The following is a 57,671-nucleotide window of genomic DNA, read 5'->3' on the forward strand; positions in this document are numbered from 1 at the left end:
CTCCACTATCGGTGAGTATCGGGCCGGTCCAGCCCATAAATTTGTGAAGCCCCCCTGCGGCCTCCAGCACCTGCAGACCGGGGCGAAGGTACAAATGATAGGTATTGCCCAGGATGATCTGCGCCTTAATATCATAAGTCAATTCCCGTTGATGAACGGCTTTTACTGATCCTGCTGTACCTACCGGCATGAATATGGGGGTTTGTATTTCCCCATGGTCTGTCAGTATCCTCCCGGCCCTGGCCTTTGAGGCCTGATCTTTATGCTGAAGATTAAATTTCATTCCTGCCTTTCATTGAAAAATCCACCAATTACTCCTTATATTTGGGCACAAAAATAGGTGCATTTCTACAAAAGAAACGAAATTTTTGATTTAATCTTAAGCAAGCGACTCAACAGGTAAGCATGGAAAATATATTATGGAGCTTGTTTTTTTTGGCTTCGGGCATACAGTTTACTTATTTGTTGCTTGTTTTTGGCAGATTTGCATTTTTCTACAAAAACCAGCCTGAAGAAAATCTAATTCCGAACCCGCCCGGGGTTACCATTGTCATTGCGGCAAAAAATGAGGCCTCCCACCTCAAGGACCTTATCCCCTTGTTAATGCAACAACAGTACCCCAAATTTGAAGTGGTAGTCGTCAATGACTGCTCCTGGGATGATTCAGAAGTCTTACTGCGTGAGTTTTCCGAACAATATCCCAATTTCAGGGCGGTGAATATCCGGTACACCCCTTCTCATGTAACTTCAAAAAAATACGCCCTTACCCTTGGAATCAAGGTCTCCCAATATGGTATTGTATTGTTGACAGATGCAGATTGCAGACCGGTATCATTACATTGGATTAAAAGGATGTCCGCTCCCATCCGCCTTGAAAATAAGGTTTTTGCCCTGGGCCATGGATCCTACATGGCCCTGCCGGGCTTATTGAATCGAATCATACAATTCGAAACCCTGCTTACCGCCATTTATTATTTCTCTTTTGGGTATTGGAAATCTCCCTTTATGGGGGTAGGTAGAAACCTGTGTTACAGGAAGGATTTTTTTATGGAGAAAAAAGCCTTTAAATCCCTTTGGCACATTGAAGGCGGGGATGATGACCTCTTTGTCAATCGGTATGCCATGTCTTCAAATACCGCCATTGTGGCCCATCCTGAAAGCATTACCGTTTCCGAGCCAAAAACCAACTTCAAAGACTACTTTACGCAAAAAAAGCGTCATTTTCATGCCGGTAAATATTACCGCGGCAAAGATAAACTAAAATTAGGGTTGTATTCGTTGAGTCATTTGATATTCTGGCTTTCTGCTGCCCTGATTGTCATTCTCGCCAGGTCCTGGGAACCAATTGCCGTGGTATTGGGGTTAGTTTTGTTCAGGGCCACAATTCAGTATTTCATCATCCATGAAGCCAGAAAAAAACTGGAAGGCAAAGGAAAAGTGATTTGGACCATGTTTTTCGATTTGATGTATATGGTCTATTTTTGGGTTCTGGGTACACTAGGTTACCTGTCAAAAACGGTTAAATGGAAATAAACGAAAGAGGTTTTTCAGATAAGGCATTGGAAGATTTCGAATTGATCGACAAGGCGGTCAAGGAGAAAGACCAGCAGGCTTATGCTTCGCTGATGAAACGCTACAAGAAAGCCGTGTATTTTATGATACTGAAAATGATCAGGGATGCGGATGATGCCGAAGACCTGACCATGGAGGCCTTTGCCAAGGCCTTCAGGAACCTTCACAAATTTAAAAAAGACTACACTTTCTCCACCTGGCTTTTCCGCATTGCCACCAATAATACCATCGACTTCATCCGGAAAAAGAAACTCAAAACCATGAGCCTCAACAATACCATGACAGATGATGGAGGCAACACAGTCAATATAGACATTGAAGATGATGACAACAATCCTCAGGATGAATTCATCAAGACCCAAAGAAAGGAGATGGTCCGCATTTTTGTCGCAAAACTTCCGGCCAAGTACCGCAAATTGGTCAAATTAAGGTATTTTGACGAGTTGTCTTATGATGAAATTGCCGAGGAATTGGGAAAACCTTTGGGCACCGTCAAAGCGCAACTTCACAGGTCCAGGGAATTGCTTTTCGAAATCGCCCAGGGTAAAAACAAACATATTTGATTCATGGAGCCGGACCATTCGCTCATCCTGAAATATTTTCCCGAGTTGACGGAAAAGCAGATGCATCAATTCGCGCTCATGGGAGCAATTTACCAGGATTGGAACAGCAAAATCAATGTAATCAGCAGAAAAGACATGGATAGTTTTTACATACACCATGTATTGCATTCTCTCGGTATTGCAAGGGTAATCCAGTTTTCTCCGGGTACAAAAATATTGGATATTGGCACAGGAGGTGGGTTTCCGGGCATTCCCCTGGCCATACTATTCCCTGAAGTCCATTTTCACCTGGTAGACTCCATAGGCAAAAAGATCACCGTGGTAAAGGATGTGGTCCGGCAGCTCGGTTTGCAAAATGTAGAAGCCCAACAGGCCAGGGCAGAAAGCCTGAACCGAAGCTATCACTTTGTGATCAGCAGGGCGGTAACCCAAATGGAGAAATTCCTTCCCTGGGTAAAAGGTAAATTCAGAAAAGAAAATCTGCATCAGGATTTCCAAAATGGCATCTTCTACCTGAAAGGCGGCGAGGTGGATGAGGAACTGGAGGCCTTAAACCTGTCCTATGTACCTTATTTTCTGGATGATTATTTTTCAGAAGAATTCTTTGAAACCAAAAAAGTAATCTACATCCCTTATGAAGGAAAAAGGTAAATTCATTTTCCATACAGGGAATATCCCAATCTCAAAAATTTCTTCAACCCATACCCCATCAAGCCTGGTTTCTATAAAATGATGTTTTGTCACAGCTAAGCCTTCACTATTGGCCAGCTCCAACGAAACGGGTTATATTATTGCCTGACCAGAACAAATTCTGCTGTTGCTTCCCCAGGGGTCACGCCTGACATATCAAATTCGCTAAAATCCATGACATTCGGCATGCCAGAAACCCTGAGCCGGTTTTCCGTGAATTCTAAAATTTCCATCTCAAAGACATCATTATCAGTGTCCACCATCACCAGTTGATCGTTGTCGATTTCCCAGGTGCCTGCAAAAGTTTCAGCACCCTGAACAGGAAACCGCTGGTCTGAAAAAGGAATGCCTGCCACACTCACTTCGACAAAAAAAACGAATTCACCTTCCGCCATCACCGTGTTGGGATCTTCACCAAAGACCACGGTCATGTTGTAGTCTTCCCCGTTACCGGTAATGGAAACAGGGACGGAATTCTGGGTACCTGGAATTACTGCGGTACCCGAGGCCTGTACACTGGCGGATTCCAGACTCCACACTCCTCCCGCCAACTGCGGCTCCGCAGGTTCATCTTCAACTGCACAGCCTGTAGATAAAGTCAATGCAAGAAGGGCAACATGCCATAAATTTTTCATATTCGATTATTTTTTCTTGTAAGTAATCTTTACCGGTACTCCTTCAAAATCAAAATTCTCTCGCAGCCTGTTTTCCAAAAACCGGGTGTATGGAGATTTAATGTATTGTGGCAAGTTACAAAAAAACGCAAAAACCGGGTTTTTTGTTGGCAACTGGGTAATGTATTTTATTTTGATGTATTTGCCTTTGTTTGCCGGTGGGGGATATTTTTCTATTTCCGGAAGAATTAATTCGTTTAATTTGGAGGTAGGCACTTTCCTGTGTTTGTTGTCGTACACTTTCATGGCCAGTTCCATGGCCTGAAAAATCCGCTGCTTGGTGAGGGCAGAAATAAAAATAATCGGAATCCACTTATTTTCACCTAACTTTTGGCTCATATCCTCTTTGAAGGTGAGCATGGTCTTGTGATCCTTTTCGATCAAATCCCATTTATTCACCATGATCATGATCCCTTTGTTGTTTTTGATCGCCAGTGAAATCAGGTTTACATCCTGGGATTCCAGCCCACGGGTAGCATCCACCATGACGATCACCACATCCGAATCCTCCAGGGTACGCAGGGAACGCATGACCGCATAAAACTCAATGTCCTCCTTTACCTTGGCCTTTTTGCGGATACCTGCTGTATCTGTTAGGATATAGTCTTTGCCATACAATTGGTATCGGGTATGAATGGCATCGCGGGTAGTACCGGCTTCATCGGTAACGATAGATCGTTCTTTACCTATCAAGGCATTGAGGAAGGAGGATTTCCCCACATTGGGACGACCCAGAATGGCAATTTTTGGCACCCCCTCATCCGGGTCTTCCTCTCCTTCATCCGGAAATTTTTTGATCACTTCATCCAGCAAATCACCTATGCCGCTTCCACTGGAGGAAGAAATCGGGAAGATGGTCTCCTCACCCAAGCCAAGGGCATAAAACTCATTGGCCATCAGCATTTTGTCCAGGTTATCCGCTTTATTAGCCACCATAAATACCGGTTTGTCCGTACTTCTGAGTTCCCTGGCAAATTCGGTATCCAAATCAGTTAGTCCATCGATGCAATCCACCACAAAAAGAATGACGGATGCCTCTTCTATGGCCAGTTTGACTTGTTTCCGGATTTCCTTTTCGAACACATCATCAGACCCTGTCACGTAACCTCCGGTATCGATCACCGAAAAAAACTTGCCTCCCCACTGGGCATGCCCGTAATGGCGGTCCCGGGTCACGCCACTGAGGTTGTCCTCAATGGCTTTCCTTTCCTCTATCAACCGGTTAAAAAAAGTGGATTTACCCACGTTAGGTCTCCCTACAATTGCTACTATATTAGCCATAATGCGCTATTTTATTGGTCGTAACCAAATTTTTTCAACTTGTTTTTATTTTTTCTCCAGTTTTCTTCCACCTTGACAAAGGTTTCCAAAAACACCTTCTTTCCGAAAAAGGTCTCCATTTCAATCCGGGCTTCGGTACCCACCTTCTTTAAGGCATTGCCTTTGTCTCCAATGATGATCCCTTTCTGACTCTGCCTTTCCACAAAAATCAAAGCCCGCATGCGAATCAGTTTATCCGTTTCCTCAAAATCTTCAATTCTCACCTCCGTACTGTAGGGGATTTCCTTTTTGTACCGTGTAAATATCTTTTCCCGAATGATCTCAGAGGCAAAGAAACGTTCCGGGCGGTCGCTCAGTTCTTCCTTATCATAAAACGGTGGATGAACCGGCAGCCTGTCCAGGATTTCCTGCATGATTTTTTGCAAATTAAACTGCTCCAGGGCTGATATGGGTATGACCACCGCTGCCTTGATCCTTTGGGTCCAGTAATCGGTGACTTCCTGTAGTTTCTCTTCTTTGTTCAGGTCAATTTTATTGATCACCAGCAAAACAGGTACTTCAGAAGCATTGACTTTCTGAAGTATTTCCTGGATATCCTCATCAGTTTCAAACAAATCTGTCACAAAAACGATTACATCTGCATCCTCCAGAGAAAGATTGACAAAGCCCATCATGCTTTTGTGCAGTTCATACTTGGGTTTCAGCATACCGGGGGTATCCGAGAAAACAATCTGGTAATCCTCTTCATTCATAATGCCAAGGATACGATGTCGGGTAGTCTGTGCTTTGGAGGAAATGATAGACAATTTTTCTCCGAGCAGGGCATTCATCAGGGTGGACTTCCCTACATTGGGTTTACCTATGATATTAACAAAGCCTGCCTTGTGTGTACTTTCGGACATGGTTTCAGATTTTTTTACAAAGGTACTTGATTTTTGAGAATATGTCCTTACCTTTGTACCACAATAAAGGAAAGGGCAACAAAAAACGTTTGCTGCCGTATAAAATACCGAAAAGCGGTGATTTATTTGACAAGCTATATTGTGTAGGATTTTTTTCTCGCTGCGCTTGACAATGAGTTACAAAATTTGAAATAATTAATAAAAATATATCGCGGGATGGAGCAGTTGGTAGCTCGTTGGGCTCATAACCCAAAGGTCACAGGTTCGAGTCCTGTTCCCGCTACACTAGAAGGCACTGGAAACGGTGCCTTTTTTTATTTATAACCGAATTTATTCCGGGCTCATATCCGCCGCGGCGGACACAGGTTCGAGTCCTGTTCCCGCTACACTAGAAGGCACGGGAATCGGTGCCTTTTTTTATTTATAACCGAATTTATTCCGGGCTCATATCCGCCGCGGCGGACACAGGTTCGAGTCCTGTTCCCGCTACATGCGAGGGCACTGGAAACAGTGCCCTTTTTTTGTTATTTTTAATCCCATGTTTACTGTTTATGCACTTTACAGTGAAAAATTCGATAAAATCTATATCGGATTTACTTCTAATCTTCAAAAACGCCTAATCTCACATAACGAGCTGGGTACAAAGGGATGGACGATTGCTTTTCGACCATGGAAGCTTATCCATACTGAAACATTTAAATCCAAAAAAGAGGCCATGAATAGAGAAAAACACCTCAAAACAGGAGTGGGTAGAGAATTTATCCGGAATCTTATTCCCAAAATTTAATCCCATGGGCTCATATCCGCAGCGGCGGACAAAGAGCTTGCCCCGAGAATCGGGATTCGATCCCAGTTATCGCGACACAAAACCCCTATACTGCACACAATTGTTTTTTTTCGGAGCTATTTAGAGGGCCTTTTTGCGGCAAACTGCCGGACTTTTAACTTGTTTACCGACTCCAAACAGTCATTATACGCTTTGCGGGCACCATTCGCTTATTCCTTCGCCTTCTTATTGCCTTGGCAAAAGAATTGCAAATCAATTTTACGGAAATAATATTGCCTCCGGATTAGGTGGCTGCGACCCCCATAGGGTATTGCATCCCAGAGGACACCATTTATTCTTCTTTCTGTCAGTAGAGGACTGATCTGGAGAGGACTGATTTTGGTTGGGTAAATGGTTTTTGCTTGGCTGGAAGGATATTAAATCTGCTTCAAGGTCGTTAATTGTAATTGTTTTATTAAAACCTAAAAGCAAAAGGTGAGCATTCCGCTCAAGCTAAAGGTACTATTGGAATTTTTGAAAAAATCTCTAAAAAACATTATCAGAGTATTATAAATTAATTTTCATGTATTAATTTGGAGATTTTCCATTTAAATAGCTATAATATTATATGAGATCATACTTTAACAAAATAGTTTTTTTTCTTTTTTTTAAATTTTTTTTAACTAATATTGCCAACATTAAAATAGGACGATGATATTTTTCCTGCTTGTATTTTCTATGTTTCCGTCCTGTTGATTTTCTTAAGAAATGGATTAGCACATATCCAGTTTCCATCCGGATGGAGCTTGTGTGTTATCTAGGTAGTTTTAGTATTTTTAATTAAAAAAGAAATGTTTGATTATGGTTAAAAAAAAAGCATAAAGCACAATACCGGCACTTTTAACAAATTTAAAAGTTTTTCAAATGCTCAAAAATAGGGGCATCATTTCATTATTTGATTAACAACAACCCAATATTTATGAAAAAAAGAATCCCAATCCTCTCAGCGAGGATAGGGAAAGCCTCATTTGGCATGGCAATGGTCTTGCTTTTTGCGACCAATGCTAGCGCCCAGGAAATGGCTTTCGCTACACCTCCCATTCCTAAAAATGCTTCCGTTTTTGGAATGGATTTTACAACAAATAATCCTGGATTATCACCAACAACTATGTCAATTACCAGGTCAAATAAGGTGGCAGATGTGGTAATCAAGGGAAGGGTCGTGGACAAAGATGGTTTGTCTCTTCCAGGAGTGACGGTGACCGTTCCAGGCACCACCTATGGAACTGTTACCGACCTTGATGGTAATTATTCCATTACTGTTCCGGAAGGTTCTACGCTTGTTTTCTCTTTTATAGGTTTTGAGAGTCAAACGGTGGTAGTGGGTAATAAAAGCACCATTGATATAACCTTGGATGAAGAAGTGTCTGCCTTAGATGAAGTAGTGGTCATTGGCTATGGTACACAGGAAAGAAGGGATATTTCCACGGCCATTTCATCGGTTTCTTCAGAAGATCTCAAAGACAGGCCAAACTCAAACTTTGCCCAATCCATTCAGGGCAGGATGGCCGGTGTTAGGGTTTCAAACAACAATACCGCACCTGGTGGTGGTTCAAATATCGTGATCAGGGGTGTAAGCTCCATCAATGCCAGTAATAGTCCATTGATCGTTATTGACGGATTCCCCATAAAAGAGGGCTATAATAAAACAGAAAACCCATTAAACTCCATTAACCCTTCAGATATTGAATCCATTGAGGTATTGAAAGATGCTTCTTCCAGTGCCATTTATGGTACACAGGCTGCAAATGGAGTGATTTTGGTAACTACAAAAAAGGGAAAATCCGGAAAACCCACCATTTCGGTGAATGCCAGTTCAGGAATCCAATCGATGCTTAACAAGGTGGATGTGTTGAACAGGGATCAATTTTTGCAAATGATGGATGAATCCAGAGCGGCGGCCTACATCATCGAGGATCCCAATTTTGGCACTAATAATCCTGAGGCCCCTTTATGGCAATGGACGGATTCCGACGAAACCAGGATTTCCAATTGGAGAAACTTTTCCAGAAACAAAGAAGGTATGCAGGATCCCTACGAAATGTTCTATAGATGGATCACCGTTACCGATACCACCAAAAACAGCCCTCATGATACCGACTGGCAGGATGTGATCAGTCGAATGGGACGGGTGGATGATATCCAACTTTCTGCGGCAGGCGGTACTGACAATGTAAACTATAGGATATCCGGTGGCTATTTCGGCCAGGAAGGGATCATCAAGGCGTCAGGGTATGAACGTTTCTCCATGAGAGCCAATATAGACATGAAGGTAAACGAATGGTTAAAGTTAGGCCTTATGCTAGCTCCGTCCATTGAAACGACTGATGTTTTGTCCAATACGGAAGGTGGTGCCAGCAACAATCCTTTTTACAATGCCCTGGCTTTACCTCCCATTTGGGCGCCTACGGATGAAAACGGTGTCCCACATTATTATGGTACTGAATCGACGTACGAAAACCCTTGGTTTTGGAATTTGGATTTTGCAGTTAACCCCTTGTCCACCTTCAAGATTAAGGATACACGAAAAACCATCAAAAACCTGGCAACGCTATATGGCGAATTCAGGCTTTTAGAAGACCTGACATTCCGGTCAGAGTTCCATACGCAGATCAGGTTCTGGGAAAGGGATTATTTTCTACCCAACTCAATGCCCACTACCCAACAACCTTTCTCGAGATCAAGGGGTATTCATCAAATGAACAATCACTTCATGTGGAATTCCCAAAACTTTCTGACTTATGCGAAGAAGTTCAGCAGCCATTCTCTCAACGCCATGGTGGGTTACTCTGTAGATGAAGCAATTTATAGGAGTTCCTACATGAACAAATATGATTATCCCACAGATTTAGTCCCTACCCTTAATCAGGGCGTTACCGTCGTAGACGGACAAAATGATGCAAGGACAAATCAGTCCCGTGAAACAATGATTGGTAGTTTTGCCCGGGTAATGTATAATTATGACAGCAAATACTATTTTACAGGCAGTATCCGTCGTGATGGCTCTTCCAAGTTTGGTGAAGATAATAAGTGGGGAGTATTCCCTTCCTTTTCCGTCGCCTGGCGTGCTTCAGATGAAGGTTTCTTTGATCCCTTGAGAAGATATATCAGCGATCTGAAAATCCGTGGTGGCTGGGGTGTGATTGGTAATGCCGGAATCAGCAATTACCTTGCGCTAAGTACTTTGAATTCCGGTGCTTATGTATTGGGTTCCGGTTCTACTATTTCCCCTTCTTATGTAGATGGTAAGGTAGCCAACCCCTCTCTGGGATGGGAAGAAACTACTGACTATGGCGTGGGAACCGACCTGGAAATATTAGACAGCAGGGTGATGTTCAGTGTGGATTACTTCTACCGGCAGACCGACAACATGTTGTTTAACATGCCGTTGCCGATCGTTACCGGTTTTGGTTCTTACATGGCCAATGTGGGCTCTATGCGAAACAGGGGATTTGAATATTCCATTACCACCCGAAATGTTACCGGGGTGTTTAACTGGAGGACCAGTGCCAATTTATCCTATTACCGCAACAGGGTCTTGGATCTTGGAAAAGACAAACGTCCCATAATCACCAACAATGGCTATACAAGCGAAGGCAGACCGTTGGCCGGTATCTGGGGCTATTACAATCTCGGCGCATTCGATGATTGGGAAGATGTAAAAACTTCGCCTATTTTCAATCCTCAGCAGTCTATATGGGCCAACAGGTCCAATCCGGGAACACCGAAGGCGGCAGATGTAAATGGAGACGGTATCCTGTCTGCGGCTGATCAGACAGTTATCGGCCAGAATAATCCCGATTTTGTATGGGGTATGACCAATGATTTCGGTTATAAAAATTTCGATCTTTCGGTTCAGATAAATGGAGTCCAGGGAGGTGACCTGTCTATGGTGGAATTTGAAAGCATGCTGGGAAGAGGGGGAGGAAGAAGAAGTATGACCGTTGAATATTTTGAAAATTACTGGAGGCCTACCCAAACTGACGCGATATATGCTACTCCGATCAGAAAAAGTTCCGATGGGGCCAGCGCTTCCGGAAGTTTGGTTTTCAAAGGTACTTACGTAAACATTCAGAACGTGATTTTGGGTTATACTTTGCCCAATAAAATTGCCAGCAGAGCCAAGATCGCCAATCTACGTATGTACCTGAGCGTACAAAATGCGTTTTTCTTTACTCAATATCCAGGCTATAACCCAGAGGTAAACTTTCAGGGGAATTCTGCACTTTCTCAGGGAATCGACCGTGGTGCCTATCCCCTGGCAAGGACTATTTCTTTTGGAATCAATTTATCTTTATAAAAATACTATCTTATGAAGAAATTATTTTCACTGCTCATATTAGCTGCCACTCTGATTTCCTGTTCGGAGGACTTCTTGAACACGCAGCCGGAAGATACCCTGTCGACGGGGGCTTTTTTCAACAATCCGAGTGAGATCAAGGCAGGTTTAATTGCTTGTTATGAACCCTTGCAGTCCATTTATTCCCGGAACGAACTTCCCCAATACGTTGAAATCATTGCAGATGACGGAAGAGTTGTCAATTCCCAAAGCAACGATTACCTGTTCAAGAAAAACAGTGGTAACTCCAGGTTTAGCTTGTGGCGGGATCATTACAAGATAATCGTCAATGCCAATAACATCATTGATATTATCAACAATTATGTACCCGCCAGCACCGCAGAAACTGCATTGCTAAATGCGTACCGCGGTGAGGCCAGTTTCCTTCGCGGACTTGCCTATTTTAACCTGGTAAGGCTTTATGGAGATGTGCCGAAAGTGGTGGAAAGGCTGAATGATCCTTCATCTGCTATTGGCATAGGACGTACATCTGTAAGTGAAATATACAATACAGTTATCATTCCTGATTTCGAAACGGCCGTAGCCAATTGTTTTTCGAAGGGCGATGCAGATCTTCAAGGCGAGGAGGCAAGGGCCTCTAAAGGAGCAGCTCTGACCATGCTGGGAAAGGCACATTTGTTTCAGGGAAATCACTCAGAAGCAGCGGAAGCCCTAAAACGGTTAATTGTTGATAAGGAGGCAGGTAATTATACCCTATTATCTGATTTTTCCCAGATTCACACTTTTGAGAATAAATTCAATGACGAATCTATTTTCGAAGTAAATTATAATGCTACTGCCGGCCAACCGAATTTCCTTTTCAAATGGATGACAAACGAGAACGGATATCGATACGGTATTGCATCAGGTGGGGGTCCGATAATCATGTTCAATTTTCTTCAGGAATTTGTAGCAGACGACGATTGGATCAGTGATCCGGATTGGAGCCGTTACACCACTACATTGGATTCAGGAATTTTGCTGGGGGGAAGCCCGGAACTACAACCATGGCCTAAAAAATTTGTTCCTGAGAAAACCACCTTGTCTCAGTACGATATCACCGGCACCGACAATAATTACATGATCACCCGGTATGCTGATGCCCTGTTAATGTATGCTGAAGCCCTGCATGGAATGAACCAACCGAATGAGGCGATTACCTATATCAATATGGTGCGAGAAAGAGCGGGCCTTAATGGCATCACTGCCGACCAGTTGGATCTGGAGCGAATCCTTCATGAACGAAGATTGGAATTGGCATTTGAAGGCCACCGGTTTTTCGATTTGGTCAGAACAGGTAAGGCTATTGAAAAGATTTCTTACGCTTTAATGACTCCAATTGTCTACGATACCCAGATTTATACGACGGAGCCGATTGAAGAATACCAACTACTCCTGCCTATTCCTGTAAATGAGATAGAAAAAGATGCTTCTCTGGTCCAAAACCCTGGATATTAACCTGATACGGGAAAGAAAATCAAAAATCAGCGGGCAGGCCTTGATGGATCTGCCCTTAGAAAACAAAAAATATGAAAAAAATAAAATATTCTGTACTTATAGGTTTGGTTACTCCCTTTATCTTCCTTTCCTGTCTGGAGGAGGATATTGTTCCTTATCCTCAAGTAAACGATGTGAAGATGTACATGACGGATATAGACGGTAATGATTCCCTTATTACCCAACCAACAGTCAACATGCCCATGAAGTTTGTTGTGGATACGGAGGCCGATATTGCTTCGGTATGGCCAGGAGGGGAAAGAAGAATTATGAAAATGAAAAATTCTGAAACGGATTCCATTGACATGTTTGGAAACCCCGTGTTGATTGTAAGTGACCGCTATCAGGATTATGGTTTGGTTAAAGCCCGTGGTCTTACTACTGCCCTTGGTGAAACAGGATGGTATGCGGCCTACACGTATAAAACGGCTGGAGAATTTGATGTCACCGTGTTAGCTACCAATCACGGTTATCAAGGGTTTGATTATAAGCAAATCGTTCATGATGTAGGTAAGGTTACCGTTGTAGCCCCATAAGTATATCATCAAACTAAAATAAGCATCTAACTCCTCAATTAAAAAATGGGGTTAGGTGCTTATTACTTTAAAAGAAAACGTATATTTTGGCGTTATATCCAGCCTGAAAGTGGATAACCTGAATTTCAAATGACGGGGTTAAATAACCATAGCCCCCCAATCTAGAAATGTTTACCAAGCGTGCCTCCTATCCCGATTGCAGGGGACTTCAATGAACCTGAGTCTTAATAGCAGCCTGGCGCTATTGTTTACCGGGATTGTCGGATGGATACGCAGTCTTGCATTAGTTTTTTTATTTTCCTATATAATTAGGTAGGGCCATTTCAGTAGTCACATCCTTTAGAAATTCACCCCGAAATAGAGATTGGGTTCAAAAAGGAAGTAGTTTTTCCATTTATTATCCAAGGCCTTAAATTCATCCGGCGTATTGGTATCAAAAACCCAAAATTGAGAATGTACCTGTGGCTCGATAAATAATCGCTTCTTCTTGCCAAATGTGAAATGATAACCCAGATGGAGAGAATTGTATAGTTTAAAACCATTTCTTAATTTGTTGTTATCCTCATCCAAATAGGTTTTGTACTGTGGTAAAACTTCAACGGTGGCAAACAGGCCCTTCCACAACATGCGTTGATAGCTTATTCCAATCCCGGTTTTCCGAATGTGTCCCGGATAGAACTCATATCCGGAATCTACTTTGTCCAGAAGTCCGTCCCACCAAAGAATCCCCATAGGCTGGAATAAGCGCCAGGTAGCCAACTTTAATCCAACGATATTCTTGTTATCGAGATTACACTTAACATGGATTTCGATATGCTGCGTATTCGTCCGGTCATCCCAGGATTTGGTAAAAAACTGGAGAACGGTGATCCCGGGCGATCGAATTGACGAACGGGGAGGGCTTGGTCAAGCTGGGCCTGATGACCGTAAAAGTGCTCAGAGGCGAGACCGAGGGGGTACTCGAGGTACTGAAAAACAGTCACTACATTGATCCATGTGACCCGGCAGCCTTGTACAGCCTGATGAATCGACCCGATGAAGCCATTCATTTCCTTCAAAAAGGCCTGGAGGAAAAATCAAGTATGATGGTCAGCTTGAAATATTGGTGGGTTTGGGACAATATCAGAGAAGATAAACGCTTTCAGGAGATCTACTTTCAGATGAATTTCCAGGATCACAAAGCTCATCGACAGTGATAGTGTTTTTTGTAAACTCCCAGGTTGACGCCAATCCTCATTCGGAATCGAATTGATCAGGGAAATATTTGTGCCAAAACGTTCCGCATCTGACAGGCGACCAAATTTCACAAATAAAACCATAGGGGCTAAACTCGTTTATGGTTTCCTCAAAGGTATTCGTCATTTAGGAATTCAATAGGTTTATGTAGAAATATAGGTAGTTTTGCAGGAAATACGAGGATAAATTTGCAACCAACCAATTATCATTGAATCTTACCACTATGAGTTTTAAAAGAAAAAACAAAAGATGAATTTCAAAAACGGTATAATATTGAGGTTGGCAGTAATACTCATTTTTGCAGGATTGATTAGCTGCAATGAGCCGAAAACAAAGTCCGCTAATCCCAGGGTATTGATCAGCTCGGACATAGGTGGCACAGATCCTGACGATTTTCAATCGATGATACACTTGTTGATGTATGCGGATCAATTTCAGATAGAGGGCTTGGTATCGTCGCCCTACGGAGAAGGTAACGTTCAGGATTTTCAGGATATGATTGACCTTTATGAAAAGGATTACAGCCAACTCCTCGATGCCGCTGAATTTCCGACTCCAGAGTCCCTGAGAGAGATTACCAGGCAAGGAGGAAAAGATGCCGCACCTTTTAAAGGACACACATCCTCTACTGAAGGCTCAGAATGGATAATTACATGTGCAAAAAAAGAAAGTGACCAGCCGCTTTGGGTGCTGGTGTGGGGAGGAATAGAGGATCTGGCCCAAGCCCTACATGACGCTCCAGAAATCAAAGAAAACATAAGAGTGTACTGGATCGGAGGTCCGAACAAGAAATGGAGTATCAATGCCTATTCCTATATAGCAGAACATCATCCGGACCTTTGGATGATTGAGGCAAATGCAACTTACAGAGGCTGGTTTATGGACCAGGATTCCCCGGAAGAACTCAAAGGAGATGCTTTCTATGATAATTACATTCAAGGTCGTGGCGCTTTAGGTAAGGAGTTTATAAAGTATTATGAAGGCAATATTAAAATGGGCGATACTCCGTCACTTGTTTACCTAATGAACGGCAATCCCGATGATCCAACTGGAGAAAGCTGGGGAGGAAGTTTTGAAAAGGTGGGCTATAGTCCCAAAAAGGTATTTTACGCTGGTAGTAGTATAACAGATACGGTAGCCGCTTATGCTACCATTGAGTGGAGGTTTGAAGGACCAGAAATAGATGTTCCGGAAGATTCTGTTGTATTCGAAATAGAAATTCAAAATCAAACCTGGCCAGGGTATTATCTGGGTAAGGGAATTTTTGGAGTAAAATATGCGTCCAAAAAACCAGAAAAAGGATATTATAGAACCAAGAGCACTATTCCCGAAATAGATGGTTTAGAAGGTGCGTATATCAGCACAACTCCCTGGCCCGGGAAGGCTTCCCCGGATGATTTCAAGCTTGGATCCAATTGGTATAGCGATAGGGTTAATGCGGAACTTTTTATCAAAGATCAGCAGGGAGCCAAAACGATCTCAAAATATCGAAAGGAGTTTTTGACTGATTGGGCTGAAAGATGGAAATGGTTGGAAAAGTAATTATCACTAACTCAAACTCAAAGAATTAATAAAGCTCCCATAAGTATGAATTAGGATCATGTTTCTTCCAGTCGGAGCTTGGACGGAACAATTTCAATTAATCATTGCGTTAGCATCAGTGTACAATGGCGTATTATATCAGAGAGCATACATCAATTAAATCGTGTTAAAGGAGCTCTTGGTTTTGGATGTTTTGGGGGATCAAACTAAGGTAGCTATCCCCATAGTCTTCTGGCCCGTCATGGGAGCTTAAACCCAAGAATGGCTTCAGGGGAACAGGTGCCTTCTGCAGATTACCGCTGTCCATCCACCTACCACTTGTCCAGCTATCGCTACCGTTTCGAAGGGGCTGTCATCGAAAAGCCAGACCTCATTTTTATCTAAAACCCTTAATTCTCGACCAAATTGAAAAAGACGTATTTCTCCCTACTCCTATTGAGTACCCTATGGCAGCTGCCAGGCATCCATTCAGCCTCGCTTGCGCAATCGCAGGAGATTGAATTTGCATTTCTTTCCGACATCCATTTACAGGATGTCTATGCCAATTTGCATTCAATGGATTTCAAGGGGGCGTTCAATCCCAAAACGGGCAAATATGCCACCATTCGCAGCATGAAAAGCCAATTGAATTCCACGCGGCTCTTCAATGAAAACTATTTTGCCTTTATCCAGGCCCTGGAGGATCTGAAGGACAAAGGCATACGACTGGTGGTTCTACCCGGTGACTTTACCGATGACGGACAGCCAATGAATGTACTGGCTTTACAAGGGATTTTGGATCGATATGCGGAAGAATGCGGGATGCGATTTTTCTTGACTACGGGAAACCACGATCCTGTGAAACCTTTCGGGGGAATCGGGGGGAAGGAAGATTTTCTGGCGCCGGATGGCTCCGAACAGGCCGTCGCAGGAGTTGCTGATTTTTTCCCATCCGAAGAAGTGGCCGTTTCAACTCAGATCAATTATTGGGGATACGAAGAGATCACCCATGCCCTTGCTGATTTTGGCTTTTTCCCCGCTGCCCAAGATCTATTTTGGGCGCATCCCTTTCAGGAATTGAATGTGGACAGTTACGACTTTCACCGGGCAGTAGAGAATTCACGCCTGGATCAGCGGCTGTACAAGACCCCAAATTCCGAAAGGTTATTGCCGGACGCCAGCTATGTGGTCGAACCTGTGGCCGGTATTTGGCTTTTGGCACTGGATGGCAATGTGTATGCACCTTCAGGAAAGGATTGGAGCGGCTCTTCTGTGGGTTTTAATCAGGCGGTAACAGCTAAACGTCACCAATTAGATTGGATCAGGAAAGTAGCCATGGAAGCCGAAAAAAGGGGGAAAACCCTGATCTCCTTTAGCCATTATCCCTTGGTGGATTTCCACGATACCGCCTCGGATGCGATGAAATCACTATTTGGCGAACAAAAATTCCAGTTGGCACGAGTGCCATCCCGGGAGACCAGCAGGGAATATGCCAATGCGGGCATTCGCATTCATTTTGCCGGACACATGCACATCAACGATACGGGAGTTTTTACCGATGCCGCTAACGGAAAAACACTCGTCAATGTACAGGTTCCTTCTCTGGCCGCTTTTCCCCCGGCGTATAAAACACTGACGTTTCCAGAACCCAATATCGCTGAAATTGCTACCATTCCCCTTGTTGCTGTGGATCGCATGGATGAGTTTTTTGACCTGTATCGCAGGGAGCAACGATGGCTACTACAGACCGATGATCCCAAACGCTGGGATCCGGGTATTTTGAATGCCAAAGATTACCTGGATTATACCCATAACCACCTGTTACAACTGACCAAATCCCGATTTATCCCCTCGGATTGGCCTGAAAATCTTGCGGTACTGTTGCGAGGCCTCAGTCTTGAGGAATTGGATCGCTGGGCCGGTATGTATCCTGAAGCTGGAGAGGGATTGTTGAGGGAAAAACTAGAGAAACTTAGCGATCCAAAGCGAGGGGATCCTTTCACTCCCGAGCTTATTGATGATTTTTACCTGGTAAAGAACGGAGATGAACTCGGAAAAAACCTGATTCCATCGGTAAGGCTGCGTTTGTATGAAGGTATTTTTTCACAATTGGCGGAAAGACCGCTATCGGAAGAGCAGGCGTTGGATATGCAGTTGGTCCGGTTTTTTCATGTTTTTGAGAGGCTTTTTCACAGCTTGCCCTCTGACCACTTTTTCATCGATCTTCAGAAGGGGGAGGTCAAGCGGGGCGGTACGGTAGAAAAACACTAGGGAATACAGGTGAATATCGGGCAACGAGCGCAGGTGCAGGCAGGAGTCCGTTTTCCGAGGGCAAAAGGAGAGCAGATCAGAATCAGCGAAGCGGTGAAAGGCAATTTAAATTCCGAGCGCAGTATAGTAAAACAGCAATTGCATGAATAAACTAAAAGGACCGGTCCGGGAAGGGAGGTGTCGGAATCTTCTATGAACAACTATAGGTTTGCATTACCTGATGCTAGATGCAGCCGGGATGAAAACTGGTATTTTGTCAGTGTTTTTTTTAACGGTTTTTGCTCTGTTTCCTTATTAATAGTCTCGTTTACGGTTATTTATGAGATAGAAGCAAGCCCAAAACATGGTTAATAATGGGCTTTCATTTGGTTTTTTGTCGTTGCATTTATAAAGGCCACTCGTCATTCAGTTGCCTGGTAAGGGAGAAGTGTTGTGCCTCATGGTCCTGGATCAGACATGCATTTAGTTCTTTGGTGATGATTTCTTTATCCATATCCTGACCGATGATTACTAGTTCATTCATTCTGTCACCATAGGTTGGATTCCACTTTTCCATGATAAGGGCTTTATTTTCTACGAAGCTTGGGTTTCGCTGGCGCTCCTTCTCTGAATACGCCGCCCACCAAGTGCCAAAAGCCTCAGCTTTAAGTGATCCTCCGGCCTGACTCCAGAGCAAGGCTTGATGGGGACGGGAAGCCAGCCAAAACAAACCTTTACTTCGAACCACATTCCCGGGCCAGGAATTGCTGATATAATTCCAGAATCTTCCCGGATGAAAAGGACGTCGATTTCTGAATACAAAGCTACTGATCCCGTATTCCTCTGTTTCGGGTACATGTTCTTTGTTCAGTTCCTTGAGCCATCCTGCGGATTGCTCAGCTTTGTCGTAGTCAAACAGCCCGGTGTTCATGATTTCGGCTATCGGAACTTGTCCATAGGAAGTCTTGATGATTTTTGCCTCCGGGTTCAGTTTGATGAGAAGCCCTTCCAATAGTTTTATTCTTTCCTCCGAAACCTGATCCGTCTTATTGAGCACAATGACGTTGGCAAACTCAACCTGATCGGTGAGCAGGTTGACAATGGATCGGGCATCGGCAGGATCATCCGTCATGTCCCTTTCCAAAATGGTGTCTGCTGAACCAAAATCTTTAAAGAAATTATAAGCGTCTACGACTGTCACCATGGTATCCAGCCTGCTGATATGGCAGAGATCAAGGAGACTGTCACCTGTTTCAAAGGAGAAGGTTTGCGCCACAGGTATGGGTTCGGAGATTCCCGTGCTTTCGATCAGGAGGTAGTCAAATTTCCGTTGTTTTGCCAGTTTTTGTACTTCCTGAATCAAATCCTCCCGCAAGGTGCAGCAAATGCAGCCATTGGACATTTCGATGAGCTTTTCTTCGGTGCGGGAAAGTTTGATTTCATTCTGCACCAATTTGGAGTCCACATTGAGCTCGCTCATGTCATTGACGATGACGGCAACTTTATAGCCGGCTCTATTTTGTAAAATATTGTTCAACAAGGTAGTTTTGCCGGCTCCTAGAAAGCCGCTCAAAACAGTGACCGGGATTTTATCTTTCATTTTAATTGCTTTTGAAATCAGGCATCATGCAGCCTGATTTTGTCTTTTTTATGTATAGCCAGTTGGTATAGTGTCCAAGTGATACAATCATAGCACCAATAGGTGTGACTAGATGCTCGATTGAGCTGTGTTCATTTTTTATCTCCTTTAGTGCGATCGGACCAGCGGTTTCTATGAATTCCCAAGCATGCCCATGCCCAAAGATCAATCCGATTGCAATAATGATGAATCCAAGGGTAATCACGATTATGGGCAATAGTTTTTGGTGATGATTTTTGAACCCATGGATCATGGCCAAAACAGCCAACAAAAAACTCAGAATAATAATCAGGTATTCTATCCTGGGATTGGCCAAAAATCCCAACCCAAGAAAAGGCAGGATACTGATTAAAAAAGGCAAAGCCAGGCAATGTACAGCACAAAGCAGAGAGGCCGAAAATCCTACGAAGTCGAGTCGGGAGTCAATAAAAAAGGATTTCATTGTCGAAAATATTATGCAATTATGTTGCAAATATACATTATGGTTTTTATTTTGCAACTTTATTGCATTTAAAAAATAACCTCCATACGTTGTCCCTTAATTGATAGCATTATGCTTACTACCCAATCAGTTGCTTTTGAATACAATCAGGCAAATCACTTTGCCTTTCCCGATATCAGGTTATCAGCAGGATCCGACTTGCTTATTCTTGGAGAGTCAGGAGTGGGGAAAACCACCCTCTTACATCTAATTGCAGTTTATAAAATCGATATTTCAAAGAGTCTTTCCAATGCTTAGAATTAGCTTCTTTTCGCTATTACTCCTACTTTCCTTACCGTCTTTTTCTCAAACCAGAATCACCTGGGACAGGCTCTCAGATGTCACATTTACCGACAGGTACAGTAAGGAGTTAGATGCCTATTACTATTTTCCAAACTTCGGTCCGTCCGTTTTGGCCTTAAATAACAAAGAAGTGATAATCAAGGGATATTTGTTGGAAATAGATGCTGGCAACGACATTTATGTGCTCTCGGCCAATCCATTTGCGGCTTGTTTTTTCTGTGGAGGCGCAGGGCCTGAGTCTATAATCGAACTGAAAGTGTCTAAAGACCACTCTCGTTTTAAGATGGATGAAGTACTTACTTTCAGGGGCAAACTCAAACTCAATGCCGTGGATTTGTATCAGTGTAATTATATTCTGGAAAATGCCAGGGTGTATCAGTAAGGTTTGATATCATTGGTTGAAGAAGATACCCGAAAGCATCCTTATCCAATAGTTTTTGACTTGGGGGCAGCATTTCTTAAAATCTGAATTGGATGTAGAAAACCACCTGTATTAGCTGAAACCCCAAAGAAATAAAAAAGCCGGACTGAAATTCAACAGTTCGGCTTTTCGCATTGCTTCGATAGAATTTAAATTGATTTAGTAGCCGGGATTTTGTACCAGGAAACCTTCTTCGTTGGAGGCTCCGTCGATGGCTCGTTGCGGGATGGGAAACAGTCGTTTGTTTGGGTCGCTATCGGTTTTTCCCGTCCAGCTGTCTTCGTATTTTCCGTACCTGATCTGATACACCCTCCGAAGACCTTCCCAATAGAGTTCGAAACCGGTCTCCCTGAAAAGAATATCCAAATCAATGCCATTCAGCGGGGCAGGTGTCTGGGCAGGGCGTGCATTTCTGGAAGTTCTAAGGGTGTTCACATCAGCTAGTGCGGCGGTATTGTCCCCCTTACGAAATTGGGCCTCGGCACGCATCAGGTAGATTTCTCCCAATCGGATCAACACAATGTCCACGCTACTGTTGCTGCAGCAGTTGGGTGCTGTTCGGCTGAATTGGTATTTGGAGAAGCGGTGACCGGTATTGTGAAGGCTGCCTTCGTTGGTGAAATCCACCTGGAAGGTATGGTCCACATAGCGAATGTCAGCACCACTACTCCTTCGGTTGATCACCGGATATATTCTGACCTTTCCATCTTCGCAGGTGAGAATATTGCCGCTATCATCTTTTCTGGGACCCCAAATGATCCCCCTGAGCAGGCCACGGTCCATTTCAAATTCTTCTGCCTCCACACAATAGTAATGGTCAGCGTCATTGTTTGGATTTACACCGGTCAGATCCCTGAGATTTTCTGGTATGATGGTATTTTCCTGAAAAAAACGAGCGTCTGCCTCAGCAGGGTCCACATTTCCATAAGCATTGTACCAGCTCATAATGAAATCCGGGGTTGCGGCCACGGCATCCGTTCCCCGCGTGTTGGGGAATTCGGGTCTGGGTATCTGATCACCTGAAATCGACCAATATTGCCATCGGCTATGTTCTGTTTGCAGTACACCCCGTTGATCGAGTGAAAAAATGATCTCTGGATTGGTATTATTATCGTCATTGAACAAGTCAAAGTATTCCGGCGAAAGGGAGTAAGGGCCATTGATAATATTGGTAGTATATTGAATTACCTTGTCCATGTCTTCCGATCTGAAATCCGGGGTTCCGTAAGGATCTCTATACACCGCCGCATTCAAATACAAGCGTGCCAATAAGGCTTCTACAGCAAATTTGTTCATTCGCCCGGGACCGCTGTTGCTACTGATCACATCGACCACGGATAGAAGTTCTGTTTCCAGGTAGTCCAGGGCCTCCTGTGTTCTGAGTATTTCTGATTGCTGGTCAGTGGCGTCTTTTTTGAACACAAGTCCCCAATTATCCAGAGCCAGCATGTTCAAATAAGCTTTCATGGCGATCATTTCGTACAGTGGATTTTGGGCGTTGCTATTGCCGTTTTCCACTTCCAAACGCAATTGCTCTTCTGCAGTCACAGCCCTGGACAAGGTCAGGGTAATAAAGGTCCAGGCGTCACCCACCAAACTGTTTCCCGGAGTCATCAGGTGCTGATGGACGGCGATAAATTTTCCGCCATCAAACCAGTCTGTTCCACCGCGATAGGGAAGAATTCCCTCGTCAGAGGCGACTTCCTGAAGTCCAAAATTAACGGTATGCAGCCATACCTGACGCAGCATTCCGTACACAGGGGCAATAGACCCGCTGACAATTTCCGCCTGCCCGGTTCCAGTCAATGATTCATCCAGGACTTGTTCCTCCAGATTCGTGCAACTTAGAAATGCCAGGAAGAAAGCAGCAGTTGGAATAAATTTTCTTAAACGTATCGTCTTCATCTGATTCGTGTTTTTTGAGATTTTTATACCTTGCTTCAAGGTTTATTAAAAGGTTACATTAAAGTTGACCATAAAAGTCCTTGCCCGAGGGTAGGTAAATCGGTCAATTCCAAAGGTTTGAATACCGGCAGTAGTTGACCCTGTATTGACCTCTGGGTCAAATCCGGTGTAATCCGTGAGGACAAAAAGGTTTTGGCCGGTTAGGGATACACGGATCGCCTGGAATGCATTGCCTGCTCCAATCCGAGTAGGATCCAAATTGTATCCCAAAGTCGCATTGTTGAGCCTGAAGAATGCCCCGTTTTCCAGGAACCGGGTTGACACGGTATTGGAGTTGTTGAATGACTCCTCTGGAAACTGAATCGCAAAATCAGTAGTATTATTGGATCTGGAAAGTTGGGCCTTGGTGAAGAGCGACATGTTGGTGTGGTTGTAGATCTTATTTCCAGCTGCTCCGTTGAAGTTCAAACCCAGGTCAAAATTTCTATATCGGAAATTGGTATTGATTCCATAGATAACCTTAGGTATGGCACTTCCTACTACCGCCCGGTCGTTGTCGAGGATTTCTCCATCACCATTGGTATCCACAAATCGGTTTAGCCCATCTTCACCAATCCCGTCAAACTGCAGCATGTAAAATGCCCCAATCGGTTGATTGTTGATATAGCCATTGATGGTAGCACCTGTCTGTCCGGCACCCTGAGCAGCACCTGTGGTCAATACCGAGTAAGGAGAGTCCCGTACTTCATTCTGGATAAAGGTGATATTGCCTCCAATGTCATACGAAAAGCCCTGTCCTGACATACTGCTGTAATTCAAAGCCAATTCGACGCCACTGTTAACTATTTTCATGTCGTCAATATTGTCCCAAAACGTAGAGGTAGGCTGTACCGGGTCGGCAGGAACTACCTCCAGCAAAATATTGGAGGACACCTTGTTGAAATAATCCACCGTACCGCTCAGGCGATTGTCGAGAAAAGCAAAGTCAAGGCCCAGATCAAACTGGGTGGATACTTCCCACTGCAGATTTGGATTGGCTAACCGGGTAAAAACAATCCCATAAGGATAGCTGTCCAGGGTATTGCCATCGGTATCAATCGGATAGGTGTTGAGACTACCCGCTCCTGTAGCCAATCGGTCCTCGGAGAAACTTGCTTTGGTGATTTTTGAAGGAATCTCCTGGTTTCCTGTTTGGCCCCAGCTTGTTCGGAGTTTCAGGTTGTCGAAAACCGAATTGGCCATGAAATCTTCCTTATTCAGGTTCCAACCCAGCGCAAGTGAGGGGAAGTAACCGTATTTATTGTTTGCACCGAATTTGGAAGAACCATCAGCACGGAAGGTTGCCGTAAACAGGTACTTTTCGGCAAAGGTATAATTTACCCGGCCAAAGAAGGATTGCAACTTATTTCGGGTAGCGGAGGAGTTGACAGTAGTCGGAAACTCGCTGGTGCTGTTGTGGTCCTGGTACCGTGGGTCAATGTTGTTTGCAGCAAAGCCTCGGGAGGAAGTCCTTCGAAACTCATCCAAAAAGGTCTGGTAGGAATGTCCTGCCAGGACCGTGAAATTGTGCTGGTAATTGTTCCAATTATAAGTTAGTGTATTCTCGACAAGCCTGTTCGTATTGGCAGTAATCAGCTCATCCAAAGTACCATCTGAGACATTGGATTCGTTCACCACTTCTGTATAAGGCCTGTATTGAATATAGCGGGAGGTATTGGAATAATCCACACCAATATTCATCTTATAGGTTAGTCCCTCGAAGATTTCGAAAGAGGGAGAAATGGTAGCCAATATCCGGTTGTTTGCCGCATCATCACTGTAGAGCTCATTTCGCTTCAGCGGGTTGAGGGCATTGGTATTAAGCAGTGTGGGCTCACCATTGGTGAATGCAGGAATGGTCGGATTCAAATACAGCATATCGCTTGAGATGGAGCCGATTGCCGGTCGTAAATTTTCTGTAAACGAGGCGGTCATATTGTAGTCCACGATCAACCTTCCCTCGAAGGCCTTCTGGTTCATATTCAGCTTTCCCGAATACCGCGTAAGTTCACTGTTTTTTAAAATACCCTCCTGATTCTGATAGCTTAGCGAGGCGAAATAGGAGAATTTGCCCGTATTTGCTCCACTCATGGAAAGGTTGTAATCCTGAGAGCGCCCCACCTGCGTCAGTTCATCCTGCCAATTGGTATTACCTCCGAAATCTTCCAATGCCCCGCCCACGGCCTGCACCTGCCGGCGAAATTCATCGGCATCGAAGACGTCAATCTGGTTGCTCATTGAAGACCAGGCAGTGGAGGCAGAAAGATTTATCTGGGATGTTCCTGACTTTCCCTTTTTGGTGGTAATTACCACCACACCATTTGAAGCGCGGGATCCATACAGGGCTGTGGCACTTGCATCCTTCAATACATCGATGCTGGCAATGTCATTTGGATTTAAAAAATTAAGCGGGTTGGAAGCAATACCGGTATCGGAATTGTCAAGAAGAAATCCATCCAAAACGTAAAGGGGTTGCGTTCCCGAGCGCAAACTACCAATCCCGCGGATAATTACGTTTTGGTTGGCACCAGGTTCGCCACTGGTCGAAGTGATGTTTACCCCTGCAATTTTTCCTTGTAACAAATCCACCGGATTAGTGATTACACCCCGGTTAAAGTTTTCGCTTTTAACGGAGCCAATGGCACCAGTCACGTCAGATCGCTTTTGTGTACCGTAGCCTACCACGACCAATTCTTCCAACTGAGCAGCATCAGGCTCCAATTGAATTTCCAGGATAGATTGCCCGTTGACGGCCACTTCCTTACGCATATAGCCCACATAGGAAACCTGTAGAATGGCATCCTCTGGTACATCCAGGGAAAATTGCCCATCCAGATCTGTAACCGTGCCTGTTGTGGAGCCCTTTACCAGTATGGTAGCCCCGGGTAATGGCATGCCGGCTTCGTCGGTAACTGATCCCCGGATGGACTCTCGCAGGACTTCCTGATCGACCCTGGGCTTTATTGTTTCGATTTCGGAACCCAAAGCCGCTGCATCGAGCGGTAAAGGGTTTGCAGCTAAACCCGCCCAGAGGAAAGAACATGCGGCGGCATAGCGGATTTTTGATACGTGTAATCGTAGATCCATAAAATGTTGGTATTGGTTGAGTAATTGGTTGTTAACTAGCTGAATTAAAACACATTGGACAAAAGTACTTTTGTGACCCAGCGGCAAAAGTAGGCGAAAAAATGTTGTGCTTTGGCATGCATTAGCTAACAGGGAAAGGATTTAAAAATAAATTAATATTCGGCTGAAAAGCATAATCTAAAGGTAAAAAATCGATCAATTTAGCTTTATACTAAGATAGTATTTGAGGTATGGGACTTTGCTTCTGGTAGAAGAAATAGATAGGAATCGGGTGGCCTACCTAACCCCAACAATCCAAGGCCTGATGAAAAGCGAGGGGACGGGTGCTCAGGCCCTATACCGCCCGCAGGATGAAGGATCCGTCGATCTCGCTTTGTATGGTTTCAGTATCAGGGAAATTACATCCGTCGCCGGAAGAAAGTGTCGGTGCCCTCTTTTTCCAGACTGAGGCGTTTTGTTGACCATTTTGAAAAAGTGGAATGAACCACTATGGAAAAAAGCAGCGGATCGATTCCGCCCGTTAGTTTTTCTTCCGGACTTCAAAAATATCAATCAATTTTCCATCTCCTGTATATACCCGAAGTTCGAGTCTGCCTAGGGTAATGGAGATCGTACCATAATGAAACCCACGGAAAGTTTTGGCGGAAAACGGGACCCGGTTAGGTGCAAAATCTTCCAGATTGCCCCCCATTCCTCCTACCTGCACATAGGTGATCCCTCTGTCAAAATCGATTTGATCTTGGTTCAATGGAAAGCTCCGCATGTATGTGTGCAAATGCCCAAAAAACATCATGTCTACATCAAAATCTTCCAACAACCTCAATAGCGGCTGAAACCGCCTGTCTCCATAGCTTCCTTTTCCTTGCCAGGTATCGCCATAGTCATCCTCATCCATGGAGTAGGGAGCATGGTGCATCATCACAAATTTCCAGGGGCTTTTTGATTGAGAAAGTTCATTTTTGAGCCATTCGTATTGGGCACCTCCTTTTTGAAGTTCACCGGGTTGATTGGAGTTGAGCACAAAAAATGTCGCAGGTCCATAATCGGTGCTGTTGCAGCCCAATGCATTGGTTTGCGGATGATAGGCTTTATACCAGAAAAGGTCACCTTCTCCATTTCCTGCTACCGGTATATTCGGTATCCTTGAATAGAGCGCTGAAGAGCCTGGAAAAAATTCCTGTGTCCATTGCCATTTTTCGGCTTCTTTTCCTCCATCAGTAATGTCTCCAAGGTGCAATACCAGATCTACCCGTTCATCCCAAAGCTGCATTCCGATCTGCTCATTGATTTGGGGGCGGGATTCGGTATCGGACACCAGACCGACCAGAATCGGGGAATTCTTCTCCGGAGCCGTACGAAACGTTAATGGGCCGCTTTTTAGGATGTTTCCCTTTTCATCGGTTGCCTCAATCTCGTAAAAATACGGACTATTGGATTTCAGATCGTTCAATCGCACGTGGTAGCGATTCTCATGTTGAGGCGATAGCTCTAAGGCCTCAAATGAACGGATATCTTCACCAAAGAGCAATTTTACCTCAGCTTTACGATCCAATTCAAAAGTGATTTGCATCTGATTGGGACCCGGGGCGTAGAGATAGGGTTCTGCCAGGAAATGAAATTTGCCGGGAATTCGAATTCCTTCTTTTTTCCAGAGCTGGTGCTGTCGAAATCGCTCTTTTACCCAATTTTCAGCCATCGCTCCTGAAAAAAATGACAGGTGTTTCACCCAGTGATCTAACTTCATAAAAGGCTCTTCCTGAAGGTAGGAACGCAGGAGTAAGACATGACCCCTGGCTTTTTCCCCCTGGAAAAGTAAATCGCCATTTTCGTAGATCCTCAGACCATTTTCTCCATTGGAAAGAACGAGGTGGGTAAAATACTTGCCCCAAAACCCTTGCGGCTCCTCGCGTCCGGGCAAAAGCCATTTTTTGTTCCAATTGGAAAGGACTGGTCGCTGCTCAAGAAATACTTCGAAGCCTATGGGCTGATTGACATGATTTATCAACCAAAACTCAATAATCCAAGGCTCCTCCGTATCCAGCATATCGTCTAAATCAATTTTATATATGGCACTTGCCGGCTGGTTCACTATCGGAAAAATCTCCGGTTCCTGAAACAGCCGAAAAGGCCGTAAACTTAGCGAGTCTTGAAATAAGGGGCTATTGGCATTTCGAGGCAGCCCTTTGTTTGGCCAAAACCAGCTTTCCCATTTGCTTTCCTGAGCAGTAGCATTCGGACAAATGAGCAAAACGAGCACTAAATAAAAAAGATTTTTCATCGGCTTAATTTCTTTTACAAGCTACGCCTTTTCGGGTTTCCTGAAGGTAAAGAAAAAATGAATGAATTGTGACATCTTACAAGATACTTAGGTCAGGTAATGTTATTGTGACTCGGGTTTTGTCCTTTTGTAATTGAGGCATTTCAAAGGGCGCGCAAAGCCTGGGCAGGGTGGTCAAGCCCAGGGAATTTAAATTCTCTAAGCAGGGGGCGTTTCCAATTCGGAGGAGCAGGCAGAAAAAAACAACAGGGTACAAGCCCAAGATTCATTTTTGACTGCGTATCGACGACAATTCCCGAAAAACACCTATCGAAACCACATAGCGTATAGGATGAGATTGGCCTTCCGTCTATTCCTAAAAAACATCAAAAGTTGTATATTGGTGAACAGTCACCATTAATCTAAAATTTCATTATCCATACCATGTCCTCGTTCCGAAGCATTGCCTATATCGTCTTTTTCCTTTTTTGCCACCAACTGATGGCACAAACCAACTGGCAAAACCCCATCCAAAAGCAGGGGCGGCTGGGCTCCCCAATGGTGGAAACCTCCCCTTTCGTGTTTAAGGACAAGTTGTACCTGCTGGAAAACAACCAACGTTTTTGGGACATCCCCGGGGCCAAACCCGGAGACCATTTCCAGGAAGACGAAGTGCGCATCCGGGACCTTGCCACCAACCAAATCGTTTCCGTGCCGCTGAAAAACCATGCCTTCGGAACCGTCCTGACCTGGAAAGACCGGGTGTATGTGTTTGCCGGCTACTACGGAGAGAACAAGCCCTGGCGCAAGATCACGGAAATCGTTGTCACCAGTTCGGCCGACCTGAAAGCATGGACCAAACCTGAAACCATACTGCAGGCCAATCCGGACGAACATTTTTTCAACACGGCCGTCTGCCGTGGTAAGGACGACTTCATTCTCCTCTACGAAACCAGCGATCCCCAATGGACTCCCTTTACATTTCGCTATGTCAGGTCCACAGACCTGAAAAACTGGCAGGAAATCCCGGAAGCCATTTATGGCACAGATAAGTATGTTGGTGGGCCTGCCCTGTATTACGAAAACGGATGGTACTATACCCTGTACCTCAAATCCCTTAACCCCGGATATGAAACGCACATTACCAGGTCCCGGGACCTGATCGACTGGGAAGATGCACCCGATGACAGACCGTTTGTCACCTTTGACCCAAACCATAAAAACATCCCCTTAATTGATCCACTTATATCCGAAAGCAATGCTTCCGATGTGGAGCTTTGCTATTTTCAGGGCAAAACAATTATCTATTTCACCGGAAGCGATCAAACTACAGGCGGAGACCTGCAACGGGCGACTTTTGATGGAAGGCCTGAGGAGTTGTTCGCTCACTTCTTTGCAGACAACATCGAGCAATCAACCGTTGCCCCCGCACATCAGGGAGATTGGTTGCCTGTGCTTGAGGCAGCCGATAGCAATCAGGAAATCTACAACAATCCTTCAAAGCCATTTCGAACCAGGCCCACAGAAGCTCAGTTGGCCTATCAGGAGCGGCAACTGGGGGCATTTATTCACTTTGGCCCCGCCACTTTTGTTGATTCAGACATGATGAGCGTACCTGCGGCGGAACTTTTTAACCCCAAAAGACTCGATGCCGAGCAATGGGCAAAAACAGCGAAATCCTTTGGTGCCAAACACATCGTACTTACAGCCAAACATCACAATGGCTTCTGTCTCTGGCCAACGGAAACCACGGATTATTCGGTAAAAAACGCTTCCTGGAAAAAGGGGAAAGGGGATATCGTCCGGGAGTTTGTGGATGCCTGCAGAAAATACGACCTGGAAATTGGTCTTTACCTATCCGGTGGAGACAAGCATTTTGGTTGTACCAGCACGCCTGACCCGCAAGGGAAGCGTAAAATTGTGGGTGACATCCACAAGTACTTCCCTGTTTTTCTGGAACAGCTTCGAGAATTGCTGACAAACTATGGAGCAATCTCCTATCTCTGGTTTGACGGTGCCTATGATCCTTTTGGATGGGATGTGATGGACCCTAAAACCAGGCAACCACTGGGAACGGCTTATGGCGATGCCATAGCGAACATGGTACGGCTGTTACAACCCCGGGCCATCATTATGGGAGGCACCAAGCCGGATGTACGGTGGTCGGGCAGTGAACAGGGCTGGGCAGAATACCCGCTGGAAAACGTCGTAAAACCAGGAGAAGGACTTGCCAAATGGGTTGGCCCTCAAAATGCAGGCTGGATACCGGCCGAGGCCAACCTGCACACCCGCTCAACCTGGTTTTGGAAACCGGATTCGGAAAAAACCCTAAAAGATGTATCGTATTTAAAACAAGCTTACCTGGAAACGATAGGCAGGGGTGCGAATCTGTTGGTAAACATGACGCCGGATACAAGTGGCCTTATCCCGACGGAAGAAGTTACTTTACTGGACAACTTTGGTAAATCGATAGAAAAAACCTTTACTAATCCAGTAGGAATCACCTCTTCTAAAAACCACCCTTCCTCAGAAATAACACTAACTCTCCCCCAAAGCCAGCTGGTGAATCTGATGCTCCTGGAAGAAGTATTGGGTAAAGGGCAACATATCCGGCAGTACATCCTGGAAGCCTGGCAGGATGGCCAATGGCAGCCTGTAGCAACCGGTGAGACGATAGGAAGAAAACGCATCCAATACTTTGATCCTATCGAAACGAAACACCTTCGGCTGCGCCTGTCCGGGTCGGGACCCCGTTTTGAACTTGATAATTTTGCCGTGTTCCGGTCTGAATTTTGAGTAAAGTCAGAACGGAGGGTATTGGAAACTAGTCCCAAGAAAATAGGGGCAAAACCGATCTTGGATCTACAAAATAAGAGAATGAGAATTGAGTCAACACCGAAATAAATTATCGATAGAACCCAATAATAACAGTGTTAAGCGTGAACATCTTCGAAGCCGTTCCCACGCATGCTACACCTGGAATTTCTTATCCAAATCTTGCCTCCCAATAATCTACATTTTCTCCACCCTATCTTTTTCAAATCGGAAATACATGGTACCAGATCCGCAAACGCCACGGCTAAGACCCTTTTCTGATAAAATCCTTGCGTGGAATCAGGTAGGCTTGATCAGCAATTCAATCAAAAAACATATTGCACTCCCCCTGTGAACCCGGCATGCAGGGCAAATAAGCCCCTGCTGTTGCGCTTTTCGGCGATTACCCATCCACCAACAGGCCAGGCCCATGACTGGTCCAACACACTGAAGGCCATGGTAGGCCCGCCAAAATATTTGATGCGGCCACTTTGAAAGCCATGCAGCATTCTAAAGACATTGGAATGATTTGAAATCCCGGCAAAATCGCCAGACAACCGGTTGACCAGCTCAATATCCATAAAATAAGACTTTTTGCGGATGGAATGCCAGCCAAAGCCCAGATCCAGGCCGAAAAGGGTAATGGGATGCAGCCTCAGCCCTGTCCCCAGCAAGCCATAAAGTTTTCTCCCTCCACTTCTCAGGCTGAGCTGGGCAAAGGAAGATTCATCCAGGCCAACAGCAATACTTTTTTCCCCATCCCCAACGATATTGACCAAACCCAGCGTGTAATCACTGGAGGCTGCCACATTCACCAAACTCAATTGCAGGCCTCCAACGCTATCTGCCTTATTGAACAAGCCACTAACCTGGTAATCCACATTAGCCCCGGATTGATTAAGTATTCCTGCAATCTGAATTTTGCCTGCACCTGCTTTTGTTCGGTTATACAGGCCCGCCACCTGGAACCCATCGGTACTGTAGGAGCGATTAGCCAAACCGGCAATCTGAATCCTGGCTTTACCAGCTACCTGGTTGACCAATCCTGCCACCTGTGCTCCATTCAGATCATTTCCCACCTTATTAAGTATTCCAGCCACCTGAAATCCAGACAGGCTATCATATACATTATTAAAGATCCCTGCAGCCTGAAAACCGGAAACTCCCCCGCCAACCAGGTTAAAGAGCCCTGCTGTCTGCATGCCAGTCACCATCCTTTGATTCATATTAAAAAGACCAGCCACCTCCATGCCTTCCACCCCCGCCGTATAGCCCCCCAATAAATTAAGGGAAAAATTATTGATCATCTGGCTGCTAAATACTCCCTGGGTACTCAAGCCCGGAGTCAATGACATTTGAACGGGACTTTCTGCAAAAAAACCGGCCAGGTTTAGCCTTTGCATCCTTTGCCTGAACCCAATAAACATCCCTCCCCAAAAACTTTCTTCTAAATTGTCTGAGGATCCATTTCCCGGCAAAAAGCGGAATCTACCTCCTGCATGCTTATCCAGATCCACCTGTACCGGGGGAAGCAGTACAAAAGAGGTATCCCTGTATGCTTCCTTGCGTAAAGTCAGCCATACAGATGAGGGAGATGCAGCTTTCAGTCTCAACTCAAAATTACCCTGCCCATCAGACATGGCATAGGCCAAACCATTTTTTTCATAAATACTGGCAGTGGAAACGGGCTCCGCTGTGTGATAGTCCCGTATCTGGCCTTGTATCACCAGTGATTTGCCATCTGCCACCATCTCCAGATCTGCATCTAATTTGCCCGGAGCATAACGGATGATCACATATGCATCATGCTCCCTGAATTCGTAGGAATCACCAAAAACTCCCTGAAGGAATCCTGCTAACTTACCCTGATAAGAAGAGAAAGGGAGCTTTGATTCCAAATCAATCAAAGAGCTTTGGTAAGAAAAATAAAACCCTTGCCTGCCGGCAATTTCCTCCATAGCCGATCCCACATTCCCCTCAGCAGTGCCGGAAAAATCTATTTCTCTTAAAAGGTAATCCTGAGCGTAAAGCAGCCCCTGAAATGTGGACCCGATCGCTAAAAGTAGTAAAACACAAAACCGATTAAAACGCATTTACAAATCATCTTCCGAACACGAAATTTAGGAATTATTCCACAATAATGTTATCACCTTGGCGGATTACGCTCAAATCCAGGGTCTCCCTGAGCACCTCCAGGTTTTTTTCTAAGGAGCCGTATTCCAGGGTGGTGGTAATGAACATATTTTGAGCCCTTTCTGAGGCTATTCTTATTTTGCTTCCATAAGCTTTATTGAGTGCCTCCACCAAAAGCGGCAGGGCGGTAGATTCAGCCACAAACTTTCCATCCACATAGTAGCGGAAAAGCTGGCTGCCGTTGATATCTTTTTCTATTGAACCGGAGGAAACATCAATCACTGCTTTCTCATCCTTTTTCAGCAAGATCAACTGATCGCCGAATTCCACCCTCACCAGTCCGGCATCTACTATGACTTCAATGCTTTCCGGTGATTGATGAACATGAAAAGAGGTCCCCAAAACAGTAACGCTAATGTCACCTGTGACAACCACAAAGGGTTTTGCCTTATTTTTTACTACCTCAAAATAAACTTCGCCTCCAGACAAGCTTACCAGCCGCTGCTTTCCAAAAAGCTTCTGTGAATAAGTCAAACGTGAATTTTTATTCAGTGTCAACACCGAACCGTCCATTAAAACCTCCTTTACAGGCTCCTCCAGGGCCTCAAACACTACTCCGGTATAAAGTGCCCTTACCGGTCCGGGCAAATTGCTCAATAAAACCCAACCTCCAATCAGTACCATAAAAATTGCAGCGGCGACGCGGAGCCAAACCGGTAAATTTACCCTATGCCTGCCATGCCTGTTTTTCCCTTCCCTACTCACCCTACGATCCTTGAATTGCTTCCAGGCCTCATTTTCATCTATCTCTGACTTTTCAAGTAAGCGGGCTGAATGCTCCCAAATCCATCTGAGCTGTTCAAAATAGTGACTGTTTCGGTCATCAGCTGAAATCCACTTTTCAACTTCCTCTGCCTCACTACTATCCGTCTCACCAAGCAGGTATTTTATCAGTAGTTGATCCTCCATAACTTAAAATAAAAAGGTCCAGGTAATGATTATGAGGGGAAGGAACTCCGCAAGCTCCACTCTAAGGGTCCTCAGGGCTTTGCCCATATGTGCTTCCACCGTTTTGACAGAGAGACCGAGGCGCAAAGCAATCTCCTGATATTTTAGCTCTTCGATTCTGCTGAGCAGAAAAACCGTCCTGCACTTTTCTGGTAAACGGAGCAATGCATGGTTCAATTTCGACTGTATCTCTTTATCTTCCACTGAGTATGCCGCATCGGCACTCTTGATACTGGCCATTTCATACCTGTTTTGTTCCAAATGTTTCATTTTGACCTTCTCATGTTTGAGGTAATTCAGACTGTCATAATACACACACTTGTACAAATAGGCTTTCAGGGAAATGGAAATTTCCAGGGTATTGCGCTTTTCCCAAAGCTTCAGAAAAACCGTCTGTACGATTTCATTGGCTGCTTCACTGTCTTTCAGTAAGGCCTGCGCATAAGCATGAAGTGGTTTAAAATAGGTTTTAAACTGCGCTTCAAAAACCGCTTCATCAAGGAGCTCTGGCAAATCATCATTTTCTCCGGAAATTTTTCTCACTCCATCCAAAGGTTATATTGGCAATCCTTTCTTTCCATTTCATTTTGCACTTGTTGGGAAAGATAAACAACTATTGATAAACTTTACGCCAACTTTGGGGCTTTTACATGACCTCCATTTCACCTTTAAGCAAAATGGGCTTTATCATCTTTAATTATCAGTTATTTTCTTTAAGGTAAATTCATTTTAAGCATCAATGGATAGTAAGCTGAAGTCCGGCATTGACACCCCAATGAATGGCTTTATAAGAATTCGACCGATGCCTTTCCCAAACCCTCAGCTGTGCCAGGTCAGATCCCTTTTGGTGTTCGGTATTCATGTAATTCAAACTTGGTCCGGCGTATAGTTGCAAACTTCTGGAGAGCTTTAATACCGGTAATATCCTTAATCCAGTTTTAGAATATCCACCCCATTTCCTGAAATTGGTCCCCCATAAATTACTGGCTTCCATATCCAGCCTGAATCTTTTGCTATCTGTAAGTTTGAAACCTATCCCTGTCTCCATGGCGTAAGGAAGATCATCATAGGAGAAATTAGATCCCAAACCAATGATCCCATACATGCGATCCCCCCCGGACCTGAAACTGAGCAACTGGGTGAGATTTTCATCTACGGAAAAGCCAATTCTTTTTTCTCCATTGGCTATCAGATTGATGATGCCTATGGGGTAGTCACTGCTGTCAGCGATGTTGATCAAACCAGACAGTTGAACTCCTCTTACAGTTTTGGCTTTGTTTACCAAACCTGAAATCTGAATGCCATTCACCTCTTCCGCCTGATTCATGATTCCAGAAAGCTGAATTCCTTCTACCTTTTGAGAAAAATTGGCAATCCCTGACAATTGGGCCCCACGGAGAGATGCTGTGGAGTTGGTAATCCCTGCCAGCTGAGAGCCGGACCCCTCCCTGGATCTATTCACCAATCCTGCTATTTGAATGCCCTTACTGGCCTGTTGGGCCTGATTGATAAGCCCGGCTACCTGAGCCCCCTTCAGCTCTCCGGAGACGGAAAGCCATAATCCTGCAGTTTGAAACCCTGTAGCATCCCCCTGTATGAGACCCCCAAGTCCATATATGGCCAGGCCTCTTTCACCGCCTGAAAGACCTGTCAAGGCATGGATGCTGACATCATTGGTATAGTCTGCCGCCTTAACACCATTTGTACTGATGGGGTATAAAAAACCCAGGTGGGCGGGTCGATTTTCCTGAGCCGCAGCCTCAAACAGGCCAAACAGCAAGGCAAATCCGCTGCTAATAGCGATCAAGCAATAACTTTTCTTCATGATTTTGTTCTTTTCAATTTGTGGTATAGTCCTGTGACAACCATATCATCAATTACCCTTACTCCAAAAATGATTTTTTTATGCTATGGGATAAAAGAGGCTGTTCAACTTAATTCAAAAAGAAAAAATAATCGGAAATGAGAAAGATTGAAAAATCAGACAAACCGGATAATCATACCATCTATCCTTTAAATGTCTCGGGCCTGGCCTTTGGCGTCAATACTCCCTTTTGGGATAACGTTTTTGGTGAAAAACTGAGTTCGAATTATAAGACCGTCAATAAAAACCAATTGAATCGTCACTGCGAACCCTTTGTCGTGGTTATAGGAGTTGGAAAGGGTGTGGTAGTCTCGTTTGGCTAGAGATTCCCAGGGCTTTCACCGCTCAAAACCCGCTCTAAGCCTCGGAATGACGTGTTTATTAAACACCTGTAAATCAATGTGTTAAAAAAAAACACTATCATCCTGATTTGTGTATTTTCTAAATACTTAGCCTACCGGTGACGAAATTGAATCAGTTATTTTTGATAAAGAAGAAACCCTAAAAAATCTGTTAAAAAAAGAAGAAATATATTTAAAATACGCATAGAGGGCTGGCCTGACAAAAAACCGAGCCTGTCCCGATTTTTTTCGGGAGGGTGCGGCAGGTCGGCGGGGGGAAGGATTTTTTTGTCTTGATTTCCTGCCCTCCGGGAGGCGGGTTTGGTACTTTTTGATCAAGCAAAAAGTACAATAAAAACATGATAAAATACCAAAAATAACCTTTAACTCCCAATTATCCATTAACCAATGAGACATTTATTTTCCCAAATAGCTAATTTTAAATCCTGATAAAACGAACATCCCTACATATTCCAAAAACCTATCGTCATTCCGATTTCTGCGTTTTTTAAAATGTTAGGTCTTGGAATGACAGTTTTTTAACGAAATTCAGTTGAATTCCGGTTAAAAGCCAAAAAAAAGCCATCCTGAAAAAATCTGGATGGCTCAATAAACTTATTCAAAATCGATTATTCCCTTACAAAGGGATAGTCATCTTCTGCGTAAACATCTTTAAATGCATCCTCTCCTTTTGGCCAGGGGGATTCTTCTGCAAATTTCACGGCATCGGCTACCTGCTTCTTCACCTTTGCCTCTATTTCCTTGATTTCGGCTTCGCTGAGAATTTTGTTATCAAGGATGGTGGCTTTAACCTGCTCCACAGGATCCCTTTGCTTGTATTCTTCCACTTCTTCTTTGGTGCGGTATTTCTGTGGATCAGACATGGAATGGCCCTTATACCTGTAAGTCCTGAATTCCAAAAGGGTTGGTCCATCACCTTTTCTGGCCCTGTCAGCCGCTTCTTTTACTGCTTCATGAACTTCTTCCACATTCATGGCGTCTACAGGAAATGAAGGAATATCATAAGATTCACCAAGGGTATACAATTCATCCACATTGGAGGATCTTTTTACTGAGGTACCCATGGCATAACCATTGTTTTCAATCACAAAGATTACAGGGGATTTGTAAAGCATGGCCAGGTTCAGGGCCTCATGAAAAGCACCCTGCCTTACCGCACCGTCGCCCATGTAACAGATACATAGGTTTTTGGTACCTTTGTATTTTTCAGCAAAACCTATTCCAAGTCCCATGGGAATCTGGGCTCCGACAATGGCGTGCCCACCCGCAAAATTCTTGGATTTATCAAAAATATGCATGGAGCCTCCTTTGCCTTTGGTAGTTCCTGTTTCCTTACCAAAGAGCTCCGCCATTACAGCGCCAGGATCTGTTCCAAGACCCAATGGAGTAGCGTGACACCTATAGGCAGTAATCCATTTATCATCTTTTTCCAAAGCGGTAATTGCACCAGCAGCACAGGCCTCCTGACCTATATACAGGTGACAGAAACCCCTGATTTTTTGCTGCCCGTAAAGCTGTCCTGCTTTTTCTTCAAAACGCCTCATCAGCAACATGCTCTCAAACCAATAAGTGTAGGTTTCCTTTGAATATTTTACTTTAGATTTACTTGTACTAGTACTCTTCTTTGCCATACCGTATTCTATAAAATATGCTAACTTTGGGTTCAAATATAATGAAATGAAAGCAATTTCGACGCCTTTTTCAAAAATAGTAAACAACAACCGCTGAAATATCCATGCACCTAAAAAACCTGGAACTAATTCAATTTAAAAATTACCAAAGGGTGCAATTGGATTTCAACACAGAGGTAAATTGCTTTTTCGGGGAAAACGGGGCAGGCAAAACCAATCTGCTGGATGCCATCCATTACCTGTGCCTTACCAGAAGTGCCCTGCTTCCCCTGGACAGTTATCACATCATGCACGGCAAAGATTTTTTCACCATCAAGGGAGATTTCGACCTGGACGAAAAAATACTGAGCCTGAATTGTGTGTTTGAAAGCCACAAAAAAAAACGGATGGAAGTGAACGGCAAAGCGTATCACCGGCTCAGCGAACATATTGGTCTTTTGCCACTGGTATTGATTGCACCGGACGACACCCTGATGATCAATGGAGGGAGTGAGGAAAGAAGGAAATTTTTCGACGGAATGATCAGTCAGACCGACAACCAATACCTACAGTTATTGATCCGCTACCAGCACTATTTGAAACAAAGGAACGCCTTGCTGAAAAGGTTTGCAGAAGCAAAACGTGCCGACAAACAACAACTACTTCCCTATGACAGGCAGTTGATACCCCTTGCTCAGGCCATATTCAAAAAAAGAACTGATTTTCTGGCCGAATTCACCCCCTATTTCACAGACCACTACAGGGCTATTTCCGGAGAAAAGGAAGAGGTAAGCATTGCCCACCAAAGCCAGGTCCAAAAGGAAGATTTCCCACAGGCTTTCGAAAGCTCACTTGAGAAAGACCTTATGCTGAAAAGAACCCACTACGGAATTCATAAAGACGATTATCTTTTCCGGCTGAATCAGCACCCCATTAAAAAATTCGGCTCTCAGGGGCAAAAAAAATCCTTTTTGATAAGTTTGAAACTGGCCCAATTTTTTGTTTTCAAAGCTATCAAAGGCACCAAACCGCTATTGCTGCTGGATGACATTTTTGACAAACTGGATGATCAGCGTATTTTTCACTTAATGGACAGGGTGGCCAAAAAGGAATTCGGGCAATTATTCATCACAGATGCCAGACCGGAAAGATCCAAAGAAATCCTCAAAACCATCAGTGCTGATGCCAGGTTTTTTGAAATCAAAGACAATCAAATCTATCCGGGCGGCACAGATTAATACCGGCGGCGCTTTAGAATTTGACCATCCAGAGATATTTTACCAGGCCCCATTAGCATCAGTACAACAAATACCAATAGATATAACAATGGTAATTCCTGCCTGTTAAAAGCGTCGTCTCCATGAGAAATAAAGGCAATCACAGCCATATTGATAATCAGGGGAATCAAAAAGACCCGGCTCATAAAACCCAGAATCAAAAATATCGCACAAAAGACCTCTGCAAAAATGACCAATTGCAAAGATAAAGAGGGGCCCAAACCAATGGGATCGGAAAAATTATTTAAACGTTCACTGTAATTCGTGATTTTTGACCAGCCATGGGTGAGCAGCATGACAGCGGCTCCAACTCTTAATAGTAATAAGGCCACATCTGCTGCAACAGGAAAATGGGAAAAAACTAATTTTTTCATGCTTAAAATATATAAGGGTGAAATGTTATATTGACTTAAAGTTAATTAAAAATAAATACGAATTACAAAATTTTATCCCTCTGATAGGCCTTCTGGCTTAAACTCCGGTAAGACATTTTAATTTCCCTTACCAAGCCGTGTCGGAAATCCTTGTAAGCCAAAACTCCTGTTTTTCCTTGGTAATAAACCCAATAAGGTTTGATTCTTCGATTGACAGTAAGTTTTAGCCAGTGGGCAAGGCACATCAATTGAATAAAAAGTTATCCGACAAAGTCAATTTCAACAGGCCTAAAAAAAATCGCCATTTACCATAGCTTCTCCGGATAAGCCCCTTTCTGGTGTAAATTTTTCAAGGCATTCATTACATGGTCCCTGTCCTCCGGATAGGTTACCCCAAACCAAATTTTCCCACCTTCCAGAATTTTTACTTTGGCCATGTCCTCCTGGATCAAGGAATTGACCACTTTGGGAATATAAAATTCAGATTTTAAATTCTCTTTATTCTCTTCTAAAAATGGAAACCATAGCTTTTCCGTTTGGTCAAATACCGCAGGATGAAAACCCCAGCAATTCATGGAAACGGGGTTTTCCGGCAAAATTTCAACCTTTTCAGCTCCATCTTCATGAAAAATTCCATTCGTGCTTCTGGATATACGTGTGCGTTCTATCATTCCCAGGAGATACCCCTCTTTTGAAGCTTCACAAACTCCCCTGCTCACCGTACCGTGATCGGACAATACATTCTTAATTGCGTAACCTACCATACAATGAAGGTCAGCCTTTACTTCCCGGGTCAAAAATGAAGCAAGCATCCTGAAGGCTTCCTCACCATAGAAATCATCGGCATTGATTACGGCAAAGGGTTCATGGATTGCGTCTTTGGCACACAATAGGGCATGGGCTGTACCATAAGGTTTTTTCCTTTCGGGATTTTGGTAAACATCCGGCACCATGCTATCCAGGGCCTGCACGACAAAATCCAGTTCGATCTTTCCCCCAAATTTAGGAACAAACATGGCCTTTGCTTCTTCCAATATCTCCCTCCTCACAATGAACACCACTTTCCCAAAACCAGATCGAATGGCATCAAAAACAGAATATTCTAAAATGGTCTCTTTATTGGGTCCAAATCCATCGATTTGTTTGTCTCCTCCATACCTGCTGCCCATTCCTGCAGCTAATATCAAAAGTGTAGGCTTCTTAGTCATATCTTCAAAAGAATTGTTGGTAAGTATAAAATTTAAAGCTAACAATTCCTGCAAAGTTAATTTTTTTACCTTTCCCAAGGGGACTTACCCTTGCCTTTTTTTTGATACTTTTTCTTCACATACAGCCTAATCTATAGCCAATAAAAACATTATACATCTAATCAATACGCATTGAAATTTTTAATAGAGGTATTTTTTTTACCTAATTTAAAGAGTCTATACATTTTTTTTACGATTTTAGGGGTAATAAATACCCAAATACCAATATTAAGCCTAAAATGTATTGATAAATCAGTTTTGATTTTATAATTTTGAAAAAAATAAATTTTTAATCGTAGAATCATTAATAAAACATTAACCCTGTTAGTAAAATGAAAAAAATTGAAGCTTTAATTAGAACTTCGAAATTTGAGGAAATTCATAAATGCCTATCGAGTCTGGGTGTTAAATTTCTTACATTTTTCGAAGTAAAAGGTATGGGTCTTCAACATGCCAAAATGCAAACCTATAGAGGGGTAGCCTATGAACCCACCTTTATTCCAAGAACAAAACTTGAAATAGTGGTGCCCGATGAAATGGAAGAAGATGTCATCAATTGTATACTCAAAGAGGGTAAAACGGGCGAAATTGGAGACGGTAAAATATTTGTCTATGAGGTAGGCAAAGCTTTTAGGATCAGGAATGACGACACCGGAGAAAGTGCCCTGTAGTCAAAACAAAAGCCTATCATCAACCAAATTTTATTCCAACTTATAAAATCATATACAAATGAATCAGGAATTATTTACCGTTAATAACCTATGGATCATGGTGGCCACCATTTTGGTTTTCATCATGCACCTGGGATTTGCAGCCTTGGAGGCCGGACTGACCAGGGCAAAAAATACTGTCAATATTTTATTTAAAAACACCATCATCCCGGCCCTGGGATTGATTACCTATGCATTTATTGGCTTCAACCTCATGTACCCTGGAGAAGCCTTTTCAGGAGGAGTATTTGGAATTGCTGGTCTGGGAATAAGTCTTCCGGAAGGGGGAAACACCTCGGCTTACAATGAAGGATATACCTTTTTTACAGATTTTATCTTCCAGGCAATGTTTGCAGCTACGGCAGCTACCATTGTTTCAGGAGCAGTTGCAGAAAGGATCAAGCTGGGTCCATTTATCTTCTTTTCCCTTTTATATGTAGGTATATGCTATCCCATAGTTGGCATGTGGAAATGGGGAGGTGGATTTCTGGATACCCTGGCAACACCTTTTTATGACTTCGCAGGATCTACCATTGTTCACTCCGTGGGAGGCTGGGGTGCTTTGATAGGCGCTTATTTGCTGGGGCCAAGAATAGGGAAATACAAGGACGGGAAAACCAACGCCATACCAGGTCACAATCTCCCCTTGGCCACCTTTGGTGTGTTTTTGCTTTGGTTTGGATGGTTTGGTTTCAATGGAGGTTCTGTATTATCAGCAGACCCCGGTGCCGTCTCTCTTGTTTTTGTAACCACTGCATTGGCAGCAGCCGCAGGGGCATTTGGTGCCCTTTTGGCCTCTTATTTGAAATTCAAGGCTTACGATATCACCATGGTACTCAATGGAATACTGGCTGGTTTGGTGAGTATTACCGCTGGTGCCGACCTTATGTCTCCGACGGATGCCGTAATTATTGGCTTTATTGGCGGTATTTTGGTTGTGTTTGGTGTGGTTCTTTTTGACAAAATCAAAATCGACGACCCTGTTGGTGCGATCTCTGTACACCTGATTTGTGGGATATGGGGTACGCTTGCGGTAGGAATTTTTGGAGATTTGTCAGGCGGATCTCAGATTTTATCTCAGCTTGTCGGGATATTTTCCATAGGCGCATTTTGTGTATTATTTAGTTTCCTGGTATTCTTTGTCCTCAAGAAAACCGTTGGTATACGCGTGGATGAACGGGAAGAAATCGAAGGACTGGACATCAATGAACATGGCATGCATGCTTATCCTGATTTCGCTACCAAAGAATAGTTTCCAGCATTAAGCACTGTAAAATAAAAAAAAGAGGCAGTTAAGACTGCCTCTTTTTTTTATTTTACGGAAATGCTTTATGAAAAAAAGTAGCATTTCCCGAAATATTTTAGACTGAATTTTAAGCCTTGGAATGATGATTTATTATCAAATTAGGCTGAACTCAGGCAAAGGAAATGATCCTATGCTCAAGCGTTTCAATCCGAATTCGGTCCTCTATCTTTTCTTCTTCATAGGGTTTGGGCCTGTAGATGTGCCTCTGGCTGGTAATTGCTGTTTGAACATTTCAAATCTGGAAGGCTGGAATTGTCTCGGCCAGTAGTTGTTGCCTTCGTCTATATCGGCCGTTTCCCGGTAAGGGTCCAAAATGATCTGGGTGACTACTTTCTCTTTGGCAAATACTTTACTGACCTCATATTCATCCAGGCGCCAAATCTGTGCGGGAATTCTTTCAACTTCTGAACTACCATCTTCGTACTGAAATTCAAGGATGATGGGCATGACCAGGCCCCCAATGTTTTCAAAACTGATTTCATAGAAATTCAATCCGCTTTCCAGCATGCCCCTCTCATTGCTGCTGAGACCATTGATAAAATCGTTATATGCTTTTTCATCCTCAGGTCCTACAGTAAACCTGTCATAACTGTTGTAAAAATCGGCTGCTTTGGGGTCTTTTTCCACAAAGGTCTCTGGAATGGCTGTGGCATTCCGTGTTTTTGAAATGTAAGACTCCTCCCGCTCATAGGCTTCCCGCTGATCCGCTTTTACCTCCACTGGTTTTTTACTGTCAATTTTATACCATTTCACATCCTGAATGGCCATATCCACAGGGTCGGTACCATAAAACCAACCTCTCCAAAACCAGTCCAGGTCAACGGCAGAAGCGTCTTCAAGCGTCCTGAATAAATCATCGGGAGTAGGATGCTTGAACATCCACCTTTGTGCGTAAGTCTTAAATGCATGATCAAACAACTCCCTGCCCATTACTGTCTCCCGAAGGATATTCAAAGCAGTAGCCGGTTTGGCATAAGCATTGGGTCCAAATTGGATGATATTTTCAGAATTGGTCATGATTGGTTCCAGCAGGTGTTTTTCGCTACTCATGTATGGGGCAATCTTGTGAGCAGGCCCCCTTCTGGAAGGATAATTCCGCTCCCACTCCTGTTCCGCCAAAAACTGCATAAAGGTATTTAGTCCTTCATCCATCCAGGTCCATTGCCTTTCATCGGAATTCACGATCATTGGAAAGAAGTTGTGCCCTACCTCATGAATGATTACCGAAATCATTCCATATTTTATGGCCGCCGTATAGGTTCCATCACTATCTGGCCTGCCATAATTGAAACAAATCATGGGGTATTCCATGCCATTGGTGGCCTCCACCGAGATAGCTACCGGATAAGGGTAATCAAAAGTTCGGGAAGAATACGATTTCAAAGTGTGAGCCACTACCCGGGTGGAATACTGCTCCCATAGTGGATTGGCCTCCTTGGCATAATAAGACATGGCCATCACATCTTTTCCTCCCAATTTTACTGCCATAGCATCCCAGATAAACTTACGAGAAGATGTCCAGGCAAAATCCCGGACATTATCGGCATGATAAACCCATGTCTTTTTTGCTGTGGATTTGCCTTTTTCAAGTTTCTCGGCTTCTCCCTGCGTGCGGATGACCACCGGCTCATCGTAGGAGGATTTGGCTTGATTCCATCTTTCCATTTCTTTGCTGCTGAGCACCTCTTCCGGATTTTGCAATACCCCTGTGGCCCCGACCATATGGTCTGCAGGTACGGTTATGGCCACTTCATAATCTCCAAATACAAGCGCAAACTCACCCCTGCCTACAAACTGCTTGTTTTGCCAACCTTCAAAATCAGAATACACTGCCATGCGTGGAAACCATTCCGACATGGTGTATAGATAGTTGCCATCCCCTTCGAAATACTCATATCCAGGTCTTCCACCTATAAAACTCATCCTGTCATGGATGTTAAAACTCCACTCAATATGAAAAGTAAAACTCTCACCGGGCATTAATGGACGTGCCAAATCCAATCGCATCATGGTGTGATTGACAGTGGAAGGAATTTCATTGCCCTGATCATCAAGAACAGAATAAATCTTCAGGCCCAGGTCCATGTCGTGCCAGATGATATCCTGCAACTGCCCCAAGCTCATTTTTGGCTGAATGCTATTGCTGGATATTTTCGGGGTTTCGGAATCACTATCCCGCTGATTTTGATCCAATTGTAACCAAAGGTAGTCCAGTGGGTCAGGCGATTGGTTGTAATAGGTTACTTTCTCTTTGCCCCGAATGGATTGATTGTCATCATTTAACTCTACCTCAATCTCATAATCTGCTTTTTGCTGCCAATATTGATGACCTGGGGCGCCTGAAGCGGTCCGGTATACATTGGGAGACCTAAGCATTGGCCCCAGTTGTTCAAAGCGATTGCCATGTCGTTGTTCATCGACCTGAGCCAGAATTGTCCCTGGCAACAGGATAATGGACAGAAAGAGGTAGCGTATGTTTTTCATAGGTTTTAGTTTATCCAATAGAACTTTAAATTAACCAATTCTTTCATTCTGGAATGAAATTTAATAAATAAAGCTTTAAATAATGGCTTTGGTTTTCAAAATTTAGGATTTTCTACCAATATTTGTTTTCAAGAATCATCATGGTGGCCATTCCTAAAATAATAGAAGAGATAACCAGCACCCATTCTTTTCGACTTACGCCAAAAATGCCCACTATCAAAGAGGCGGCAATTAAAAACAGAACAACAATGACCAATTGACCTACTTCCAGGCCGATGTTAAAAGCAAGCAATGGCTGAAATATAGATTGCTCTCTCCCCAAAAGCGAGCGCAGATAATTGGAAAATCCCAAGCCATGGATCAGTCCGAAAAACAAAGCAAACAAGTAATTGAGCTGCAGCCCCCCGCCTCCCGAAGGCCTGGGTTTGAGGATATTGCTAAATGCAGTAATCGCAATGGTTACCGGGATTAAAAATTCGACCAGGTCGGAATTTATCCTTACCAATTCCAGGGTCGCCAGTGCAAGGGTCAGTGAGTGTCCGATGGTAAAAGCGGTGACCAAAACGACGATTTTCCCCCAATCCCGCAACATGTAAATCACGGCAAGGGAAATGACAAAAAGAATGTGGTCAAAACCTTTCAGATCAAGAATATGTTGGATTCCCAGATTAAAATACAACTGAAATTGACTCATAGGATTGGTAAATGTTTTACTTTTGGTTTGAAAATTTTGTTGTAATATTAATGCATATTTTACAGATTAAACAAAAATCCTCTTCCTAAATGCTTGCAATACATTTATTGATGGCACTGCTTACCTATTGGCCAGGCGCACATCCATTCTATATCAGCCTCACCGACATGGTATACAATGACACAAACCAGACCATTGAAATCGCCCAAAAGATTTTTTGGGATGATTTGGAGGTTGCCTTAACCAATATGAGCGGAAATCAGGTCAACTTCCTATCGCCAAATAGACCCGATGTATTGGAATCCCAAATAGAAAAATACATTTTGACCCATAACACCTTGATTATCAAAGGAGACACGCTGAACATCACTTATTTGGGCCATGAGATTGAAGCAGAGGCTGCCTGGTTTTATATGGAATCGGAGAAAATTACGGCTCCGGAGCAGGTGACCATTTACAATAATATCCTGATCGATGATTTCCCGCAACAACAAAATATTGTGAATTTTTATAAGGACCGGAAACCCAAAAGCCTGATCACCAGAAAAGAGAAAACTTCGGGTGTTTTGAAGCTGGATTAAGCATTAGAAAGACAGCCGGTTAGCCATCCGATAAATAACCAAAAAGGGTCAATAAAGAAAAAACCATCCACTGGGAAAAGTGGATGGTTTTTTTATGCTTATAACTGAGTTCGGATTAAGATCGTCAATAAAAACCAATTGAATCTTCACTGCGAACCCTTTGTCGTAGGTATAGGCGCTGGGAAAGGGTGTGGCAGTCTCGTTTGGTCGGAGATTCCCACGGCTTTCACCGCTCAAAACCCTCTCTAAGCCTCGGAATGACGGTTTTTTAACAAAATTAAGTTGAACTCAGGTTAATAAAATTCTAATTGTATCCATCATTCTGAACCAATTCAGGATTGATGTCCAATTCTCTTTGTGGAATAGGCAAAATGGTTTTGTCCTGCCCTGCCTGAGAAGCAGCAAAATGATCATCTTCTTCAGGACGGAGGGCCCTTCCATACCTCAAAAGGTCCATTCTCCTATGGCCTTCAAAAGCCAATTCTTTCCTTCTTTCTTCCAGAATAAAATCCACAAAATCCTCCGTTCCGGAAAAATCTCCGGCCGCAACCTCAGCCAATCCAGCCCTCTCTCTCAACTGGTTGATCAGGTCCAGGGATTCCGTATTTACGCCCTCAAGTTGCGCAAGTGCTTCTGCCCTGTTTAATACCACTTCTGTAGTCCGGATAATAGGAGAATTGTCGGAATTATTGATCGCATCCGGGAACTTGGTGGTATAGATACGCTCATTGTCCCCTTCTTTTGAAATTTCTGTCAGCCTGCGGTCATCAGCATCGTACGCTTCCAACAGGTATTCAGAAAAAGGAGCATCTCCTCTGGCGCCGTCTTCCGCCGGGTTATAATAAGATGCCCAACCACCAGAACCTGTTCGTCCGTTGTCTATCTCTGAATTTTGAATGGAGAAAACATATTCCTGGTTATTTTCTCCCCAGAACCCATAATTCGGGGCCAATCCATATAAAGTTTCATCATCCAAAACAAGCTGAGCTCTGTCAGCCGCCTGTTGCCACTCGCCGCGATACAGGTGAACCCTGGATAGCAGTGCATTAGCTGCTCCCTGAGTAGCTCTGCCTCTGGTAAAAGAAGCCGAAGCATACGATTCGGGTAAATCTGAAACTGCGGTAGTAAGGTCCTCCAAAATAAAAGCATGCACCTCTCCCACTGTGCTTCTTGGGTAGCCCACAATTTCACCGGTAAAGGCATCTGAAACGATTGGAATTCCTGGGGAGGTTTCTCCCTGCTGAATGGGCTGAGCAAACAAGTTTACCATTTGAAACATCAGCAATGCCCGCATAAATTTAGCTTCTGCTACAAATTGAGCTCGTTCCTCAGCGGTGAGCGATTCATCCGGGGAATCAGGAGTAAATTCAATTACCGCATTTGCCGCCAATATGGCCCTGTAATGTCTTCTCCAAAGATCCCTGATAGTCGTATTGTCCGATTGAGTAGCATATAACCGGATATCCTGTAAGGTGGGAAAAGATCCAATAAAATCTACATTGTCTGCCTGAAAATCAGAGATCACATGGGGCAATGAACCAAATACCTCAAATTCCTGAGACAAAGAGTATACACCCAATAACGATCCTTCCACTGCCTGCCTGTCGGCAAAAGCCAATTCCGTAGATAGGGATTGTTGGGGATCGATCTGCAAATCCTCGCAAGAAGCCAGGCTTACGCCAAGCAATCCCATGAATAGTATTTTTGTTAAATTTTTCATGTCAAAATTATTTTTAGAATCCTAAAGAAACACCCAGGGTTACTGATTTGGCCTGTGCCGGAGTAAAGAAGGATTCTCCCTGTCGCTGGTTATTGTCCCCTCCGTCATTGACCTCAGGTTCCAGGCCATCTTCCAGGTTGGAAATGGTCAGGAAGTTTTGCAACATCCCATATACCCTGGCACTTCGGATGATTTTCGTATTTTCCAACAGCGTGGATGGGATATTGTAGCTAAGAGAAAGATTTCTCAACCGGATATGATCACCCTTTCGGAGATGAAGCGTAGAGCGCTGACCAAAACTGGATTGGGTATCACCATTTAACCTGGGAGCAAAGCTATTTCTATTGTCTTCCGTCCAGTAATTCAGCAATTGAGGATCCAGGTTAAAACTGTTCAGGTTATTGGGATTGTATAAGAACCGAAGGTCATCATACATGATGTGGTTTCCTTCCACAAAGGTAATCAAGGCAGAAAGCCGCAGCCCTTTGTAAGAAAAGGTATTGGTTATTCCACCTGAAACCCTGGGAATAGCTGATCCCACAATCACCCGGTCGTTGGCACTGTAAGTAGTGGTAGGCTCTCCATCTTTGGTCAACCACTCCGCCTCGCCGGTTTCCGGATTGATTCCATTATACCGAACCAGGTAAAAGGTGTTTACCGGGTGGCCTTCTATGGCCCGCTGGCTGGCAGAGCCCTCAACGAATCTTCTGCCTTCATTGTCTTCAGATGCACCGGGTAGTTCCAGCACTTCATTCTTCAGGAAGCCCATATTCAGGGTGGTACTCCACTCAAATGAAGGAGTCTTCAGGTTCACTGACCTGATCATCAAATCAACCCCCCTGTTCCGCATGGTACCTGCATTTTGGGTCAAGCTGGCATAACCTGTAGTGTAAGGAATGGGCACATCCAGCAGCAAGCCTTTGGTATCCTTGTTCCAAAAAGAGGTTTCTATCTCCAGGCGGTTATCCAACAAGGCCGCATTTACAGTTACATCAAATTGAGCCGATTCCTCCCATCCAAGCAGCGGATTGGCAGGTTGACTTGGAAAAATCCCGGGACTACCCGCATAATCGCCAAGGGTACCTGCCTCGTATAATCCCAGGGATTCAAAATTACTGATCCTGTCATTACCTGAGGTACCATAACTGGTGTTTATTTTCAGGTAGTCCAAAAAGCTGTTGTTCTGTAAAAATTCTTCCTCTGAAAGAATCCAGCCAGCAGAAAGTGCCCAAAAATTACCATAGCGGTTATCAGCACCAAATCGGGAAGAACCATCTCTTCTGGCACTACCTTCAAATAGGAACTTATCATCAAAGCGGTAATTGAACCTGGCAAAATAGGAGGCCAGCCGCCAGTTGGTACCTGTAGAACTGGTAATAGTAGGAGTAGCTGCGGAAGCCACATTGGGCAATCTGTCGCTCACAAACCCGGACCCTTCTACTGTCATGCTGGCAAAATCTGCCTGTTCATAGGAATAACCGAGTAAACCCGCCACGTAATGGGGGCCGAAATATTTTTCATAATTCAGCGTATTGGTAGACAACCATTTGTAATCCTGAATAATTCTCTTGTAACCACTCCCTGTAGGCTCCACAATATCAGGAAATCTGAAAGTTTCTTCTGTCTGAATTTGATCAATTCCCCAGTCTGTTTTGAAAGTCAGCTCAGGTAAAATGTCCAATTCAAAAAACGTATTGGCAGTAGTCCTGCGGGTAATATAATCCGTGATGGCCAGGTCTTCGATGGCCAACAGATTGGGAATAAAACCCAAACGCGAATAATTCCCATTGTCATCATAAGGCCTGGTATAGGGCAGATGAAGGAAGGCAGAAGTCAGCGGAGCATAGGTACTGTTATCGGAATAAATCCGGTCATTATCGGTTTTTGCCAAACCAATATTCGCTCCAATTCTTGCCTTCTCAGAAAACTTATGGGTCATGTTCAGGCGTCCGTTAAACCTGTCCAGTTCATTTCCCAGGGCATAGGTATCCTGGTTGAAATAGGTACCGGAAATAAAATAGGTGGTACTTTCACTTCCTCCGGAAGCACTCAGGTTTAAGTTGGATATGGACCCTTGCTGAATGACAGCATCCGGCCAGTCAAATCCCTGCTGCGGGAAGTCACTGGCAGGGGTTTCCTCCCGTAGGGAACGATACTGATTGTATTGCTGTAGCGACATGTAAGGCCTTACAGTGGTGGGGGTTTGTACTCCCTGATAATAGTCCACATTGATCCTGGATTGCCCAGACTTTCCTTTTTTGGTTTCGATAAGGATTACCCCATTGGCACCCCTTGAACCATAGATTGCAACAGCCGAAGCATCCTTAAGGACAGAAATGGATTCAATCTCGTTGGGGTTCAATTCCATTAAAGGGTTCAGGGCTATAGCACCTGAAGTATTGGAATAATCCGAACTGCTGCCATCATTCAACGGCACTCCATCAACAACAAACAGGGGGGAGCCTCCAGCTGTAAGAGAAGCGACTCCACGAATCCGAATATTTTGTTGTGCACCACCTACACCGGAAGTCCCGGTCAGTTGCACACCCGCTGCCTGACCCTGCAGGGCTTCCTGGGCGGTGAATATAGGCATGCCTTCAATTTGGGAATTGTCCAGAGAGGAGATACTCTGCACCGACAACCTGGAAGACTGGGTACCATATCCAACTACCACAACTTCTCCCAGGGTAGTGACATCTGGCGTTAGCAATACATTAATCTGGCTTCTGTTGCCGATACTGATTTCCTGGGTATTGAACCCAACAAAACTATACAGCAACACATCTGATCCTTCAGGAACCGTTAAGGAATAAGAACCATCAATATCGGTAATGGTCCCTACCATGGTTCCTTTTACGCTTACATTTACACCAGGTATCCCCGCTGGCTCTTCTTCGGAGGTAACCCTTCCGGTCACCGTCCTGTCTTGAGCGAAAACGGAGATTACCCCTAGCATGGTGCATGCCAAGCCAAGTAAAACTCGTTTCATTGTAGTAAATAGATTAAGGTTTTTAACAATTTTAATAATACAAAATTCCATCAATTTATTTATAAAACAAAATAATAACAAATAGATAATCGTATAAAAGGTGTAAAAAATTTTGTAAATACACCTTAAAGGAAAATCTGTGTTTTCATAGACCTTGAATACAATAGAATAATATTCATTGAATATTCATTTTTCACTTATTAAACTATTTTATATTTTTATTCAGATATTTTATATAATTTTATTTGTTTTAAATTAAAAAAAACCTTGAATCAGTCAAATGAAAATATAAATGTTACATCTAAAAATCAATATTTTATTTTATTTTTTGACGTTTTACAAAATATAAATAATAAAATGAGAATCCGAATTGTTATTGATTTCGGAAGAAAACAGAATTTAATTAGAGCAAGGCGCATTAAATCAAAATATAATAATTTTAAAAAAAAATAACTTTTTATTAAAAAAGGGTTCATACCCGCCTATAACATTAAGGATGAAAACCTTAGGGCATAAATTAATTCAAAAAAGTTATTTAAGTAAATTAAAATTATTTTTTATTTCCCAATTAGATGTTGTTTTTTTTAATAAGGACACCTGATTTATTTCAACATGGTACCTGCTAACTTTCGATTTTAAGAACTCAAGTACTTCCTCAAATTGGTGTTTTTTGATGTCTTTAAAGGCAAGGGTAAGGTGGGGGGTATAATTCAAATCGCTCAGTTCAATATGCTGCCCCAGATTTCTTTTTCCATAGGAGATAAGGCGCTGCTGCAGGCCCAATAGTTCCGGAGGGTATTTTACCCTGAAAAAAGCTACCCTGTTGCCAAAATTACCTATACCAGAAAGGGACAAACTAAACCCTTTTTCTTCTTGAAAGAAGCCTTCCAGTTTACGCTCCAATACAGCTTCTTTATTCTCATTATACAAAAAGGGCATTTTTAAAGTAATGTGGGGAGGGGATTTCAGTGCATATTTTACCCCAAATTCCTCTTTTAACAACCATTTCAATCGGGTGATTTCCTGTCTTACCGGTTCCTGAGGAACCAACGCAATAAAATATTTCCCCATTGTTTTAGGCATTTTCTTCTTTGATTAACTGCAACTTCCCATTTCGAATGGATAAGCAGCCTTGATTGCTAAATAGTTTTTCGAAAAAAACTTTAAAAGACGCTGCCAATAGGTTAAATTCATCATTTTAATCCACATTTACAATATAATCAGGCACCAGAAAAAGGGAATTATCCATGAATCAATTCAAAAAAGTTATGGTGGGACTTGACTTATCTCATTTGGATGAGATATTGATTGCCCAAACAAAATCACTATCCAGCATATTGGATATTGAAAAAATATATTTTGTCCATGTCTCCAAAAACCTCATTTTACCGGAGCAAGTATCCCAAGCCTATCCTGATTTAATAGCCCCCATAGATGAAACCATTAAAACGGAAATCCGGCATGAAATAGAAAAGGTAGATCAGGCTTTAAGTGTGCCCTACGAAATCCTTGTAAAGGAAGGAAACGCCCAGGACACCATGCTGCGATGGAGCAAAATAAAAGATATCGATCTTTTGGTGCTGGGACGAAAAAAAGTTAAATCCTTGTCGGATTCCCTGGTTAATAATCTGGCCCAGAAATATCCGCACCCTGTACTTTTGCTTCCTGAAAATGAGCAAATCCTGGAAATAAAAAACATTTTATTACCCATTGATTTCTCCAACCACTCCAGGGTAAGCATCCTTTTGGCAAGGGAAATTATAGAGAAAACCAATGGAAAAATCCAATGTTGCCACCTCTATGAGGTACCTAAAGGCTACAGCAAGACTGGAAAATCTTTTGATGAATTCAATGCCATTATGCTTGAAAATGCAAAGGCAGATTATTCCAATTTTCTCCGGCAAAACAAACTGCCTGAAATACCCTGTACTTTCATTCTAAAACAAAAGAAAGATGAGGCAGACAATATCATGAAGCAGGCCAAATTAAATCAAACGGATCTTTTGATCATTGGTAGCAGGGGAAGGACAAAATCAGCTGCGATTCTACTGGGAAGTGTGGCCGAAAAACTGGTAAGCAGCAACCATGAAGTACCCATGCTGGTCATGAAAGAAGATGGCGAAAACATGAGCTTCTTTGAGGCTCTTTTCAAGATCTAAAACCTAAATTTTCCGAAAGTAAAATGCCGCCTGATCACCCCTGGATAAGGCATTGAGCGATTTTGCCTTGCTTTCCAGCTCCCAGGCATCCACTGCAGCAGATGAATGAAGATCATTTTTGCCATGGAGGGTTTGGCCCTCCTGGTATTTTTTACTCCCCCAAAACTGAAAAGCAGTACTATCAAAGTCAATATGAAAAAGTTCCAATCCATGGCGTTCTGCCAATATTTTCATGGCGGCCAGACTGGGAATAAAATAATGCCTGGGTGCATCAAGTTGTACCCAGTTTTCCCTAAAAACTGACCAGGCTTCACCATCTGCAACAGGCACCCGGATCAAAAGCCTCCCGGAAGGGTTCAATAAGCCGGCTATCTTCCCAAAGGCGGCATCCGGATCTTTCATGTGTTCAAAAGCATGGTGCAGCATGATCACATCAAAGGTACTCCCGATATCAAAGAGATTTTTTTTATAGATATGCAAAGACCTGCTGACCTGGACCGAATCTTTAATAAATGGATCAAAACCTGACAAATGACGGTATCCTGAGGCATAAAGCTCATATAGCAACTGCCCGTTTCCGCAGCCAATATCCGCAATGGTATCCCTTTTACCCGCACCAAGCCTATCCAGCCAGCTGCCATAAATGGGTTTGAGAAAAGACATTCCTGATTTCAGGTAGAGCCAGAATCTGAATTGCTTCATCAAACGTACCTGCAAACTCGAGTAGGATAAGCCGGAGAAAGAATAATAAGCTTTTGGATAATAGGAAGCCATGTCTTCGGGAGGGTCAAGCTGCTGAATGGTCCCGCAATGGCTACATTGGACATATGGAAATTGATCTTTCATACCAAACATCATTTCCTTTACCTGATAAACCTGCCCATGGCTTTCCTGGTAACAAACCAAACATTTAAAACGCGCCATTAATACACCTCATCTCTGCGGGCAATCAATTCACCCATGGTTTTGAACACAATAGTCAGGTCCAGAAAAATGGACCAGTTTCTGATATAAAAATAGTCTAACCTGACCCTGGAGCGGATTTGCCAGTGATGGGAAACCTCCCCACGATAGCCCAATACCTGTGCCAGGCCGGTAATTCCCGGTTTGATACGGTGCCGGTTATCGTATTTATGGATTTGTTTCTTAAAAACCTGATTCATCGGGACAGTATGCGGCCTGGGACCGACAACAGACATTTCCCCCTTCAGCACATTGATGAACTGAGGCAGTTCGTCCAATGAAAACCTGCGTAAAAAAGCACCCGTCTTGGTCACCCTGGGATCATCTTTTACCGCCTGATGGGTATCTGCCCAGGGATTCTCCAACATGGTTCGGAATTTGATGCAGTCAAACACCTTATTATTAACACCTGTCCTTTGTTGAAAAAAGAAAACGGGGCCATTCGTCTCCAGCTTAATTAACAAGGCCAGCAAAGGGGTAAGCCAACTCAATAAAAAAACCAAAACGAATAAAGCAAAACAAACATCAAAGACACGTTTAAAGAGTCTGTTTCCCCATCTATCCAATGGGATTTCATTAAGGTTTACGACTACAAAGCTCCCGTACCTGCTAAAGCTCAGGGCTTTGTTCCATTGCAGTTGTGATCCGGGAATGATCTTTACCTTGATGTGGTTTTCATCTGAATGATCCACAATTTTCCTCAACAAACCAGCTGAAACATCCTGTCCCAGGTAAACCAAATCAATGGCTCCTTGCCGTGCCTCCTTGAAAAAAGAGTCTATATCACCCAGTACATCTTCTCCTTTTCGACTGTTATCGTAAAAACCCAGAAACTTGATGCCCAGGGCTTTCCTGGCCATCAAGGTATGGGCCAACCTGGCACTCCAATCATCCTTACCAACGATAACTGCCTTCCTGTAATTCCTACCGCTCATCCGGTACCGCCTCAGGGAAATATGTACGGCGATTCTGAAAAATGCCAGAAAGGAAAGGGCCGATACGTAAATATAAAAACTGATTTTTTGGTCAGAAGGCGCAATAACTTGCTCTCTGATCAAAAAGAATATCAATATCGCCCATAAAAAAGAATTCGAAAAATGCTTCAGCGTATCTGCATACACAGCCGTACGGGCAAGTTTATAATCCTTCCTGAGTAGTACCAACAATACCCAGATTATTCCCAACAAAGCAGATTCAATAATCAGACCAGGTACAATCCTTGGATTGTAGCCTGAAAAAATCAATAAAATTGCAATTCCCCCAAACAATACAATGAGTTCCATAAGGACGAACAGCCAAGGGAAATACTTATAAAAACGTTTTGCCATGTATCAAAAAAATATAACCACAGCAAACAGGCTGTTATTTTTTGGTTTGGTATGTGTGGGATAAGCTATCCGCATTGGAGTCCTTAATTTTGGAATAATATGCTTTCAAATTTTTGATATTCGGGTCAAAGTAATCAACTTTGCCCCAAAATTATAAATTTATGGCCATTCAGCCATACATCCATGAAAAAATGCTTAAAAATGACAGTGGGAATACAAACCGGTTAGTTATTTTTAGAGCCTAATTCATTGAAATGAAAAAAAAAATAAAGACACTTTTTGCTCCCTCTGATGAACCCCGATCCATTGGAGGTAAATTCCGGTTGCGCCGGTTTAGATTTTTTGAAGAGAAATTTTTGGAAACCTTTGAAGGCCAGGAAAAAATAAAAATTCTGGACGTGGGAGGAACGGAAAATTTTTGGACCAACCATAATTTTATCCTGCCAGAACGGGTCAGCATAACGCTATTAAACCTTGAAAAAGAAAAAACCAGGCTACAAAATGTAAGTAGTCTTTCCGGGAATGCAACTGATTTATCCCAATTCAAAGACAATTCCTTTGACCTGGTATTCTCAAATTCAGTGATAGAACACTTGCATACTTTCGAAAACCAGGAAAAAATGGCCCGGGAAATCCTGCGGGTGGGGAAAAACCATTTTGTACAAACCCCCAATAAATATTTCTTTCTGGAACCACACTATGCCCTGCCATTATTTCAATTTTTCCCCAGCTCAATTGCTTTTTTGGTTTTAACCAAAACCAAGCTAAGCCGGATGCAAAAGTGGGAACCAGAGTTTGCAAAAGCCTATTTAAATGAAATCAGACTGCTATCTTTACGTGAAATGAAAGGCTTGTTTCCCCAATCGCAGATTTATTTTGAGAAAGTCTTTGGGATGAACAAGTCCTTCGTATTCCATACCCTTGGAGCAAAAAAAGACCCGGCTTAGCCGGGTCTTTTTTCAATAATTGATTTCTACCAAACTTTCTTTGATTTTCCGTTTACACAGCGATTTGAATAAGTTCTCATATTGGTCTGTAACCGCATCCCAATTGTACTTTTGTGTCAGGCCTTCTCTGGAATGAGTCCTGAGGTATTCCATTTCATCGGGTGATTTCTCCGCTTTATCAATAATTTTTACAACGGCAGAGGCTTCTTTATCGAAATACCAGCCATATTTACCTTTTTGCAGCATTTCTTTATTGAACCTGGTGTCCATGGCCAGAATGGCACAGCCAAATCCCAGGGCCTTTAACATGGCAGGATTGGTGCCTCCATATTCGTGCCCGTGAAAGTAGGCATAACAATTATGATACAAGGCCGCCAGTTGTTCCTGGTCTCTAACATAGCCAGTGAAAACCAGACGCTTGTCCTGAATGCTTTTCATTTTTTGGGCAAATCTGTCATGGTAAGGCACATCGCCCACAATGACGAGTTTTCGCTTGGAATTGGACCTTACAAAGCCATCTACAATCAAATCCGCATTGTTGTCAGGAATCAAACGCCCAACAATTAAAAAATAAGATTCTTTTTGCAGGTTCCAGGTTTCTATCAAACTGCTGTCTGACGAGACGTTGGGATTAGCTCCATAGGCAATCATCTTAGAAGGAGCATTGAATTTTTCCAGGTAGATTTTTTCCATCTCATCCGAATCCGTGATCAGCTGATCGTAAAGCTTGGTGGCCAGCCTGGAAGCAAAGAGATAATACCTGGCCCCTAAACCTTTCCACTTGGGCCGCAACCACTCCAGTCCATCTACATTGATGGCAGATGGTTTTCCAAAGATTTTGGTGAGAATTCCAAATGGTCCATTGGCACTGTTTACTACAAATACCACGTCCACTTTGGAAAAACATACGTGAATCATAGAGAGCAGTGAATTGGTCAACTGGCTCAGCGATTTGGTTTCCACACAGGGGACATAGACCAGATTAATGCCATTGACCCGTTTGGGTTTTTGCTCAAACAATGGCGCATGACAATAGACGGTAACTTCAATGCCTCTTTGTACAAGTCGTTCTCCCATTTCTT

General features: G+C 43.5%; 46 protein-coding genes and 1 tRNA gene (2 of these 47 cut by a window edge). 22 read left to right on the forward strand and 25 right to left on the reverse strand.

Annotated features, from left to right (window positions below; translation table 11 throughout):
• Window positions 1-283, reverse strand: partial view of a tRNA guanosine(34) transglycosylase Tgt gene (tgt, locus tag G9Q97_RS16435; protein WP_166148763.1) — the 5' portion only. The gene continues 848 nt to the left of window position 1, outside the view; the window shows 283 of its 1,131 coding nt (coding positions 1-283); it begins with the start codon at window positions 281-283; the stop codon falls past the left edge of the window.
• A gap of 122 nt (window positions 284-405) precedes the next feature.
• Here tgt and G9Q97_RS16440 point away from each other — a divergent pair, with 122 nt between their 5' ends.
• From G9Q97_RS16440 to rsmG, 3 genes are read left to right on the forward strand one after another with little or no spacing between them, the layout of a single operon-like run.
• Window positions 406-1,533: a glycosyltransferase gene (locus G9Q97_RS16440; RefSeq protein ID WP_166148765.1), complete on the forward strand. Its 1,128-nt coding sequence runs from the start codon at window positions 406-408 to the stop codon at window positions 1,531-1,533.
• On the forward strand, window positions 1,524-2,135 hold the full coding sequence (locus tag G9Q97_RS16445; RefSeq protein ID WP_073091939.1) for an RNA polymerase sigma factor: 612 nt from the start codon (window positions 1,524-1,526) through the stop codon (window positions 2,133-2,135). Before G9Q97_RS16440 ends, G9Q97_RS16445 begins: the two co-directional genes overlap by 10 nt.
• Window positions 2,136-2,138: 3 nt before the next feature.
• Window positions 2,139-2,786 carry a 16S rRNA (guanine(527)-N(7))-methyltransferase RsmG gene (rsmG, locus tag G9Q97_RS16450; protein ID WP_166148767.1) on the forward strand — a complete coding sequence of 216 codons (648 nt, stop codon included), beginning with the start codon at window positions 2,139-2,141 and terminating at the stop codon, window positions 2,784-2,786.
• 137 nt (window positions 2,787-2,923) lie between these two features.
• On the opposite strand, the gene G9Q97_RS16455 is transcribed toward rsmG, so the two are convergent.
• The 3 genes from G9Q97_RS16455 to era are packed head-to-tail and all read right to left on the reverse strand — an operon-like array spanning window position 2,924 to window position 5,682.
• Window positions 2,924-3,460, reverse strand: a complete 537-nt coding sequence (locus G9Q97_RS16455) for a lipocalin-like domain-containing protein (RefSeq protein WP_166148769.1) — start codon at window positions 3,458-3,460, stop codon at window positions 2,924-2,926.
• Between the two features lie 6 nt (window positions 3,461-3,466).
• Window positions 3,467-4,780: a ribosome biogenesis GTPase Der gene (der, locus tag G9Q97_RS16460; RefSeq protein WP_166148771.1), complete on the reverse strand. Its 1,314-nt coding sequence runs from the start codon at window positions 4,778-4,780 to the stop codon at window positions 3,467-3,469.
• Between the two features lie 11 nt (window positions 4,781-4,791).
• A complete protein-coding gene (gene era, locus G9Q97_RS16465) occupies window positions 4,792-5,682 on the reverse strand; it encodes a GTPase Era (protein ID WP_166148773.1) in 891 nt (296 codons plus the stop codon).
• Between the two features lie 210 nt (window positions 5,683-5,892).
• On the opposite strand from era, the gene G9Q97_RS16470 reads away from it, so the two are divergent.
• The 5 genes from G9Q97_RS16470 (at window position 5,893) to G9Q97_RS16490 (ending at window position 12,880) form a co-directional block, all read left to right on the forward strand.
• Window positions 5,893-5,965 (forward strand) — tRNA-Met (locus G9Q97_RS16470).
• A gap of 255 nt (window positions 5,966-6,220) precedes the next feature.
• Window positions 6,221-6,469: a GIY-YIG nuclease family protein gene (locus G9Q97_RS16475; RefSeq protein WP_166148775.1), complete on the forward strand. Its 249-nt coding sequence runs from the start codon at window positions 6,221-6,223 to the stop codon at window positions 6,467-6,469.
• A 958-nt stretch (window positions 6,470-7,427) separates the two neighbouring features.
• Entirely contained in the window at window positions 7,428-10,808 is a 3,381-nt protein-coding gene (locus G9Q97_RS16480) for a SusC/RagA family TonB-linked outer membrane protein (RefSeq protein WP_166148777.1), read from the forward strand.
• Window positions 10,809-10,820: 12 nt separating this feature from the next.
• Window positions 10,821-12,305: a RagB/SusD family nutrient uptake outer membrane protein gene (locus G9Q97_RS16485; RefSeq protein WP_166148779.1), complete on the forward strand. Its 1,485-nt coding sequence runs from the start codon at window positions 10,821-10,823 to the stop codon at window positions 12,303-12,305.
• A gap of 71 nt (window positions 12,306-12,376) precedes the next feature.
• Window positions 12,377-12,880, forward strand: coding sequence for a hypothetical protein (locus G9Q97_RS16490; protein ID WP_166148781.1), 504 nt, complete (start codon window positions 12,377-12,379; stop codon window positions 12,878-12,880).
• Between the two features lie 339 nt (window positions 12,881-13,219).
• Here the strand turns inward: G9Q97_RS16490 and G9Q97_RS16495 are convergent, their stop codons facing one another.
• Window positions 13,220-13,612 carry a hypothetical protein gene (locus tag G9Q97_RS16495; protein WP_246255757.1) on the reverse strand — a complete coding sequence of 131 codons (393 nt, stop codon included), beginning with the start codon at window positions 13,610-13,612 and terminating at the stop codon, window positions 13,220-13,222.
• A gap of 188 nt (window positions 13,613-13,800) precedes the next feature.
• Here G9Q97_RS16495 and G9Q97_RS16500 point away from each other — a divergent pair, with 188 nt between their 5' ends.
• The 4 genes from G9Q97_RS16500 (at window position 13,801) to G9Q97_RS16510 (ending at window position 17,908) form a co-directional block, all read left to right on the forward strand.
• A complete protein-coding gene (locus G9Q97_RS16500; RefSeq protein ID WP_166148783.1) occupies window positions 13,801-14,076 on the forward strand; it encodes a TPR end-of-group domain-containing protein in 276 nt (91 codons plus the stop codon).
• A 289-nt stretch (window positions 14,077-14,365) separates the two neighbouring features.
• Window positions 14,366-15,658 (forward strand): nucleoside hydrolase-like domain-containing protein, encoded by a 1,293-nt coding sequence (locus tag G9Q97_RS16505; RefSeq protein ID WP_166148785.1) that lies wholly within the window; start codon window positions 14,366-14,368, stop codon window positions 15,656-15,658.
• A 261-nt stretch (window positions 15,659-15,919) separates the two neighbouring features.
• Window positions 15,920-16,042: a hypothetical protein gene (locus G9Q97_RS25230; protein ID WP_262889481.1), complete on the forward strand. Its 123-nt coding sequence runs from the start codon at window positions 15,920-15,922 to the stop codon at window positions 16,040-16,042.
• A 21-nt stretch (window positions 16,043-16,063) separates the two neighbouring features.
• Entirely contained in the window at window positions 16,064-17,908 is a 1,845-nt protein-coding gene (locus tag G9Q97_RS16510) for a metallophosphoesterase family protein (RefSeq protein ID WP_246255759.1), read from the forward strand.
• 385 nt (window positions 17,909-18,293) lie between these two features.
• Here G9Q97_RS16510 and G9Q97_RS16515 read toward each other — a convergent pair whose 3' ends face one another.
• Window positions 18,294-19,487: a GTP-binding protein gene (locus G9Q97_RS16515; protein WP_166148787.1), complete on the reverse strand. Its 1,194-nt coding sequence runs from the start codon at window positions 19,485-19,487 to the stop codon at window positions 18,294-18,296.
• A 1-nt stretch (window position 19,488) separates the two neighbouring features.
• Window positions 19,489-19,968 carry a MerC domain-containing protein gene (locus G9Q97_RS16520; RefSeq protein WP_166148789.1) on the reverse strand — a complete coding sequence of 160 codons (480 nt, stop codon included), beginning with the start codon at window positions 19,966-19,968 and terminating at the stop codon, window positions 19,489-19,491.
• A 111-nt stretch (window positions 19,969-20,079) separates the two neighbouring features.
• On the opposite strand from G9Q97_RS16520, the gene G9Q97_RS16525 reads away from it, so the two are divergent.
• A complete protein-coding gene (locus tag G9Q97_RS16525) occupies window positions 20,080-20,265 on the forward strand; it encodes an ATP-binding cassette domain-containing protein (RefSeq protein ID WP_166148791.1) in 186 nt (61 codons plus the stop codon).
• Window positions 20,258-20,692 (forward strand): DUF3299 domain-containing protein, encoded by a 435-nt coding sequence (locus G9Q97_RS16530; protein WP_166148793.1) that lies wholly within the window; start codon window positions 20,258-20,260, stop codon window positions 20,690-20,692. Before G9Q97_RS16525 ends, G9Q97_RS16530 begins: the two co-directional genes overlap by 8 nt.
• Window positions 20,693-20,890: 198 nt before the next feature.
• On the opposite strand, the gene G9Q97_RS16535 is transcribed toward G9Q97_RS16530, so the two are convergent.
• The 3 genes from G9Q97_RS16535 to G9Q97_RS16545 form a co-directional block, all read right to left on the reverse strand.
• The gene (locus G9Q97_RS16535; protein WP_166148795.1) at window positions 20,891-22,636 is read right to left on the reverse strand and encodes a RagB/SusD family nutrient uptake outer membrane protein; all 1,746 of its coding nucleotides are present in this window, start codon (window positions 22,634-22,636) and stop codon (window positions 20,891-20,893) included.
• 45 nt (window positions 22,637-22,681) lie between these two features.
• Entirely contained in the window at window positions 22,682-25,762 is a 3,081-nt protein-coding gene (locus G9Q97_RS16540) for a SusC/RagA family TonB-linked outer membrane protein (RefSeq protein WP_166148797.1), read from the reverse strand.
• Window positions 25,763-26,282: 520 nt separating this feature from the next.
• Window positions 26,283-28,040 carry a metallophosphoesterase family protein gene (locus G9Q97_RS16545; protein WP_166148799.1) on the reverse strand — a complete coding sequence of 586 codons (1,758 nt, stop codon included), beginning with the start codon at window positions 28,038-28,040 and terminating at the stop codon, window positions 26,283-26,285.
• 423 nt (window positions 28,041-28,463) lie between these two features.
• Between G9Q97_RS16545 and G9Q97_RS16550 the strand changes: the two genes are divergently transcribed.
• Complete coding sequence (locus tag G9Q97_RS16550) at window positions 28,464-30,815, forward strand: alpha-L-fucosidase (RefSeq protein WP_166148801.1); 2,352 nt, start codon at window positions 28,464-28,466, stop codon at window positions 30,813-30,815.
• 344 nt (window positions 30,816-31,159) lie between these two features.
• Here the strand turns inward: G9Q97_RS16550 and G9Q97_RS16555 are convergent, their stop codons facing one another.
• From G9Q97_RS16555 to G9Q97_RS16570, 4 genes are all read right to left on the reverse strand, one after another.
• Entirely contained in the window at window positions 31,160-32,926 is a 1,767-nt protein-coding gene (locus G9Q97_RS16555) for a carboxypeptidase-like regulatory domain-containing protein (protein ID WP_166148803.1), read from the reverse strand.
• A 34-nt stretch (window positions 32,927-32,960) separates the two neighbouring features.
• Entirely contained in the window at window positions 32,961-33,935 is a 975-nt protein-coding gene (locus G9Q97_RS16560; protein WP_166148805.1) for a FecR family protein, read from the reverse strand.
• A 3-nt stretch (window positions 33,936-33,938) separates the two neighbouring features.
• Window positions 33,939-34,517 carry an RNA polymerase sigma-70 factor gene (locus G9Q97_RS16565; protein ID WP_166148807.1) on the reverse strand — a complete coding sequence of 193 codons (579 nt, stop codon included), beginning with the start codon at window positions 34,515-34,517 and terminating at the stop codon, window positions 33,939-33,941.
• A 193-nt stretch (window positions 34,518-34,710) separates the two neighbouring features.
• Window positions 34,711-35,799, reverse strand: coding sequence for a hypothetical protein (locus tag G9Q97_RS16570; RefSeq protein ID WP_166148809.1), 1,089 nt, complete (start codon window positions 35,797-35,799; stop codon window positions 34,711-34,713).
• 137 nt (window positions 35,800-35,936) lie between these two features.
• Between G9Q97_RS16570 and G9Q97_RS16575 the strand changes: the two genes are divergently transcribed.
• On the forward strand, window positions 35,937-36,161 hold the full coding sequence (locus tag G9Q97_RS16575; protein WP_166148811.1) for a hypothetical protein: 225 nt from the start codon (window positions 35,937-35,939) through the stop codon (window positions 36,159-36,161).
• Between the two features lie 647 nt (window positions 36,162-36,808).
• Here the strand turns inward: G9Q97_RS16575 and pdhA are convergent.
• Entirely contained in the window at window positions 36,809-37,831 is a 1,023-nt protein-coding gene (gene pdhA, locus G9Q97_RS16580) for a pyruvate dehydrogenase (acetyl-transferring) E1 component subunit alpha (protein WP_166148813.1), read from the reverse strand.
• Between the two features lie 104 nt (window positions 37,832-37,935).
• On the opposite strand from pdhA, the gene recF reads away from it, so the two are divergent.
• Window positions 37,936-39,048, forward strand: a complete 1,113-nt coding sequence (gene recF / locus G9Q97_RS16585; RefSeq protein ID WP_166148815.1) for a DNA replication/repair protein RecF — start codon at window positions 37,936-37,938, stop codon at window positions 39,046-39,048.
• Here the strand turns inward: recF and G9Q97_RS16590 are convergent.
• Together G9Q97_RS16590 and G9Q97_RS16595 are read right to left on the reverse strand one after the other, a co-directional pair.
• Entirely contained in the window at window positions 39,045-39,461 is a 417-nt protein-coding gene (locus tag G9Q97_RS16590) for a DoxX family protein (protein WP_166148817.1), read from the reverse strand. The two genes, recF and G9Q97_RS16590, sit on opposite strands and share 4 nt — an antisense overlap.
• Window positions 39,462-39,766: 305 nt before the next feature.
• Window positions 39,767-40,669 (reverse strand): nucleotidyltransferase family protein, encoded by a 903-nt coding sequence (locus G9Q97_RS16595; protein ID WP_166148819.1) that lies wholly within the window; start codon window positions 40,667-40,669, stop codon window positions 39,767-39,769.
• 371 nt (window positions 40,670-41,040) lie between these two features.
• Here G9Q97_RS16595 and G9Q97_RS16600 point away from each other — a divergent pair, with 371 nt between their 5' ends.
• Complete coding sequence (locus tag G9Q97_RS16600) at window positions 41,041-41,379, forward strand: P-II family nitrogen regulator (RefSeq protein WP_166148821.1); 339 nt, start codon at window positions 41,041-41,043, stop codon at window positions 41,377-41,379.
• A 58-nt stretch (window positions 41,380-41,437) separates the two neighbouring features.
• Window positions 41,438-42,670 (forward strand): ammonium transporter, encoded by a 1,233-nt coding sequence (locus G9Q97_RS16605; protein WP_166148823.1) that lies wholly within the window; start codon window positions 41,438-41,440, stop codon window positions 42,668-42,670.
• Window positions 42,671-42,886: 216 nt separating this feature from the next.
• Here the strand turns inward: G9Q97_RS16605 and G9Q97_RS16610 are convergent, their stop codons facing one another.
• Window positions 42,887-45,208: a M1 family metallopeptidase gene (locus G9Q97_RS16610; protein ID WP_166148825.1), complete on the reverse strand. Its 2,322-nt coding sequence runs from the start codon at window positions 45,206-45,208 to the stop codon at window positions 42,887-42,889.
• 112 nt (window positions 45,209-45,320) lie between these two features.
• On the reverse strand, window positions 45,321-45,902 hold the full coding sequence (locus tag G9Q97_RS16615; protein WP_166148827.1) for a HupE/UreJ family protein: 582 nt from the start codon (window positions 45,900-45,902) through the stop codon (window positions 45,321-45,323).
• An 89-nt stretch (window positions 45,903-45,991) separates the two neighbouring features.
• On the opposite strand from G9Q97_RS16615, the gene G9Q97_RS16620 reads away from it, so the two are divergent.
• On the forward strand, window positions 45,992-46,483 hold the full coding sequence (locus G9Q97_RS16620; RefSeq protein WP_166148829.1) for a DUF6702 family protein: 492 nt from the start codon (window positions 45,992-45,994) through the stop codon (window positions 46,481-46,483).
• A gap of 304 nt (window positions 46,484-46,787) precedes the next feature.
• On the opposite strand, the gene G9Q97_RS16625 is transcribed toward G9Q97_RS16620, so the two are convergent.
• From G9Q97_RS16625 to G9Q97_RS16635, 3 genes are all read right to left on the reverse strand, one after another.
• Window positions 46,788-48,203, reverse strand: a complete 1,416-nt coding sequence (locus tag G9Q97_RS16625; RefSeq protein WP_166148831.1) for a RagB/SusD family nutrient uptake outer membrane protein — start codon at window positions 48,201-48,203, stop codon at window positions 46,788-46,790.
• 13 nt (window positions 48,204-48,216) lie between these two features.
• Window positions 48,217-51,192 carry a SusC/RagA family TonB-linked outer membrane protein gene (locus G9Q97_RS16630; RefSeq protein WP_246255760.1) on the reverse strand — a complete coding sequence of 992 codons (2,976 nt, stop codon included), beginning with the start codon at window positions 51,190-51,192 and terminating at the stop codon, window positions 48,217-48,219.
• Window positions 51,193-51,723: 531 nt separating this feature from the next.
• Window positions 51,724-52,275, reverse strand: coding sequence for a 2'-5' RNA ligase family protein (locus G9Q97_RS16635; RefSeq protein ID WP_166148833.1), 552 nt, complete (start codon window positions 52,273-52,275; stop codon window positions 51,724-51,726).
• 164 nt (window positions 52,276-52,439) lie between these two features.
• Between G9Q97_RS16635 and G9Q97_RS16640 the strand changes: the two genes are divergently transcribed.
• Entirely contained in the window at window positions 52,440-53,351 is a 912-nt protein-coding gene (locus tag G9Q97_RS16640) for a universal stress protein (protein ID WP_166148835.1), read from the forward strand.
• 3 nt (window positions 53,352-53,354) lie between these two features.
• On the opposite strand, the gene G9Q97_RS16645 is transcribed toward G9Q97_RS16640, so the two are convergent.
• Both G9Q97_RS16645 and G9Q97_RS16650 read right to left on the reverse strand, forming a co-directional pair.
• Window positions 53,355-54,197, reverse strand: a complete 843-nt coding sequence (locus tag G9Q97_RS16645; RefSeq protein WP_166148836.1) for a class I SAM-dependent methyltransferase — start codon at window positions 54,195-54,197, stop codon at window positions 53,355-53,357.
• A 77-nt stretch (window positions 54,198-54,274) separates the two neighbouring features.
• Window positions 54,275-55,642: an exopolysaccharide biosynthesis polyprenyl glycosylphosphotransferase gene (locus G9Q97_RS16650; RefSeq protein WP_166148847.1), complete on the reverse strand. Its 1,368-nt coding sequence runs from the start codon at window positions 55,640-55,642 to the stop codon at window positions 54,275-54,277.
• A gap of 254 nt (window positions 55,643-55,896) precedes the next feature.
• On the opposite strand from G9Q97_RS16650, the gene G9Q97_RS16655 reads away from it, so the two are divergent.
• A complete protein-coding gene (locus tag G9Q97_RS16655; RefSeq protein ID WP_166148849.1) occupies window positions 55,897-56,589 on the forward strand; it encodes a methyltransferase domain-containing protein in 693 nt (230 codons plus the stop codon).
• Window positions 56,590-56,601: 12 nt separating this feature from the next.
• On the opposite strand, the gene G9Q97_RS16660 is transcribed toward G9Q97_RS16655, so the two are convergent.
• Window positions 56,602-57,671 carry the 3' portion of a DUF1972 domain-containing protein gene (locus tag G9Q97_RS16660; RefSeq protein ID WP_166148851.1) on the reverse strand. Its footprint extends 88 nt past the window's final position, so 1,070 of the gene's 1,158 nt are visible here — the last part of the coding sequence; the start codon falls outside the window, past its right edge; the stop codon is at window positions 56,602-56,604.

This window comes from Cyclobacterium plantarum, from assembly GCF_011290685.1.
In the GTDB taxonomy this organism is placed as follows: domain Bacteria; phylum Bacteroidota; class Bacteroidia; order Cytophagales; family Cyclobacteriaceae; genus Cyclobacterium; species Cyclobacterium plantarum.

Coding starts and splice junctions, on each gene's coding strand:
- G9Q97_RS16525 (WP_166148791.1), top strand. CDS start 20,080: ATGCTTACTACCCAATCAGTTGCTTTTGAATACAATCAGGCAAATCAC.
- G9Q97_RS16540 (WP_166148797.1), bottom strand. CDS start 25,762: ATGGATCTACGATTACACGTATCAAAAATCCGCTATGCCGCCGCATGT.
- G9Q97_RS16600 (WP_166148821.1), top strand. CDS start 41,041: ATGAAAAAAATTGAAGCTTTAATTAGAACTTCGAAATTTGAGGAAATT.
- G9Q97_RS16645 (WP_166148836.1), bottom strand. CDS start 54,197: ATGAAAGATCAATTTCCATATGTCCAATGTAGCCATTGCGGGACCATT.
- pdhA (WP_166148813.1), bottom strand. CDS start 37,831: ATGGCAAAGAAGAGTACTAGTACAAGTAAATCTAAAGTAAAATATTCA.
- G9Q97_RS16605 (WP_166148823.1), top strand. CDS start 41,438: ATGAATCAGGAATTATTTACCGTTAATAACCTATGGATCATGGTGGCC.
- recF (WP_166148815.1), top strand. CDS start 37,936: ATGCACCTAAAAAACCTGGAACTAATTCAATTTAAAAATTACCAAAGG.
- G9Q97_RS25230 (WP_262889481.1), top strand. CDS start 15,920: ATGGCTTCAGGGGAACAGGTGCCTTCTGCAGATTACCGCTGTCCATCC.
- G9Q97_RS16475 (WP_166148775.1), top strand. CDS start 6,221: ATGTTTACTGTTTATGCACTTTACAGTGAAAAATTCGATAAAATCTAT.
- G9Q97_RS16625 (WP_166148831.1), bottom strand. CDS start 48,203: ATGAAAAATTTAACAAAAATACTATTCATGGGATTGCTTGGCGTAAGC.
- G9Q97_RS16640 (WP_166148835.1), top strand. CDS start 52,440: ATGAATCAATTCAAAAAAGTTATGGTGGGACTTGACTTATCTCATTTG.
- rsmG (WP_166148767.1), top strand. CDS start 2,139: ATGGAGCCGGACCATTCGCTCATCCTGAAATATTTTCCCGAGTTGACG.
- G9Q97_RS16655 (WP_166148849.1), top strand. CDS start 55,897: ATGAAAAAAAAAATAAAGACACTTTTTGCTCCCTCTGATGAACCCCGA.
- G9Q97_RS16545 (WP_166148799.1), bottom strand. CDS start 28,040: ATGAAAAATCTTTTTTATTTAGTGCTCGTTTTGCTCATTTGTCCGAAT.
- G9Q97_RS16500 (WP_166148783.1), top strand. CDS start 13,801: ATGACCGTAAAAGTGCTCAGAGGCGAGACCGAGGGGGTACTCGAGGTA.
- G9Q97_RS16595 (WP_166148819.1), bottom strand. CDS start 40,669: ATGACTAAGAAGCCTACACTTTTGATATTAGCTGCAGGAATGGGCAGC.
- G9Q97_RS16635 (WP_166148833.1), bottom strand. CDS start 52,275: ATGCCTAAAACAATGGGGAAATATTTTATTGCGTTGGTTCCTCAGGAA.
- G9Q97_RS16560 (WP_166148805.1), bottom strand. CDS start 33,935: ATGGAGGATCAACTACTGATAAAATACCTGCTTGGTGAGACGGATAGT.
- era (WP_166148773.1), bottom strand. CDS start 5,682: ATGTCCGAAAGTACACACAAGGCAGGCTTTGTTAATATCATAGGTAAA.
- G9Q97_RS16530 (WP_166148793.1), top strand. CDS start 20,258: ATGCTTAGAATTAGCTTCTTTTCGCTATTACTCCTACTTTCCTTACCG.
- G9Q97_RS16610 (WP_166148825.1), bottom strand. CDS start 45,208: ATGAAAAACATACGCTACCTCTTTCTGTCCATTATCCTGTTGCCAGGG.
- G9Q97_RS16440 (WP_166148765.1), top strand. CDS start 406: ATGGAAAATATATTATGGAGCTTGTTTTTTTTGGCTTCGGGCATACAG.
- G9Q97_RS16505 (WP_166148785.1), top strand. CDS start 14,366: ATGAATTTCAAAAACGGTATAATATTGAGGTTGGCAGTAATACTCATT.
- G9Q97_RS16520 (WP_166148789.1), bottom strand. CDS start 19,968: ATGAAATCCTTTTTTATTGACTCCCGACTCGACTTCGTAGGATTTTCG.
- G9Q97_RS16650 (WP_166148847.1), bottom strand. CDS start 55,642: ATGGCAAAACGTTTTTATAAGTATTTCCCTTGGCTGTTCGTCCTTATG.
- G9Q97_RS16495 (WP_246255757.1), bottom strand. CDS start 13,612: ATGGGGATTCTTTGGTGGGACGGACTTCTGGACAAAGTAGATTCCGGA.
- G9Q97_RS16590 (WP_166148817.1), bottom strand. CDS start 39,461: ATGAAAAAATTAGTTTTTTCCCATTTTCCTGTTGCAGCAGATGTGGCC.
- der (WP_166148771.1), bottom strand. CDS start 4,780: ATGGCTAATATAGTAGCAATTGTAGGGAGACCTAACGTGGGTAAATCC.
- G9Q97_RS16480 (WP_166148777.1), top strand. CDS start 7,428: ATGAAAAAAAGAATCCCAATCCTCTCAGCGAGGATAGGGAAAGCCTCA.
- G9Q97_RS16630 (WP_246255760.1), bottom strand. CDS start 51,192: ATGAAACGAGTTTTACTTGGCTTGGCATGCACCATGCTAGGGGTAATC.
- G9Q97_RS16455 (WP_166148769.1), bottom strand. CDS start 3,460: ATGAAAAATTTATGGCATGTTGCCCTTCTTGCATTGACTTTATCTACA.
- G9Q97_RS16575 (WP_166148811.1), top strand. CDS start 35,937: ATGAGAAAGATTGAAAAATCAGACAAACCGGATAATCATACCATCTAT.
- G9Q97_RS16485 (WP_166148779.1), top strand. CDS start 10,821: ATGAAGAAATTATTTTCACTGCTCATATTAGCTGCCACTCTGATTTCC.
- G9Q97_RS16445 (WP_073091939.1), top strand. CDS start 1,524: ATGGAAATAAACGAAAGAGGTTTTTCAGATAAGGCATTGGAAGATTTC.
- G9Q97_RS16620 (WP_166148829.1), top strand. CDS start 45,992: ATGCTTGCAATACATTTATTGATGGCACTGCTTACCTATTGGCCAGGC.
- G9Q97_RS16535 (WP_166148795.1), bottom strand. CDS start 22,636: ATGAAGACGATACGTTTAAGAAAATTTATTCCAACTGCTGCTTTCTTC.
- G9Q97_RS16570 (WP_166148809.1), bottom strand. CDS start 35,799: ATGAAGAAAAGTTATTGCTTGATCGCTATTAGCAGCGGATTTGCCTTG.
- G9Q97_RS16555 (WP_166148803.1), bottom strand. CDS start 32,926: ATGCGTTTTAATCGGTTTTGTGTTTTACTACTTTTAGCGATCGGGTCC.
- G9Q97_RS16490 (WP_166148781.1), top strand. CDS start 12,377: ATGAAAAAAATAAAATATTCTGTACTTATAGGTTTGGTTACTCCCTTT.
- G9Q97_RS16550 (WP_166148801.1), top strand. CDS start 28,464: ATGTCCTCGTTCCGAAGCATTGCCTATATCGTCTTTTTCCTTTTTTGC.
- G9Q97_RS16615 (WP_166148827.1), bottom strand. CDS start 45,902: ATGAGTCAATTTCAGTTGTATTTTAATCTGGGAATCCAACATATTCTT.
- G9Q97_RS16515 (WP_166148787.1), bottom strand. CDS start 19,487: ATGAAAGATAAAATCCCGGTCACTGTTTTGAGCGGCTTTCTAGGAGCC.